This window comes from Desulfosporosinus burensis (genome assembly GCF_054657535.1).
In genome coordinates this window covers 1-56,448 of record NZ_BAAHYN010000016.1, presented here as the reverse complement: position 1 = coordinate 56,448, position 56,448 = coordinate 1, and the positions used below count along the sequence as shown (strand labels likewise).

Below are 56,448 nucleotides of genomic sequence, written 5' to 3'. Positions count from 1 at the left end.
GGATACCGCCTTCAATACAGAGAATAAATTCCCCTTTATAATCAGTGGATGTGTCAATGATTGAAGTAACCGCCAGATCACCTGCTGCCGTGGCCAAATTAGGATGATACTTAACGCTGATTTGGTTCAACAGCACATCGTCGATTGTGGTCGGCTGGGTGGCGTTAAGTAGAGAAATAGAACAACCCGTACACATGGAACCTTGCAGCCAAATAACCGGCGGACTAGTACTTGCAGCCAAAACCTCCTCAACTTTGATTAGATCTAAAGAAGTAAGTCCTAAAGCCATAGCAGATCCGGCAGCCCACTTCATAAAATCTCGTCGACTAATTTGCATACTATAACCTCCATTTTATAAGCAGTTTATTAGACTAAGTTGTTTTTTTATCTATCTGTAAAGCTTAGGGTCACCTCCCATCCATATTTAAATAATAGACTAATAGTTTGAATATCCTTTGGACAAAAGTTAACGTTTTTGTAATACTTAGGTGATAAGAGCAATACAAAGTAAAAAATAACTGGGCTACCTCAAATGGTTTCATCCCAGTTAAACTTATTCAGTAGATTTTATGGCGATCAGATTGGCTTCCAGTAATATGATCCCCCCGCATATTAGTATTATGATTCTCGTTATTCGACAACCTATAAGCTATGAATACTTACTCCCATGCTTGTAGTATCATTGCAACCAATTAGACTATGCTGTGAATGAGTTATGAATTTTTTGTGAATTTAAGAGAATGTCGTGTCCTTGAATTGCTTCGCTTTGTTCGTAAAGCTACGGGAGGACATCGAATTTATTATGATTTAGGTAGGCAGTCATCCACTTAATGATCGTACTAAAAAGTGGCCGAGGATTAAATCCCCAGCCACTTTATTAATTTGCTTATTTGTACTCATGGTCCTTCAAGCGCCCAATCTCTTCAGCATCTGTACAAAATTACAGATAGTTAAATGACCCTGTAACCAGCCTCATCGACGGCCTTAACAAGCATCGAACGATCTACTGTTCCTATAACAACCGCTTATTTATGAGCTAAATCGACTTCTGCTTGAGTAACACCAGGTACTTTCACTAACGCCTTATTAGCGAAAGTTCACTAAGTTTAGTCCATATTAGCAGTCGTTGAAGCGTCATAATCTCGCGGCTTCCAGTTTTTAAGATCGCCTTCATTAAGAAGGATTTTACCGTTTTCCTTGTCAACAGTATAATTCAACTCTTGAGGAGGATACTTAGTGCATCCGCCACCCAACCCCGTTAAGTCGGCGAGACTCCAACGGGTCCAGCAAACATTACAAACCAAAACATCCCCTTCGATGTGGAATTTGCGGGAATAGCATGGTTCACAAAAACTACTGGCCACCATCACCCGGCCCGCAGGGCTTAAATAAGCCATTACCGGTAACCCTTTCTGGCTATTACCTATATCAAAATTGGGATCATACATGGCGTAAATAATTTTGTTTTTCTCCAAGTCGTCGAGAGATAATTTAACTTGACCGTTATTAATCTCTGCGTTTACCTCAGTCATTTCAATGGTTTTATTGGTATAGTTAATACTTTTTCCTATTGAATATTTGTTATCGAACCCGGGAATTACCTCCTTGGTCGAGAGAACAACAGCTACTACCCCCACCACCAACAATGTACAGAGACTAATTAAGACCAACTTCCGCCGTTTTTTACTTTGTAATTCTAGAGCCTCTAGACGCGCCCGCTTCTCTTCCAGATCCGCCATGCTGATCTCCTCCTTCCTCTCAATATATCGGAGAGGTCTGCTTTAAGACCGTCGAACTATCAGGGGTACCTTAGGTAGATTTGCTATTGATGACTGCTTTCAAAAGTTCAAGCTCTTTCTGGAGCTTGGCTTGTCTTTTACCAAGACGCAAACTGTAACCGAAGATCAAAACCCAAATAATAGAATAGGCGAGAGACAAGTAAAACAACTTATCCATATTGCACCTCCGTTCCCGACTCTTGATTTCTTCACTATCTACCCCTTGATTCGTTAGTTGAACATTCCCTCTTTTAACCAACGAATCTCCGCTTTCATCCTTTCAATACGGACACTACGCATCATAAAATAACAGTACAATAAGCTAAAAGCGAACAGGCTGGCAATGAAAGCCAGCATCATGTCAGGGGCTAACGCAATTCCATTCGAAGTGACCAGAGCACCGGGGTGCATAGTCCTCCACCAACGAATTGCCAAGAAATCGATCGGCACGACCACAAAGGCCAAGATGCCAAACACTGCAGCTAGACGTGCTTTCTTTTCCTCCTCGCCGATGGCCGAACGAATCTTGGCATAGGCCAGATACAAAAACCACAGGATCAGAGTGGAGGTCAGACGTGGATCCCACGTCCACCAAGTATTCCAGATGGGTTTTGCCCAGATCGGGCCGGTAATTAAAACGATGGTTGTAAAAACTACACCGATTTCCGCAGACGTATAGGCATACATATCCCAGTTTGTCCGCCTGGTAAGTAGGTAAGCGATACTGGCAACAAAAACAACGAAGAAGGCCATCATTCCGACCCAAGCCGAAGCGACGTGAAAATAAAAGATTCGTTGGACATCACCCATTGTTTTTTCTGTGGGCGCATAAACTAGTGCTAAATAAAGCGCCACAAACACAGCAAGAAAAGTTAACCACGCCAAAACCTTTTCTATTAGACAAGGGCGCGTATTTTCAGGCACAGACTACACCTCCAGTAAATAATCGAAGAGAAGCATAGGTAAAACGGTAAAGACAACCCCGTAGACAACCAGAATCTTAAGAAACAGATCTGCTCCGCTTCCCACTAGACCAAAACTAGCTTTGGTAACGATCACAGCGCTAAGCAAAACCGGAATAATCAGCGGAATCAACAAAATCGGCATAAGAATCTCTCCGCTTTTTGTCGCCGAAGACAAAGCTGCCAAACAGGTGCCCACAGCCATAAAACAATAAGTGCCAAGCAGAAGGACAATTACAAACATGCCTAGCTGCTGTGGTCCGGGGTAATTGAAGATAATGAAGAAGAGAGGGATTGTTACACCTTCTACAATAACCATGAGCAAGAGGTTCATGATCGTTTTAGCCACGTAAATAGCACTACGGTCTAGGGGACAGAGCATCAACCCATACAAACAGTCATTCTGTTTTTCCGCAGCGAACGATCGGTTAAGGCAGAATATTCCGGCGAAAATTATGGTAATCCAAATGATACCTGGCAAGACCTCGCCCATTAAATCTTTGTTTAGATTGATAGCAAATCCGAAAACCACCACTACCAATAGAGAGAATACTATCATCGTGCTCAGCATTTCCTTACCCTGAAGCTCACTTCTAATTTCTTTCCAAAGTAAACTTCTCACTTTTCTGAGGAAACTCATTTGACTCCTCCTACAAGCTCCAAATACCGACGTCTAAACTCTTCTCGCTGTAAACTCCGGGGATTGCAGGTGTAGGCAATACGACCACCCACTAGAATCAAAGCTTGGTCACTTTGTTCCAAGCCCTGGTCAAAGTCATGGGTAATCAGAAAAACTGTATGTTTACTCTGGGCTAACTGACTTAAAATTACATTTAAAACCCCTTTAGCCATTTCATCCAGCCCAGTATAGGGTTCGTCCATCAAAAGAATGGGGGGTTTGTGGACAAGCGCGCGCGCAATAGAGAGTCTCTGCTGCATACCTCGAGAGAAACTATGGACTGGATCACCAGTTGCAAACGACAATCCCACTTCATCTAACAGTCGTGTAATCCGTCGCTTTAGGTCTGGCACTTCATACATTCTACCGTAAAACTCCAAGTTTTCTCGCGCCGTTAAGTTATCATAGAGAAACGAATTATGAGATATCATTCCTATCTTACGTCGGAGAGTTGACCCGTTCTCCCTTACGTCCTGACCGTCAATCAGTACCTGCCCACCAGAAGGTTTACTGAGCATAGCCAGAATTTTTAGGGTCGTACTTTTACCGGCCCCATTAGGCCCAAAACAAGTAACGAATTCCCCAGGGGCGATTTCCAGATCAATACCCTTTAAAATATTTTTACTATCGATTGTTTTTATTAGGCCCCGGGTTATAATCATTTGTCTCATCTCCCCTTGATGCGCACGATTTGTCTTATTTGGTATTACTGTCCCCCTCAAGATCGGTATCCTCTGTATCTAAGATAGCCAGGGCCACTTTTGCATACTTGTTTTTTAAGGATCGGTAATCTTCCTCCGAAAGTTTTTTCATGTGATAATCAAATTCGATTTCACTTAGGGTACCCATAATCACGTCTTTTTCCGTTGCCATAGCTGGACTCAACCAGTCTGCTTGCTCCCCTTCATCTCCACGACCTTTCCAGATGGGATAGCCTATTAAAGTTAGGGATACCAACACCAATAATACGAGTAATAAAACTGCATACAAAGGTTTCAACCTCCAAACGCCCTTTTAATAGTAAGGCTTATCACCTATCCGATGCCTAACCGCAACTTAGACTCCCGCTTTTTATAAATACTTCTTTAACTCTTCGTCCAAACGACGGGCATCCTCCGGATCAAGCGGGGCAACTTCTTCTTCCCGCAGGGATGAACCTACCCATTTTTCTAAGCCCAGGTAAATAAATGCACCTCCACCAATAGTCGCCACAAATGGTCCAAGCCAAGCAACCCAATTGAAACCCCTTTTTGGCGGTGCAGCCAACACTTTATCTCCATATACCTCTGCTAGATAAGCATACGTTTGTTCCTTATCCAAACCCTCTTTGAACATCTTTTCTCGGATAATGCCCCTTAATTTTTCGGCAGCTAACGTTTCGCAGGCTGCCAGATTCATCATACAGCCATCAAGGACACATATTACCCCACTTTCCACATCCAAAGGTATAGGGCGTGTTTCCCAAGTCTCGCTACCTTGGGCCGTTATAGGGAAAAACAACAAGGTGAATAAGACAATGATAACTGGCACTAACCCCAATCTCTTCATACTACGCCCTCCACCTTATCCTTAATGATATCCTGCCTTCGAAGGTAGTGAGCCCCAGATTGACTACCGCGTCCGGGCCAAAGGGCAAAGATCGTGCCGAATATCAAAACATAGCCACCAATCCAAAGCCAGGCAACCAAAGGATTAACAAAAATCTTGAATGTCGCGCTCCTATCCTTTTGCCAATCCGCCAGAACAATGTACAGATCTTCTTTTAAAGTCGTGCGTAGTCCAACCTCAGTGGAGGGTTGATCCGAGGTGGGATAAAATACTTTCTGTGGTTCCACTACGCCGAGCATGCGACCGCTATGCCGATCATAGACGCTTAACGAAGCATAAACAGCCTGACGTGAATTACCCAGATCTTTTTGAAATAAATTGTTGTAAGTTAATTTGTAGGAACCTATCTCGAGAGTTTCCCCGATCTTAACAGTTTTGGTCAAATCAAGATTGTAGGTGTGAGAACCAGTAATTGCGATCAACATTAGCACCATACCCAAGTGAATGATATAACCCCCGTGACGCCGACGATTGCGCATCAATAAAGTAAAGATGGCCATCAGGAAAGACTCCCCGGTTAATCTCTGCCGCACCCGCGTTCCCTGGACAATCTCCAGTAGAATTGTAGAAATACAAAATACCGCTATCCCATAACCGGCTAAAGCATAGGGTTTCCTAATCCCTAGAAGGAATATGTCCAGTATAGCTACTGTCGTAAGAACTGTAGGCACCAGGAAATTGTCGAGCAAACTTTTAGAAGTAGCCTTGCGCCAGGCAATTAACGGGCAGATTCCCATCAGGATAAACAAAGCTAATCCTAACGGGGCACTGACTGTATTAAAGAAAGGCGCTCCCACTGAGACTTTTACTCCCTGGACGGCTTCAGAAATTATCGGGAAAATCGTACCTAAGAATACTGCGAAAGCTAAGCCAACTAGAACTAAGTTATTCAATAAAAAACTGCTTTCCTTAGAGAGGAAGGCCTCGAACGAGCGACCCTGGGTAAGGAAGGCACTCCGTGTAACAATCAAGATTATGCCAACAGCCAACATGAAGACGGTAAACACTAGGAAATACCGCCCTAGTTCGTTACTGCCAAAAGCATGAACAGAAGTTAGTATGCCGCTGCGCACCAAGAAGGTACCAAATAGTGTGAGCACATAAGTAATGGTAACCAGCGCTACGTTCCATACCTTCAGCATGTCTTTGCGCTCCTGGATCATAACGGAATGGAGAAATGCAGTACCGGTTAACCATGGTAGTAAGGAAGCGTTTTCTACCGGATCCCAACCCCAGTAGCCACCCCAACCTAACTCCATATAAGCCCACTGAGCTCCAGAGAGATTACCTAAACTTAGAAATAGCCATGCTATGATCGTCCAACGACGCGTAATCCTAATCCACTCATCTCCGGCATTTTTGGTAATCATTGCAGTCATCCCGTAAGCGAAGGGTATAGCAAACCCGACGTAGCCTAGGTAAGTAGCAAGCGGATGAATCACCATGCCTGGGTTTTGTAACATCGGATTCATACCTGCTCCGGCACTTACTATAGCTCCTGGGTACCAGCCACTTACCCGCTCAAATGGATTCGTTAAAAACGCTAGAACGAAGAGAAAAAAAGCTGAGTTAATGAGTAAAATTCCGCTGGCATAGGGCGCCAAAAGCTTACCTTTACGAGAATAGGCAACGACTACCGAACACCAGGATAGTAGGAACAGCCAAAGCAACAAGGAACCGGAATTGCCCGCCCACCAAGCAGAAAATCGATAAAAGCCAGGTAAATCACTACTTGTGTATTCATAAACATATTTGATGCTGTAATCGCCATTCATTAGAAAGTAGATTAGGATTATGCTAGCCGCAGTGTTGAGAAAAGCTACTGCTAAAGTTGCTCCTTTAGCGCTCCCCAATAAAGATTGATTTTTTGTACGAATGGCCATTAGGAACGCGACAATTCCATATAAACTCAAAACCAGAGCCAAAACTATTGAAAAATAGCCTACTTCAGCCATTAGCGTACATCACTCCGATCTTGATTTTTACTACCTTTTAAGACCTAGAGATCTTAAAAACTTAGTAACTGCACCCTCCTGATGGGATTGGTCTGCCTGCTCATACTTGGAAGGGCACTTGAGGTTAAGATTATCGGCATGGAAAGTGCCATCCGTGTCGAACTTACCTTCCACTACGGCCCCGGTTGCCTCTTGAAAATTATCGGGTTTGACATCGTTATAAATTACTGTCAATCTCTTGTCGGGAGAGTTTTCATCATAGATCTGAAACTTAAGCACGACCGGGTTACTGTTCCCGTCAAAGGTTGCCGTAGTGACATCGATTTTTCCTTCAATACGGTAATACTTACCAGGATCAATACTACCGTTGATAGCTTCACCTACCTTTAGGTAATAAGCGGCATTAGCAGTGCTAAACCCGGCAACTATCAGGTAGAAAACAGCGGCCACTATTATGAGAATGCCAGCAGTTACTTTAAGGTTCTTTTGTCTCATTTAATCACGCCTCCAGTGTAAATCGAGGTTCGAGGTTCGATATTCGTGGTTCGAGTGCATGTCCCTTTACGGGTTCTGCATATCTCTGTGAGCATTTTCATCCTCTGATGATCCCCCATTTATGTGGCATGGTGATCTACTTGCATGTTCAACTATCTTCTTTAATTTCGGCCAAGAGCTGTTTATAAGTGTCCACATCAATCTTGCCATCTAGCAACATTTGACGAAGTTTCCTTTTTTCCTGATTTCCAGCTTCCACCTTACTAAGCTTTTTAGATACTATCCCTTTTTTCTTGGCTACGGTCCCTTTATAAGCACCCTGTGCAGGTTGCTTATTCCTATTGAGGCCTAAGATTAGGATACCGGCCAAGATAGCAACAAACAACAAGATAGGGATTAGGACCTCCGGCTTACTAAGCTGACTATTCCATCCCGGTGATGAACTTTGAGGGTTACTCTCACCGATTTGTGGCTGGTCGAAGCTTGGTTTATTATCCGGCTTGGTATAGTCGACTTTAACGGCTACATTATCTTTAGGCGTCTGATTTTTATAGTTAAAGGAAAATCTATCTAACCCTTTAGAATCTTTCCCAGTCATACTTGCAGCTGGAGTAGTGACAAAATTACTAGCGTTTTTCGGGGCTACAATGTTTAAATCCAAGTTATCTATATCATCTGTCGGAAAAAATATGTAGTTAAACGTCTTGTTTGGAGCAGTAGAACCATTATCGTAATAAAATTCTAAATAGGCCGGATACTTCTGGTTGGGAGCGATGTCTTTGGTGATTTTCCAACTGAGCTTCACTTTGTTATCGTCTAGATCCTGAGTGGTATACGGCTGGCAGTCATGGCCCCCCTGGGCAGTAATTTCGCAGGCCATACCTATTTCCGCCCCCTTAGGGATGATAAAGGAAATAAGGGTGTCTTTCTTAATAGTTTCTGTCCCGGGATTAATAAAGTCCCCTTGATAAATTACTAACGTTCTTGGGTCATCATATTCTGGTTTGACATCCACTTGAAAGTTTGTGGCTTTTAGACTGCCACTCTCTGCCCACGCAACATTAGGGCTTAGGTAGCTTATGCTTAGGCTTAGAAGAAACAAAACCATCGTTAAAACTAACTTTGTCTTTGTTTTCACTTGTTAATCTCTCCCTTATGTTATGAAGTTGTCCATCCGCATAATCCCCTAGATTAGAACCTCAATCCAATAGATGGGCTTAAACTCGGGGAAAGAGGGATAGGAGGCTACCCTATCCCATGGTCCAAAATTTTTATAACATAGCATCACGAAAAATGGACTTAAGCCTATTTGCTCTTATGACCACCGCAGCAACCCGCGTCACCTGTACTTCTATCTTGTAGATCTTTCTCAGGACTATCGTGCCGTTGCCCATGTTTCTTCCCACCGCCACAACAACCCGCTCCTGACCGATGCATAAAGAACATTATCGCGATGAACAAGAAAATCCACCAGTTTTGACTAATAAATTGCAACATTTTTTAATTCCCTTCCAAAGTAATTTATGTTCCACTAGACCCGATAAAAGATAAAAGCGTTTACATGCCCAGAGGCAAACGAGGCAGGAACTTAGCCAAGTAACCCGTCAGTTGAGTCAACTTGTCAGCGTAAATCACATAAGAGATATAAAGCATTAGGAGACCGGCTAGCCGTTCGACAACAATTTGCCAGCGACGTACCCTCTGCAAACTCTTAATAACCCAATTAAATGACATCCCTGCGATCATATAAGGAATAGCCAGCCCTGCGGAAAAAATAAACATAACAAGCATTCCGCTGAACGGATTTTGGGTGGTGCCTGCTAAAGCTAGAATAGAGTAAAGAGTTGGGCCAATGCAATGGGAACAAGCAACGGCGAACAATAAGCCGACGACAAAGGATGACCAAGTACTGTGTTTGGCCTTATTCCTCAACTTTTCGTAGAAGGCTGGTTCCCAGTGTAATTTAGCAAGAAACGACAGATCAAAAACGCCCAAAAGCTTAAGCGATAAGATAAGGACAACTGTACCACCCAAAATATTAAGCACGAACTGCCATTTACTGAGAATTGACCCAAGTTCTCCTGCAGCGGCTCCGGCAGCAGTAAACACCAGAGCAAATCCGCCGATAAAGGCTAGGGTATTCTTCAGTACTCGGCGGCGTAGGAGAGCATCCATAGCCGTCTCTTTAAGTTGATCGGAAGTCAGCCCTGTAATCAGAGAAAAATAGACTCCTAACATAGGAATGATGCAGGGCGAGAGAAAAGATAGAATTCCAGCAGCAAAAGCAATTGCTAATAGCGACGTAGTCAATAAATCACCCTACTCTCGGTTTTAGTAAGCCCACGTGAAGTTACGCATCGGAACGCTGACTAAATTCTTAATTACAAGTGTAACCTGGCTGCCGGGTTTCAGTTTGCTTAAATCTGTACTTTGTACTCCTATTTCAGCCGAAACGTGATGACCTTCTCCGCTTTTGTTTAAAACTTTAACGACAGCTGGCACAGTGGTACCACTAATCTTTAGTTCAGTATTCTCAGTAAAATCGAAATCGTCCAGATTGGTCATATGATTGTTCATCGATACCGCAAATTTCTGCATAGAGGAATTGGAACCTTCTTTTTCCCAGGTAACGGTAACATAAACCCCTCCTTGTTTATCAAGTTGCGGTGCCATCCCCGAGCCAGCGACCAATGGGCTGGAAGAGCCGGAGTTGTTAATACTGGTCGTATTAGTAGCTTGCTGCGCTTGATTTTGCGTAGCTTCAACCGTTTGGAGGCCCCACCAAACGCCAGCCCCTAAAATAATAATTAATGCAGCTGCAAGTACTCTTACCTTCAATCGTCTCTCCCCTTTGCAAATAGCAAATTTCCTACACCCAAGACATTTCTCACTAGCAACCTTGTCTGACTAGCTCTAATAATACTTACACAATTCGACTATGCTGTGAATTAGTTGTGAATTTCTTATGAATAAAATAACTATTTTTTTCGTTTAAATTGTTAGACATTAAGGGCACGAATAAATTTATGCTTACCAAATGCCAAAAGGGCAGTATCTTGGAGACACTGCCCTTTTTCTAAAAAGGATGACTTTTACGCTACTGAAAAAGGCGAATTTGATGGCCGAGATTCCTGTGGAGGAATTTGAGCACAGGAACCGTGAGTAATGAAGATAGTAGAAAATGACTCCAGCGAGTCAAATGAGTAAAAAGCGAAAGAAGAGGGATCCCGAATATAAATCGGGGACCCTTTTTCATGAGAAATTCACAACTTTTTCATGAGATGATCGTATCCGAGAGTTACACTAAGGACATGGAAAAACAGCAAGTGAACTCGTTCAGCTAAAGCTGAACATCGAGACTTCGGTGGGGGAGTCTACCCCCACCGAAGCAGAGCATGGAACTCCCGCTTATAGAAGTGGGAGTCTCGGAAGTGGATCAAACGAAGCAAAGCTGTAAAATAATGATTAATTGGAGGGATATAACTCATATTTCCAGATACACTTTAGCATCGACAATGGTTCCATTCGCCGTTCCCATACCCATTTTAAGTTGCTTTTTATCGGGCCGCCTGGCTTTACTATGGCCAAAATCGATGGTTATAACGCCTATCTTACCTCTTCTACCAGCTTGGTGAAAGTGGATACTTTCATTATCTACCGTTTCATAGTTCCCCCACATTATAAAGGAAGTGGTGTCATAGTTAATGTTCTTGATTCTTACCCCATAGGTCAGCAAAGCGTTGGCACAGATCTCCGAAAAGATCGTGCGGCATCCTGCCTCATTGAAGACATCCAGAAAATAGCCAAAGCGGTCATTTTTTATTTGTTCTAATTCAACTGGAGCGTTGAAAAATACCTTCCAAATCTTTGGGACAATAGTAATCTTTCAACTGATACAGGGGTTTATACCCTTCTTCCGTCATCGGTGCCATTAAAATCATGGCTTCAATACCAGGAGGAATGTCCATGGGTCATCCCGTTGCTTTTTCCATATGCTTATTTATGATTTGTGGTAAGCATATCTTGTCGTATAATGGCGCATCAAAAAGAGACGGCCGAGAGTGTGATTGTGCTGCAATTTATTGTCATGAACTTGGAGCATCGGATTAGGGTTCTTTTTACGCTTTTTACATTTTATTTAAAAAAGAGTGCAGGATATCCTTAGATGACCTGATTATGTTCTGGTTTGAAAATTTGGGGTCTGTTTAGCAAACCCTAATTCGAAGGGAGAATACGTAGTGAGCACAGACAAAAAATGGGTGATGGTAATTGATTTGCAGAAATGTATTGGCTGTGACGCTTGTACAGTGGCCTGTAAAGCAGAGAACCGCACTCCGCCGGGAGTGACTTACAATATCGTAATTACGGAGGAAAGGGGAACTTTCCCCAATGTTACCAAGGTTCATTTGCCTAGACCCTGTATGCAGTGTGACCAGCCCCCCTGTGTTCAGGTTTGCCCGGTAAAAGCGACCTATAAACTGGAAAACGGGATAACCGCTATTGACTATGATCGTTGTATCGGCTGCCGCTACTGTATGATAAGCTGCCCATATGGAGCTAGGTATTTTGACTTCGGTCTGGATTACAGCCAGGAGATGGTTGGATATAACGAGGTACAGGCACCGGAATACGGCATTGACAGAGGTAAGCGGGAAAACGGCAAGTCTCCAATAGGGAATGTACGCAAGTGCACGTTCTGCTATCATCGGTTGCAACGCGGAGAAGAACCGGCTTGTGTTGAGGTTTGTCCGGGAGATGCCCGTTATTTTGGCGATCTTAATGATCCTGAAAGTGTGGTTTCTAAATTGGCAGCAAGCCCAAGGGCATTTCTTCTCAAGGAAGAAGTGGGGACTAAACCCAGGGTCATCTACCTGAAATGATGTTAAACAATAATAGGAGGATGTGAGTACGGTGAAAAGCAGCGAACGATTGACTAAAGCCTGGTATGGCGTACTTGTTTTGTTAATGGCGTTTGGCGGCTGGGCGATTATCGAAAGAGTTCAAGCCGGATTGGTCGTTACTAATTTGACCAGTGATATAACCTGGGGGGCTTGGGTAGCATTTTATATCTTTTTTGTGGGTTTGAGCGTCGGTTCTTTTCTCCTGTCTACCATGTTCTTCGTCTTTAAGATGGAAAAATATCAGAAGATTGGTCGGGATGCCCTGCTGGTGGCCATTCTTAGTATGGGTTTGGCCATGTGCTTTATCTTATTGGATTTGGGGAGGATGGAACGGTTCTGGCATACCTTACGTTACTGGAATTTTACCAGTATGCTGGCTTGGGAAGTTCGTTTTTATGCAATCTATATTGGCTTATTAACTGCTGAATTCTATTTTTCCATGCGACAGGATCTGATTCGGGTTGCTCAAGGCACAGGGTGGCAAGCATCCTTGGCCAGCTTCCTTGCCTTTGGCAGTACTGACCTGACCGATAAATCCAAACAACGTGACCACAAATTGTTAAAAATTTTAGGCTCAATTGGAATTCCCATTGCTATTTTCGGAGTTCTAGGGGGGGAAGGTATGCTTTTTGCAGGGGTTAAAGCCCGGCCATTCTGGAATAGCGGACTTCTCCCGGTAATCTTAATCGTATCTGCTCTGGTCGCGAGTACCGCTCTGCTGCTGGTGTTTTATGTGATCCGGACCAAGGCGATGGGACGTGAGGTCGATAAGGAAATGGTTAAATCACTGGCCGGACTCTTAACCCTTTTTCTCCTTATAGAGGTGGGCATGGAATTCTTTGAATTTTTTGTTGGAGCCTATGGACTCGAAGATACGGAACTGGCTACTATCGAAACTATTTTCCTAGGCCCTTTTTCCTGGTCATTCTGGTGGATACAAATGTTTTTAGGAGTAGTTATTCCGCTGTTTGTTTTCTTTAACCGCAAGCTAAAGGAATCAATGACTGCTATAACCTTAGCTGCTTTTTTGGTAATAATAGGTATTTTAGGAGTTCGGTTTAACATTGTGGTACCTCCTCTAATTGTACCCGTGTTACAGGGATTGCCCTGGGGTTATTATTATCCTACTCTGGTTGAATGGATTAGCAGTGTAGGAATAGTAGCTTTCGGGTTGTTTCTATACACGGTAGCAATCAAAGCTTTGCCGATTGATACTATAAAAGACATTAGGGAGGGAAAATAATATGGATCAACAGAAGAAGCCGATTAAAATCAGCAGAAGAAGTTTTCTTAAAACCAGCGCTGTCTTGGCGGGGATAGGTTTAATAGCTCCTGTAGCCTTAGGGTCTGAGCAGTCAGCGATTGAATCCTGGTTCTTAGATGATCCGCATGGAACGGGAAAAGAGGCACTGGATTATGGCGCTGAGGATGTCATCTATACAACCTGTGAACAGTGTAATACCTATTGTACTTTAAAAGCTGTTATATCCCCTGCTCAAGGAAACGGTCCAACTTCTTATATTGGAAAGTTAGCAGGCAACCCGTATAGTCCGCTTAATATGCAACCTTTTGGTCAGATTCCTTACGAGACTCCTGTGGACAAGGCGGCCAAAGGTCGTGGCGATGTGGCCAAGGAAGGACGAGGCTTCCGGGGCGGACGGACCTGTCTCAAAGGCCAGGCTGGTATCCAAACTGCTTATGATGCTTTGAGAGTGCAGAAGCCACTGAAAAGGGTTGGTCCCAGGGGAAGTGGGCAATGGCAAAGTATTAGCTGGGAACAAGCGCTAAAGGAAATTGTTTATGGTAGCCCGGATCTGGGAACTCCAGGATTGAAAAGCATCTGGGCCTTTGTCCCCGAAGAGGAGGTGATGACTGATTGGAAAAAGATGAAAAAAGGAGAGATGTCCCAGGAAGAATTTGATGTGAAGTATAAAGATGTGCTTATCGATACTAAACATCCGGATTTGGGACCCAAGGCTAATCAAATTGTAGGCTTTTTTGGGGACCGGCGGGATTTTTTCAAAGACCGGTTCTGGAGTCAGACCATTGGCAGCATTAACAGCCTTGACCATGGCGGTATTTGTGGTGCTAGCGGTGTAATCGGGAATGTACAGTCATTCAATTCAGAAAAACCGAAAAAACGCATGTACGCCGATGTGGATAATGCTGAGTTTGTCATTGTCTGGGGAACCGACCCGCTAGTGGCCAATAAAGGACCTACTTGGCTGGCGCCCCAATTTATGAATGCTCTCAAAAGAGGAATGAAGCTGGCGGTGGTGGACCCAAGATTGAGCCGGATTGCTGAAAAGGCACATATCTGGGTGCCGATTAAACCGGGAACCGACGCGGCTTTAGCGTTAGGAATGGCCCGCTGGATTATAGAAAACGAGCGTTATGACTTCAGGTACTTGACCAATCCCAACCAAGCGGCAGCAAAAGCTGACGGGGAACTGACCTGGTCCGATGTAACTCATTTGGTTAATCTGACCGCGAAAGGAAAGCCCAAGCTTAGAGCCAGTGATCTCGGTATTGGAACAGAAAAACAATTTGTGGTAATCCAAAACGGCAAACCTGTACCTTATGACCAGGCTACAGAAGGACAATTGGAAGTGGATACGGTTATTAACGGCATCCATGTTAAGTCGGTGTTTACCTTATTTAAAGAACGGGTTATGAAATACACCATTGACGAATATGCCAAGATTTGTGAGATCGATCCGCAGCAGATTATCGACTTGGCTAGGGAGTTCACTTCCCATGGAAAAAAAGCGGCTATTACCTCCTACCGAGGCCCGGCAATGCATACTAATGGTTTCTATAATGTGCGGGCTATTAACTGCCTTAACCACTTGATTGGTAACTATGACTGGAAAGGGGGCAGTATGAGCACCGGAGCCAAGTTTAATCCTTTCGAGGGCAGGTATGATCTGTTGAAAGTGCCGAAAGGATATACGGCCTGGGGCATACCGCAGATACGCAATAAGGTTGTCTATGAAAAGACTACTCTCTTTGAGCGGGATGGCTACCCGGCCAAGCGTCCCTGGTTTCAATATTCCGGTAATAACATTCAGGAGGCCTTACCAAGCGCTGCTGAAGGTTATCCTTATCCCATCAAGGCCCTGTTCATTCACCGGATTTCTCCCTTATTGTCAGTGCCTGTTGGGATGGCCCATAAGGAAATTTTAAAAGACCAGAAAGCTATTCCCCTTTTGGTAGTATCTGATCTGGTAATCAGTGAAACAGCTACTTATGCCGATTATATTTTGCCTGATTTAACTTACCTGGAACGCTGGGGATTTGAAGTTATCTATCCTAATTTCCCCCTCAAAGAAACCCATATTCAACAGCCGGTAACCCGGGTTTATCCTGAAGCCAGGCAGCTGGAAGACTTCGTTATTGACATGGCCAAGGAGTTAAAACTACCTGGGGTTGGGGCCGGAGCCTTTCCGGACGGGAGCGCGCTGGATCGAGCTGAGGACTTTTATCTGAAGCTGGCGGCCAACATTGCTTATGATGGGAAAGAGCCCGTACCGGAAGCGGATGACAAAGAACTGTTAATCTTTGAAAGGGCAAGGAAAAAAGCTTTAGGTAAGTTCTTCGATCTTGAGTCCTGGAAAAGAGCGGTTAAACCGGAAGAGTGGCACAGAGTTGTCTATGTCCTTAATAGAGGAGGCAGATTTGAAAAACAAGGTAATGAATATGACGGTCTGTACCTCAAGTATAAATTAGGCGCTGAAGTTAATTTTTACGCCGAAAAAGTGGCCAAAGGGAAACATTCATTTACTGGCCAACCGTTTGACGGCCTGCCTAGGATTGAAGAAATCACTTATTATAACGGGCAAAAGGTGGAGAAGGGAGATTATCCCCTTATCTTTATTAACTGGAAAGCAAGACATATCGGACAACACCGCAATATCAGCGATGCTTGGCTGCGGGAAATTGAGGCGGAAAATTACGTTTGGATTAATCCGCTTGATGCCAGTAAACGTGGTATTAGTTCCGGAGATCCCATCAAAATTATAACTCAAGACTTTAAAGCGGAGGGGAAGGCGCTGGTAACCAACGGCATTAAACCTGGCGTAGTAGGATGCAGCTATAATTACGGCCACTTCGCCTATGGCGCGTCCTCGGTACAGATTGACGGTAATAAGACCGAAGTTGTTCAGCCCTACGGCCATACCAAATGGGTGGCAGGATATAATGATACCGGTTTTGCTTCAGGAAGAGGTACCGGTTTTGCTGCAAATGCCGTTCAATTGGTAGATGTTACGTTAAAAAACGCTTGTTTGTCCGATCTTATTGGCGGCGGAGCCAGTGAATTGGATACCAGAGTGGAAATAGTCAAGGCTTAAAACAAGAGACCAGTATAATCTTCTTGGTTAAATCGGTTGAGATAAGCTTTGGGGGATTTTTATGACCGATTGGTTAGCTAATTAATTTAAAATATGGTAACTACTCACTACCTGCTGTATTTGAGCAACACAAATAGGGGTACGGAGTACCCCTGAGAATGGACACGTGTTAGTTTTTAAGGGGTGGCGCAGGAATAAAAGGGTTGCTAGCGAACGCATCCCGAATTTTCTCCAGGATCGGGAACCCTTGCTTGCAAACCGTTGAAACGTATCCCCGAATGCGGCAGAAGATTTGTTCATCAACTTGTTTCCATTTCTTTTCTTTCGGCTGTAATGGATTTTGCTTCTTTAAAGAATCTTCCATCTCCCGAAAAGCTGCATTTACCATTTCTGCATAGATTTCTGTAGTTACCAGTGATTCATGGTCAAGCAGTTTTGCAATCACTGGTAATGAAAACCCCATTCTGTACAAGTGGGCACCATAACTGTGTCTGAAAAGATGTGGATGTACAGCTTCTGGAACTTAAGTGCAGAAGAAGACAATGGGGTTTTTACCAATTTCAAGACTTCTCGCACCCTTACTGGAATAGACTCTTGGTCCATGATCGAACTCAATACAATTCAACCGGATAAAACTGCCTGCTGAATTTGCTCAATGACTGTGTTAACCTCTTGCTACAATGGTTCGGAACGAATTCCCGGCTAAATTAACGGCTTCGACTCCTGCAACCACTTCCCCCTTCCCTTTCTCCATCACTTCGACGGCACGTTCCGTCTCTCGTTGAATATTACCAATTAGGGTTGCGATCTGAGTTGAAGACGTCGATGATTGTTCCGCCAACTTCCGTACCTCTTCAGCGACAACAGCAAAGCCTCTCCCCTGTTCACCCGCCCGTGCGGCCTCAATCGCTGCATTTAAAACCAATAAGTTGGTTTGATCGGCATTTTGTTTAATTTGTTCTTAGACAAATAGGGGCCAAAGCAAATTAATGCCCGTGGATATCTTTCTGTTGTTGCTGTTGCTGCTGCGATGGTGGGATGACGGCTGAGATCGCTTGCGGCAAGGATGTAATAACCAAAATAATCGAGATAATGGAAGATATAAGATACACCCACGCTGAAGGACGATCATAACTCCACTTACGTTTAGCAACAAGAATAAACCACGCTGAAACAACAAGGGAAACAAGTAAAAAGATGATCTTTGTTGACGGAGACAGTGATAATAGACTTGAACTTAGAGTGGTTAGACCCAATGCGATCAAAAGAGTATGAACCCAGTGGTGGGAAGAAGCGATAATTGCAAACAGAACTGAACCAATTGCTTTGATTATGCCTCTATCCTTTTTTGCTTTTACGTCCAGAACTACTTCGCTTTTGCTCATATGTGACCCTCCTAAGTAACTTCTATGACGTCAGTATAACTATTTGATTCGATAAACTCATGAAAAAGTTATGAATTTCTCATGAAAATTACTGTACCACCCTTTTTTTTGGCAAGATAATCGCAAATATTGTTCCTTCACCAAGTTTACTCCAGACACTGATGTGGCCCCCATGGGTTTCGATAATTTTCTTGACAATGGCTAATCCCAGTCCTGTCCCACCCTGCGATCTACATCTGGATTTGTCTTCTTCATATCCCTCTTCCATTTTCTTTAAATCTAAGATATCTGTGATCAAACGTTTGAGACGTGCAGTTTCTTCATAAATATTATTTAAGTAAGAATTTTTTTCATTGACATCAACAGCAAGGTCATCCTGTAAAGCTTCTGTGAAGGCTTGGATAATGCTTAACGGAGTTTTCATCTCATGGGATAGATTGGAAACAAACTCCCTTCGCGTCTGATCTAATCTTTCCAGTTGAGCCAGCTTTTCTTGGAGTTGACTGGAAAGATTATTTAAAGAATCGGCCAGAAGACCGACTTCATCATTGGTGTTGATAGTTATCCGACGGGAAAAGTCTCCATTGGCCATCGCCAGAGCAACCCGGCTCATGTTGCGTAATGGCTCGGATACCTTTTTCGAAAAGAGGAAACTGAGAGTAATGGCGAGGAAGAGCCCACCCAATGTCGAATAAACTGTGATCGTCTTAAAGACAGCCAGTTGCCCGGCCAATGGTTCGATTGGAACATGAATTACGACCGCCCCTATCGAACTTTGGGGATCCGTCACCGGAACACCTACCGTAAGAACCTGGGTATTGAAGAAGGGGTTATTACCCTTGTGAAAAACCGTTTCTCCGCTTAACAGCTCTTTTATATCATCTTTAGTTAAAGGACTATAAGTAGGATCAGTAAGTACTAAAGATATGTCTTTGGTACTTTTAGCAAAACCCTCAAATGATTGGACAATACCCTTCTTGTCATAGACCATGATATTTCCTTCAATTAAATCAGAGGCCATTTTTACTTTTAGATCCATCGCCTGACTGTCTTTTTCAGTGCTAGCAAAGTTAGCCACCTTTCTAGCTAAAGACGTTAATTGTCTGAATTGTACATCATAGTAAATTTTATCCATAATGCTCATATGAAGAATCCCAGAGTTCGTCCCCCGTCCGCATTCCACCGTGAATCCTGGGCGTCGCCAGTCTTAAATAAACCAGTCCTTGTACCCCGCATCACTCTCGACGTACTGTATAGGTTGGTAGCCGCTAACCTCAACGAATCGCTGTACAATTCGAAGTGATTCAGCCGGTTCTAACCCTCTGTAGCCCCAATAGATTTCTTCTCCTTGTGTATGAAAAGCGATCACTAAGCGAAAATTATGAGAACGGGTAAAGTTGGCCATCGCTCTTGATTCTGGTTCTGAGAGGGGCGACGGCCCTGGATAGTCGCGAGGAGCCGGGTCCGTGCCTGCGCGCCTAGCTACTTCCACTTCCCATCTTGCTGGGAACTGGTCATTCAAGTCAACACCCCGGAGATTAGCTTTCCATCCCCTGAAATCGCTGGAACCTCTGTTTATCCTCATGACTGTATCATAAAATGGATCAGTTGGCTGAATACCATTTTGCACAAGTTCTACCCCGTCTGGATTTACCATTGGGACAATCCATAAAGATGTTCTCTCAAAGAGATTCTTTATATTAAAATGTCCAATGTATCGTCCTCCTTGATAGGCTTTAGCATAAACCTCTAAAAACTTCATTAACAGCATCATAAACATCCTCCTCGAGAAGCATCTTATTCATGCTTTTGAAGAAATGAGTTTATCTACCAGATGTTTCAAATTGTTAAATATCACGATAGCGCAAGCGAAAAAAAGGCCAGCGATAATTTGTAAGGCTGACCCTTTTCGTTACTTTTGCATTTTTTATTGTTTACTGTGCTTCTAGAATTTCAGGTGTTACCTCTGCTTCTACTACCGTGACACTCACTGTTTCACTCATGGCCTTGTCTGGTGCCTTGGCAATGACCGATAGCACTTCGTCTTTAGCCAGGATTACTCCTTCGTTTAAGGTCACCGTATAAGCACCTGTTTCATCCGCTGTCGCTGTGCCAATGACGTTTTCGCCTCTCATGACGCAAACCTTTGCCTCAGCATAAGTAGCTCCTGAAATCATGGTGTCTCCAGCCCTGACCATTCCCGTTACTGTCGGTGGCGTTGTCGGATCCAGCGCAGCGGCTACCGTGACACTCGTAGCGTTGCTCTCGCTCTTGTCTGGTGCTGTGGCCGTTATCGAAAGTACGTCGGCTTCGGCTAAGGTTACTCCTTCGTTTAAAGTCACCATGTAAGTGCCTTTGGTTTCATCAGCTGTCGCTGTGCCAATTTCGATTTCGCTTCTCTTGATGCTTACCGTTGCCCCAGCTTCAGCAGTTCCTAAAATCATGGTTTCTCCAGCACCGACTGTTCCCATGACTGTCGGTTGTGTTGTTTGCGCTGCGGCTACCGTGATACTCGAGCCGTTACTCTCGGTCTTGCCAGGTGCTACGGCAGTTATCGAAAGCACTTCGTCTTTGGCCAGGATTACTCCGTCGATTAAGGTCACCGTGTAGTCCCCTGTGTTTCCATCAGTCGTCGCTGCTCCAATTTCGGTTCCGCTTCTCTTGACACTTACCGTTGCCCCAGCTTCAGCAGTTCCTGAAATCATGGTGTCTCCAGCTCTGACCGTTCCCGTGATTAAGGGTTGCTCTGTTTTTTGAATGACCTCTCTATCTCTATCACGAGACGTTCCACTTCCATCAGATACAACTGGGATATCGCCTGGTTCTGTAGGAATATCCGTCGTTGTTTTACCGTTTACGGTTCCACCGCCACTTACTTTAGTACTCCCAGTCGCAGAACTCAAAACTGTAACTTCTGCACCGCTTTTTACGACGATTTCGGATGTTCCCTTTGTCTCTAATTTGTCAATTTTGCCTGATAGCACGGTAATAGACGAGTTATCATCTATAGTTACACTTGGGAAGTTACCTGCTAACTGAATTGAATCTGGAGTCGTCGCCCCAGTCACCTTAACAGTAGGAACAACCGCGCCATCTGCTGCCGTTAGTTTTACGCTCCCGCTCAGGGAAACATCGTTAGAGAATGTTCCTTGGAGTTGAACATTAATTGATGCTTCTCGTTGAGGCTGCGCGACCAATGACCCTACGTTCGCTCCACTTTGTGATTCTACAGTAGCAGTAGATTGAATTAATGTAGACCCTAATGTTGTTCCTGTTTCTGCCACTACATGGACATCAGAGGAACTTGACACGACTAGACTATCTGCTTTGGTTTCTTTTAAGTAAATACTACGGTCTGCACCCGAGAGAACAACAATTCTAGTGGCTTGCACGCCGTCTAGAGTAGCAGAGCCGTCCTTACCTGGATCGAGAAATAACGTACCCTTTATACGGATATTCTGTAACGTAACGCCTTCTGCATTGACTAGAAGGTTCCCGTTGACTGTTTTATCCCTAAATGTTGCATTGGGAGTGTTTAATTCCACAGCCCCGTCTAAAATGTCAGACTGGCTGGGTTGGGCATATCCTAAGCTTCGTATAGCTGAATCCGACATTACTGCTGTTCCACCTAGAACTACTGGATTCTTAAGGGCTATGTTTGTCTGGATATACCCTTTAGTACCGTCTTGAACTGCTTCTTTATTAGACAAGACAATTGCACCGCCCAATTTGGCTGCCATCGGAGCACCTGTCAACGAGTCAATAAGGCTTGTATCGCTCCCATTTGCGAAGAACATGCTGCTACCGATAATAAGGTTTTCGAATTTCTTTAGCACTTCTGTGTTTGTATCAAAACGATCATATCCACCGAGCCTCGTCGCGTTTGGCAGTGTATCCTTTACAGAGTCGGATACAACCGCTATTCCGCCAATAACATAAGTATTTTTTATTCCTGATGATTTGATGAAATCCGATACAACTGTCGGAACGGAATCCTTATCAACGAGCAGAACTGGAATTCCTTTGGCTGCCGCAATTGGGGCAATTGAAATTGCATCGACATTTGCAAATGCATTTGTTACTACTACTTCTTGAAAGGGTTTAATCGTTTGGATTTCCTTTGCGATATTTACAGCCGTTTCATACCGATCATAACCACCTATCCGCACAGCTTGAATACCAACTGCGCTAAGGTCACTCTCTACTTTAGCCGAAATGACCGCTGTTCCACTTACCAAATAAACTTTTTTTACTCCTAGTTTTTTTAATTCTGTCATTGTGTCAGCAGGTACTGAGTCTTGGTCTGCAAGAAGTACTGGTCCATCGACTGCTTTGGCAAGACTTGACGAGGCAAGCGCGTCTACCATGTTTAGATCACCCGATGGTGCCAGGACTGCTGTGCTGGCCGACTGCCACCCATAGTCTGCGATCTGAACTGCTGTGCCATACCTGTCATACCCACCAAGACGAGTAAGAGTATTGATTAAGCTCTGAGTGGACTGAACATTGTACGTTGATTTTACTTGCGCCTCGCTTGCCATAACGACTACAGGAGTTAATCCCGCAGTTACTGTGAGTGCTGTGATAGCTAGTGATGCGACAAACTTATTAGAATAAAATCTTGACACCTAGTTTCCTCCTCTTTTCTTTTCTTTTCTTTTCTTTTCTTTTCTATATCTAGATTTATTCCCTAGATATGGCAATTTCGTCTTGCCACTGTTAATAATACCTAATCAATTCGAATAGGCTACGAATTTCTTGTGAATTTAGAAATAAAATATTGTCATTTTCTTGATCAACAAATTGGAGTAAGATTTACCTGCATTACGAATATACTTTACTATCTCCAAAACGCAAATAAGCGCACGCGCGAAAAGTGGCTGAGATTTTATCCTCAGCCACTTTTATATAACAATGTCAAAGGACAGTTTTTCCCTGTGAAGCCACTGCCCTTTTTTATGAGATTCCCTTCTACTTAAGTGTTCTCCAAATCTCTTTTCCGGCTTTGATACTCCACTGAATCTATCTCGCCACGCGCATACCGTTCAAGCAGGATATCCATTCCACTATGCTTACCTAGCATTCCTGTATGAACCTGTGAGGCACTGCGACGAAATATATAGATACCCAGTAGAATTATCCCAATCCCTAAGATTAGGAACATTCCCATACCCATCCACCCATATCCACTGCTTCCATAACCACCGTATTCCCATCCACCCATCATGTTACCCCAGCTACCCATCAATGAATTCCTCCTTCAAACTGATTTTCTAAATACAACCTTAGATGTCGACTTTCATCCATACATCTTCTAAGATCTCCCCTCTCACTCCCGTTCCTAAGCAATAAACTGATTCGATTACTCTTAATAAAAGAAACGATGCGGTTAAGTTAGGTCGGAGAAAATGTGGCTTGGTTATTAAATATCCTCAGCATACAAGTCATCACAACATGATCACCCTCTATCAAGACTAGCTCCTGATCTACATGATTCTGAGCAAGATATCTTTGAGCGTCGGAAAAGATCTTTCGAGCATCGATTATACTTTTGTATTTTCCTACGATGCCGTTTGACTTCTTTCCCTTCAAGATAAGCATAGATAATCGTCCTTTCGTAGGCTACCTTTCGAATTGCTTCCTGAGCACCACTACACCGTAAGATCTTAGTGAAAATTCCCCGATGCTAGTGAATAAAATTTGTGCTTAATTCACGTTCCCCTCTGAGAATGATATCAAACTATCAAATTACCATATATAAATCCTACTATATCAATTGGATTATTTGATGAATAAACTGTGAATATCTTATGAAGAAGGAACCCTAATTGATGTGCTTGCAGATCATTCCCTCACCCTGAGGACCATTTGCTGCCCAGAATGAAACATCTTTTTCTAATAGCTGCTTCCCGAACAACAAATTTACTTGAACAAATGCAGGCTATTTATTTTGGGTGCAGAATAATACAAAATTAAAGAGATTTGTAGAACATAAAGGAGTGAATTGTTTGAAATTGGAGAATAGAGGGCTGGGTTTTCATGTCACAGTCTTAATGTTATTTATTGCTTTGGCTGCAGGGGTTGTCGGAACCATCGGAATTTACGGTATGTATCAAATGATACGATACTTCGAATATGGTTTATGAACAAGATGTGGTTCCATTAAACCAACTCTCGGAAATGCGTTTCGATGCCCCGGTCTATCGGTCGGATGTCGCATTAGCAGTCAGCGCGCGCACCCCCGAAGAACGAAAAATTTTCTTAGCTGATATTAACGAGAAAAGTAAGGATATAGAAGAACATATGGGCCAGTATGAATCTATTTCAAAATCTGCCCAAGAGTCAGATTCTTGGAAACAGTTTAAAGCCGCCTGGAATGATTATGTGGAGGCATCTAAAGTTACCATTCAAGCCGCAGAAGAAGGTCGGATGGACGATGCTAAAACCAATATGTATGAGGTCGCGGGAACCAAACATCAGTTAGCTGGGGATATCCTTCAAAAGATAGTGGACTCCAAAATGGATGAGGTAAACATGCACAGTACGGTAACCTCAAACGAGATCTTCACGAAGGCGACACGCATTTCAATCATTCTTGTCGTGATTGATGTCTTAGTAAGCTTCGTCATTGGCTGGTTTTTGAGCCGAGCCCTCGGCAAAATGATGTGTAATTTTGTACTCAAAGCCAACGAAATCGCCTCAGGGGATATTGGTCGGAAGAAGAAGGCCCCTTGGAAAGCCTGGAACCGTGAAGGGCTGCAGAGGAACAAAACGCCTCTGTCGAGGAATTGTTCGCCTCGGCAGAAAGCTTAGACAATTTAGCTAAGGATTTAAAGCAGTTAATGGATTATTTTAAACTATAAACCTATCAGATTTTAAAGACTTGATGAGCATTTTGCATTGTCTGAGAAGCCAGATATCTATTACAGAAATGTAACGCGACGCTTTATAGGACACAAAGATTTTCAAAAACGAATATAAAGTAGACTGAAGTGTGTAAACTTGGTCTACTTTTATTCGTTTTTACGCTTATTTTATTTTCACCGCGTTCTTTATCCCATAATCTTTTTCTTTACTGCCAGATCTCCGAGTCCTATGTTTCTTTCTGTTCCCTAACCGAAATGGCAACCTTATAGAGGATTGTAAGGAGCAGCATCCCAATCGCATAGACCCCCAGTGTCACAGATATCTCGGTGTAGGTTATCACATACTCAGTTACTCTATCAAAAGGATTTGGAATAAATCCGCTAATCACCAGACCCATTCCTTTGTCAATCCAATTAGCTGCAATGATCGCTACAAGGGCTAAGGACAAGATTTTATCATTCTTTCGTGAACTCGGAAAAAGCAGTAATCCAATTCCTACAAAGGCGAAAATAGTAGCTGTCCACATAAAAGGAACAAGTCTTGTATGGCCCTCAAGCCCGACGAAGAGATATTTAAGAGGAGCCTTGGCTTCGGGTATATTACTATAAAAGGCTGTAAAAAACTCAAGCCCATAAAAGAAAACATTTGCAATCATAGCATATGTAACAATTTTTACTAGAGATTGAATTGCTCCAACGCCCGGGTCTGGATCAAATTTACTGACTCTTCTTACCAATAAACATAAAAGAATCAAAATTGCTGGACCAGCTGCAAAGGCGGATGCCAGAAATCGTGCTGCCATAATCGCGGATAACCAGAGATGCCTGCCCGGTAGACCAGCGTATAAGAACGCTGTCACCGTATGAATACTGACTGCCCAAGGGATGGAAAGGTAAATGATCGGTTTTACCCACGCAGGCGTTGGGCTTCCTTTGCTCTCAGCGCCGAGTGTCGTCCACCCAATCACAATGTTGAGTACGAGATATCCGAATAAGACTAACATATCCCAAAACATCATGGAATGTGGGCTCGGATATAAAATGACATTCAAGACTCGCATGGGTTGACCCAAATCGACAATAATAAATAGCATACTCATAATCACAGAGGAGATCGCTAAAAATTCACCGAGGATGACCATCTTACCAAATTTCTTAAAGTCATGAAGATAATACGGCAAGACAAGCATAACGGCAGAAGCAGCGACACCCACGAGAAACGTAAACTGGGCGATGTACAAACCCCACGAAACATCCCTACTCATGCCCGTTACTCCCAAGCCATAGCTATATTGCTTAAGGTATGAGTAGAAGCCTACCGCGATGACAGCAAGTAAGCCCAAAACCCATGTCCAGTACCGTCGACTACCTGTCAAAGCTCTTTCAAACAAGATCTCCGCCCCCTACTAGGTAGTAGACGCTCGGTTGGGTACCCAGCTCAGGTTTACGCAGAATCGTGTATTGCGAACTAACAATTTTTCGCACCCCGGATTTGGGGTCATCTAAGTCTCCAAAAATTAACCCTCCGTTGGACTTCACTACACACGCTGGCATTAGACCTTTTTCCAAGCGCTCCACGCAGAAATTACATTTTTCCACGACCCCAAGTGTTCGGGTTGGAAAATCTGGATTTATTTCCTTGATAAAAGGCCTTGGATCCCTATAATTAAAACTTCTCGCTCCGTAAGGACAGGCTGCCATGCAAAATCGACAGCCAATACAACGGTGAAAATCCATGTCGACAATCCCATCGGGTCTTTGAAAAGTAGCCTCAGTGGGGCATGCCTTAACGCAAGGAGGATTCTCACAATGATTACACAAAATTATAAAGGGATAGTTTTTTACACTTTCTATCATATATCTGTTATTCTGGCTAGGAAATGCATGTTCATAATCCTCATTCCATATCCATTTGATCTCCTCCTTAGGATTACCTAGGGATGGAACGTTATGGACACTATGACACGCCTCAATAACTCGATTATAGTCTTCTTTGGTTTTAAATTTCTTCATATCTACAACCATAGCCCATCGTTTCGCTACTAGACCTTGTTGAGGTGTTTCATATTCGGAGGCCTCTACCTTCCCGAGGAGCCCGGTAATACCAAAGGTTCCTCCTAGTCCTAATGCGGTGACCATACCAGCTTTTTTTAAAAACAGTCTTCTGTTAAGACTCATTTCGTGGCCTCCTTTGGCCAAGTATGGCAACTCCAACATTTCGGCTTTACGGCTGTATAATTATGGCATGAAACACAGAATTGATCAGATGTATTTAATGCCGGGTCGGAATGACAATTTAAGCACGTTTGAAGACTAATTTTGAATGACTTCCCTTGACTATTAATATATTCTGTTTTGCCCATGCGTACGGCTTCATCTCTCCATCGTAGCAGCAATTGCATGTGATTAGCCCTCATCCATTCCGTTGGCTCGACACACTGCTTATCCGCTAGTTGTAGGATTGTCGGAGTATTCAGATTTATTTCCGGTCCCTTGTTGGCTTTCCCCCTATTATAGAAGAAAGGTAAGCTCAGTAAAGCAACAAAGATAACAAGCGACGCTATTATTTTTCCTCCTTTGTACATTATCCATTACCCTCCTTTTGCGGTGTGTAGGATTACCCCTTTAGTCAATGCCTCTCTCTTTCTACCACTTATCAGTAACCTGCAACCGCAACTCTTATATGCCATTAATCCTTACATATTATCTCTAATTATGTAGTCGATTATGTGGAATGAGTTCAGGTACGTTCACTATACAAAGCAAAGTCGGAAAAGAAAGACTGAATTCACCATCTAGATTTCTATAGAGATAATGTGGCTAAGGAATAGATCCTCAGCCACTTTTATTTTATCAATAGTTAACTCGCTTCGCTCGATGATCAAAGCCAAGTAACTGGTTTGATTAATCCAACTTAACAATTTGATTAATCCATTATTATTCACAAGAAATTCATAAGTTTTTCATAGTAAGTTCATAAAGATATGCTATCTTGATCAAACAGGTGACAACTTGTAAAAAATAAAGGAGATGTCACACGAAAAAACTAATCAGCTTAGTAATCCTTGGTGCTTTTCTAATGCTAGCACCAGCCCAAGCAGTTCAGGCTGCAGTGGGGGATACCTTGTTAAAGGTAGGAACAACCAGTTCAGATGTTGTTCAGCTACAAACTGAACTTAACTATCTAGGTTATAACGTCGGCATAGTCGATGGAATCTTTGGATCAAATACTCAGGCAGCAGTAAAAGCTTTCCAATCTGCTCAATCCTTGAGATCAGATGGAATCGTGGGTCCCATTACTGGTAACCAACTTAACTCTCTTTATGCAACCAAAGTAAGTCAAAAGAATAATACCCAATCCCGACAAGAGAAAGCAAATGCTATTATCGCAACTGCTAAAAAGTATATCGGTGTTTCATATTTATGGGGTGGGACATCTCCTGAGACGGGTTTTGACTGTTCCGGCTATGTGAAGTATGTCTTTGCCCAAAACGGGATTTCTTTACCAAGAGTTTCCCGCGATCAATACTCGATCGGAGCTTCCGTGGACTTTAATAATCTCCAGCCAGGAGACTTAGTCTTCTTTTCCATAGCCGGAAATGGGAAGGTCGACCATGATGGTATGTGATGGATCAAATTCTTATATCAATTTTATTTCCTTCAATTACTTTAAGTTATTCGCTGGGTTAATTGTTTTGTTGAGCAACATCAAACGCTAAGTCGTCCGGAGTCAGAGTAATTCAATGTCACTGCCATTGTTCTTGCCCATGTATCTGCCCTTTCCGACTACTCACTGCTGGGTGAGTAAAACGAACCTCACTCGCGTGTTTCTCTAGTTCATTATAATTCTTTCTTAAAATATCCGATAACAACTCGTGATCATGAAGTAGGTTGATTAAGACGTTCTCATCTTTGGTCTGGGTGGTTTGGGTATTGGTGAGAATACTGAAAGGCCGATAAACGAGTGCATCTTGAATTATTAATGTCTTGAATTTTTGGCCCCAGCCACGTCACTCTGCTTATAAGTGGAATAAGCATCTTGCAGGTGTTTATCGATTTCCACGACCACACTGCTAAAGGACTGACCTGCTGCCATAGCCGCTGGCGCTAAACTAAAGATAAGTATCAAACCTAATAACACTACGGCTAACTTTTTTCTCAAAGTCAATCTCCTCCCCAGAATTTGATTTTGATATTCATTATCAATAGAGTGTGAAAGTAATGGGTCCTTTCGGACCCGATCTTCATGATTAATGTATGGATATTGATTCTCATTTGTCAATGCACAATTTTTGGAAATGAGTTCTACTCTTTTATTTTAGCGATAAGCAGGATTTCCTTTGGTCCAAAAGATTTTAACCATAAATACGGCTAAGGAGTTATTCCTCAGCCGCTTTTATCGTTTTCTAACTCATTTACCCTCTAAATCCTGTTTCCGGCTCTGATACTCAGCGGAATCTATTTCGCCACGCGCATATCTTTCACGCAGGATATCTATTCCACTATGCTTACCTAGCCCTCCTGCTTGAACGTTCGAGGTGTTGCGACGAAATAAATAGATACCCAGTAGAATAATCCCAATCCAAAAGATAAGCATTCCTATCCCCATTATCCCATATCCGCCGCTTCCATAACCACCATATCCGCCGCTTCCATAACCACCATATCCCCAGCCACCCATCATATTACCCCAGCCACCCATCATGAAAATTCCTCCTTTAAATTGATTTTCCATAAAACAGCCTTAGATATTGACTTCCATTCATTAAGTAACCGCTATGTTATCCCTTTTTAATGGATATTTGCTGTTTTTGCCCTGACAGTTCTTGTTTCCGTTCAAGGTAATCCTCTCTGGTAATCTCCCCCCGTGCGTAACGTTCAGCCAAAATCTCTTGTGCAGTATGCGTATTAGATTGATGGTTAATACAGCATGATGCATTAGAATTTGATGAATTACTCAAGTAAAACGCTACGACGACTACTAGTATTAAACCAAGCATCATTTGAAATCTCCCCTTTTAATTAGTATTGAGATGACATTGCGCTTCCGCTACTATTCATCATGGTTCCTATCGAACCAGCCATACCCTGTCCGCTGGTCATCATACTCCCTCCCGAATCACTCATGAATTCGTTCATTTTATCAAGGTTATCTTGCCCCATTTGAGCCTTAATCGCTGGATCTGAATTCATGAGTTCTTGCATTTTTTTAATGTCTCCGGTTTGCATTGCATCTTGCATTCCCTGCGAGTTATGAAGGTTTTGCATTTCGCTTGAATTCATCAAGGTTTGATGCTGTTCCAGGGAAAAGTTCTTTTGCATAAATCCAGGCATTTGATCGTACCATCCCGTACCTTGTAAATCTGTCCCGGCCAATGTCGGTATAGCCATGATTCCTACTGCTAACGTTGCGGTTCCTAAGATGACTGTTATTTTCTTACTAAGTTTTTTCATTTTATATTCCTCCTCATAATTTTACTTTTTACTCGTTTTTGTTTGCCGTTCTTCCATGTCCTTAGTGTAACTCTTGGATACGATTTACTTATGAAAAAGTTATGAATTTCTCATGAAGATAGGGACGGTATTCCCACATTTTTAGGAAAAAGGCTGTTATGTAATTGCAGGTATTCGTGTGTAATTCTATGACCCAGTCTTCTTCTACAAAGCAAACGCTCGACATTCCATGGCACAGTGCAAACAGTGCCTGGTCCTTAGCACTCAAAAACGATGGTACCGTCTGGACTTGGGGCGCGCAAAAAGTGATCCTTGGAACAGATGGTAAAGAAGGCATGTTAAATTTCACGAACCTAACACAGGTAAACGGAATTTCTGATATTGTCAGTGTGTCAGCTGGGTTTAGCCACAGCCTAGCTTTAAAAGAGGACGGAACTGTCTGGGGATGGGGGAGCAACGAACTCCTGCAACTAGGAAACACGGAACAGCAGTGGTTCGACGCACCTGTTCAAATCCCCTCCTTGAAAGATGTTACTTCCGTAAGTGCTGGTGCTTACCTGACGATGGCACTTAAAAAGGATGGCACTATTTGGACTCTAGGAGCCAACGGCAGCGGTCAGCTAGGCAATGGCTATCAAGTAAGTGATTTGCCTATTTCTGCCGCTCCTGTAAAGGTAGTTAATGTCACAAAGGCCAATAGTAATGATGAAAGTAGAACTGTTGTACGGTACTGGGGAATGGACCAATACGAAACAAGCATTGCTATCGCAAAGGGACTCCGCGCCGATATTAATACTGTCATGATCGCGGCTGGAGAAAACTTCCCCGATGCACTAGCTGGATCTGCACTTGCCGCACATACTGATAGCCCCATCATCCTCGTGGACAAGCATTTAAACAAAGCCAGTGTCCTGAACTTCTTGGCAGACAACAGCGGTCAAATTCGCGAGACTTACTTGCTCGGCGGAAGTGCGGTCATTTCAGATACTTCGTTTAACTATTTAAGTAACTATTTGGCTCGCTAATAAATCTTACTCTGAATCCTAAGCAAGAAGTGGCTAAGGTCAACGACCTTAGCCACTTCTTGCTTTTACTATTGACCTTCTGTTGACTAATTTTTTTAGAATCTTAATGTATAATCCCTATCCCTAAATGCTCAAATTCCTCTACAAGATCTCAAACAAGTAGAACTCAATATCTTAGCGAAGAATCCTTGAATATGCCTAATCTGATTGGCTTCCAAGGATTCTTGAAGTTAGGCATAATTTGTGAATTCAAGGTTAACTCTGTTGTGATTCTTATTTATTGTGGGTCCTTACCAAGAACTTATCCACCTTCCCATTAATATCGATGCAGGTCCATTCAATTTCTTTTTCTCTCACCTTGGGAATAAGTCTAGCTGGATAGTACCCCAATTGATAGGGAATACGAGTTTCAATGGCCTCGAATCGGCAGGCTTTTACACACGCCATACAGTCCCAACAATCTCTCTTAGCCCGGCAAAAGGCTTTCTTTTCCTCATTTAATTCCATCAAATCTCCGGGACAGATCTCTTCACATTTCCCGCACCCTTGGCATTTATCTTGATATACTACTGGTGGCATCTCGTCACCCTCCTTTCTTAAGCTTTTAAACGATCACCTGAGATAATTTGTTCATAGGGGCGAGTAAACATTTCTACGTCTCCAGTTTCAGGATTATAACGAGAGTTTACAAAGCAATCGAATTTTTGATCATTCTTTTCTGGGAAATCTGCACGGGTCTGCCAGCCTGCCCATCTTGTTTCTTCACGATACATCAGGTGGTGCACCAGCACTTGAGCCACATCTAATCGATCGATGACTTCGTGAGCATCCATCAACTCATGAAGATCTGTGGCGATTAGGTATTTGACTTGATCCTTCAAAGTCTTGAGGTTATGCAGGGCATATTCCAGGCCTTCTTTGTTCATTCTGAAAAATTGGTGTACCCCCCCTGCATATTCATCCATCAGCCGCTGAAGCCTTTCTTCCATTTCTCGCGGTTTAACACCGTCACCCACGGAAATACTGCGGAAACCAGGTGCAAAAATCCTGTCCTTCTCCTTCGCAATTTGCTCCTCGTTAAGGTTACCCTGCTCGACACTAGCCACATAGTCTACGGCCGCCCTAGCGGACAAGAGTCCCTCAGCAGCACAACCACCCACAAATTTATTGGGTGTGCCACCCGCCACATCACCACAGGCATATAATCCCGGTAAGGTAGTCGCTCTTTTTACATCAACCCAGTAACCGCTCGCCGTATGCCCACCCACAATATAGGGATCAGAGCCATAAATTTCAATGGGTTCCTTTTTTAAATCCTGGGCTCGGCTGGCCAGGAATAAGACATAACTGGGGCGCTCATTCAGATAATCGTATTTCATGTCATGGATTTGATCTGAAGTCATGTGGGTGGTATCCACATAGCAAGGACCACGACCCTCACGCCACTCATCCATCGGCGCGTTAGCCCGGATATAGCGGGGAGCGGCATCCCCACCTAGGTGAGCGTAACGGGTTTTTAGAATTTGCTCACCCTTGCAGTTAATCATGGGTGTTTTATAACCCACTGAAATAGTATCGATGGGTCCATTAAAATCTTTGGTTCGGGTGGCACACCAGCGCATTTCAAACGTGGTCATTTCAGCACCTTGACGAATACCGATCGCAAAACCGGTTCCTACGTTAAAGGGGGCATACCAGAGCTGGTGGTGGCTATCATTACCATCGTTTTGATAGGGCTTATACAAACCAGCTGCGCCACCAGTGGCTATAATGGTAGCCTTAGCTCGTATGATGTATACCTTGCCATCTCTCACACCAAAACCAATAGCGCCAATGACTTTATTGCCCTCCATCAGGTAGTTGGTAGCGACTACACGATTTATGATTTCACAGCCAGTTTGACGGGTCTTTTCTGCCAAAATGACCTTCATCTCAGAACCACTGATCGTGATATCCCATTTACCCCTAGTTTTGTATTCATCGCCGTCTTCTTCATACTTAATGGGCATACCCCACTCTTCCCATTCTTCGATAGGCTTGTTTAAAACTTCTGCCATCGAAATGGTCAAATCTTCGCGGATCAACCCACCAGCCTGAGAACGACTCCAACGCACGAAGTCTTCGATGGTACGATCTTTTTTAATATAGGTGTTAATCGCATCCATTCCACCTGCTAGGCATCCACTGCGATCGATGTGGGCTTTCTCCATTAGAGTCACTTTCAAATCAGGGTTGAGACGCTTAGCTTCGATGGCTGCGAAACAACCGGCATTTCCTGCTCCGATAATTAGAATATCGGTATCAATGCGGACCTCTTCAATTTTTTCAACGGATTGGGGTAAACTTGCTCTTGCCATTTAAATTTCCTCCTTTAAATAAGTTATGGAGTGGGCACCCAGATGGGATAACCTGTGAATGCATACCAGGGCACCATGATAAAGACCATATAGAGTATCACCATAAAGGTGAAGGGAGCACCGACTTTAACAAATTCGCCAAAGGTGAATTCTTCAGTTCCATAGGCTATCAGGCAGGCAGTTACCGAGATAGGCAAGACGAACGCGTAACTATCCACATTTAAGACCATCATTGTAAAGGCTACCGTGTTCAGCTCAAGCATGGGAGCCATTGCTGCTACTATAGGAGCCAGCAGGGTTACAGCCGCAACGTTGCTCACAATCCCTAGACGGCTAATTTGGACTACCACACAGATGAAGATACTAACACCTATCCAACCCCAAGCTGGTGCTAAACCAACTAGGTGAGAGGCAATCCACTTGTCCACGCCCGTCTTTTCAAAGGCGGATACTAGGGACAGGGAACCACAGAGCAACAACCAGGTCCCAAAGATCGTATTATATTGTACCTTTTTCCAGGAAAGGTTGGTAAGCCCCGGAATAAAGAGTACCATCACGGCTACCAGGGCAACTAAAGCCATTTTATAACCATGAATTTGCTCGGTCGCCCACAAGGAAATTGCAATCCCAAAGGTTACTAAGACAATCCATTCAGCAGCATTCATTTTACCCATGGCTTCTTTTTGGCGTCTGATTTCAGAGATTCCGCCAGGGACTTCAATTTTTTTGGATTTCATGATCCAATTGACCCAGTAATACATGATTACCAAAATACCAAGCAATGGCCAATTCATCCAGCCCCAAGTACCCCAAGTAATCACGTCTTTTTTCACGGCCTGATTAATGGTTTGGGCTATGATGACATTTGACATATGGCTGTGCATTAGAATAGTCCCGCTAGCCAGTGAGGCGAAACCGATCCCGACCATTGTAAATACTTTTCTTGCCCTAGCACCTTCGCCCGCTTTCTCAAACAAACTGTTTAGACCTTGAATAATCGGTAGGAAAAGTGCTCCTCTAGCATTGGTGGCAGGAACGAGTACGGCAGTAACCAGGTGAGCCCCGATTATACCTTTTAGAACACTGCCAACGTTAGGTTTAACTCTTGAAACAATACTGAGTGCAATCCGCTTGTCTAGGCCGGTGGTCTGCATAACAGCAGCGAGAATAAAACAGCCAAGAATCAGGAAAGTAACGTTACTGGTAAAGCCACTAAAGGCTTCGGGAAGCTTAGTAGCCGCTCCGGTTAGAGATAATAAGACCGGTATCATTAGCCCGGAAACCGCTAAAGGCAATCCATCACTCAACCAAATAATTGTAGCCCAACCCATCACAGCCAAGGCTGCTCGACCACCCTCATTAAGGCTCTCGGAAGTAGGAACCAGTGTTAAGATTGCTGCAAATACTAACCAAGAGAAAATAAATCCTAGTAAGGCCTTCTTATTTTTGTCCGTTTCAATAGATTTCGCCTTAAGATCCGCACTCTGTATCTTTGCATGTAAAGCAGGCGACGACATGTACAACCCCTCCATTTCTTCGTATGTATAACTCACGATAACCTTTATCCATCTATAGACCTGATAATTCATCCCTCCGCCCTTCGTTTTGTTTTATGTGAAGATTTTAACAATAACTATGATTGGTTAAAACCAAACTGAGGACACTTTTCTGTCATGTTAACGACAAAAGAAATCCAGCCGACAAAATTAAAGTCTCTCAAGGGACTCTAATTTTGTCGGCTGGATTACAATGTGAGTTATGTGTTATTTCATTCAATCGTATCACTCCCAATAACTATTATTGGGAGTGTACCCCATGTCCTGCTTCGGTGTTCAACTTTAGTTGAACACGTTCACTATTCCTGAACCCATGTTTTTAGCTTGCTTGGGTTCACACCAATAATCTCTCTGCCTTCATATCGGATGCTCCCGTCTTCCTTAAGCAAGCTGAGTAGAGACGAAATTGTTTGACGTGCTGAACCTATTACACAGGCAAGTTCCTCCTGAGTAACCCGTAATCGCACATGAATAATACCATCTTCACCTTTACTTCCTGCACGTTCTGCCATACTTAACAGAAGAATAGCTAGCCTCCCTTGAATGGGGTTCATGATAAAATCATAGATTGTATTCTGCGCTTCTCTCAACCGATCACTCATCAGTCTGATTAATTTCTCGGAAAACTCAGGCATTTCGACAAGCATCTTTTTAAAACTATCCTTCCAGATAATCAAAATCGAGACATTGTCCATTGCCTCGGCACTATACTCTCTTAAATTGATATTACTGAGTACTTCAGCTAGACCAATAAAGTCACCCGGATAACGGATTGCAACAGACACCTGACGACCGTCCGATGTAGTACGGTAAATTTTAACCAAACCACTTTTAATATAATAAACCTCGTTGGTCCTTTGACTGGTTGAAAAAATAATCTGCCCTTTCGGGTACTTAATTTCTGAAGCTATTTCATTTAAATACTTAAGTTCTCCATCTGTTATCTGAAACATTATCTTTGCTACCTCCTTATGTCATAATGTTAGGACTTATTCTAGCTCATTTCTTGACTAGTTCATAGCGGTAGAAACTTTTTTTAAAGAGAATCCTTCCTTAATGTGAGTCTATGTACGATCAATTATGAAACATTAGTGAAGTCATCATAAAAAAAGGACCCCGATTATTTTCAGGGTCCCTCAACTTCTCTCTATTTACTCTTTGGACGGGTTGGCGTCTGTTTCTACGATCTTTATTAAGTCACGATCCTTATGTTCAAATTCTTCCGCAGGGAGTTCGGACATCAAATTTGCCTTTTTCAAAAGCGAAAACGTCATCCTTTTGAGTTCATCCGTCTTAAGTTCATAAAGCTGTTCTCGGCATTTAACATAGATATTAACAGCATAAAGGGCTAACTCATCTACTTCTGATTCAAACTTCAGCAACTCATCGTATAGTTGGTACTGTCTAATTTCCTTTTCCAGTTCTTCACGAACCACCTTTTTGAGGGAAAATACAAAGGTTAGCGCTTGTGCTGGAGTGAAATCCTGAATCGCCCTCACACTGATAATATCATCGAGAAAAGGCAACTCCTCTGCAAATCCTTCCCCAGCGATTAGGGCTTCCATGATACCATTTATTCCCTGAGAGAACGTATGTCCCACTGGATTAAGGAACCTATCCTTTTGCTTTTTTAAAAAACCTGAGCTATCCACGGGATACGTCGCCATGATTGCATCGAACCAACTTTGGAGAATAACGGGTCTCTTTTCTTCCAGAAGCTTTTTTAGCTTCATGTCCATTTATTACCACTCCTTGTTATTAAGCAAGACATCCGAATAGGGTGCCTACTAAAAAATGATCAATGACCCCTTTTTAGGTCAAATTAATTAAGTGTATTCTCTCTATTATGAAGCATATTATGTGAAACAACAACTTCCCTTTTGCAAACTGCTAAGTGATTTTCAACAACATTATCAAGAACCAGAATTGTTTCTTGATAAAATACAAAAAGACGACCCTATCGGGGTCGTCAGCTAACAAACTCAAAAATTGCTTTAAAGACCATTCTCTGATAAGTTTAATAGCTTTGATGCACCATTTTCAGCTGCTGTCGACGGGCTAAAATCGAAAGCGCATAATTAAGGACAAAGTAAGTTGAAGCAATCATGCCAAAAACTGCAAAGACCTGACTAGTCGAGCCGTGTTGCCCCAAAATAATCATACCTTTACCGGTTAGATCTTCCACGCCTACAACCCAAACAAACGATGTATCCTTAATGACCGTTATAAACTGAGATACTAAAGGCGGAATCATTTTGTGCATGGCCTGTGGTAAAATAATGTGCGTTAAAGTCTGACGATAGGAAAACCCCTGTGACTTCGCCGCTTCCCACTGCCCATCGTCGATGGAGTTTAAACCACCTCGGACAATTTCGGCAATAATGGCCGAAGTGAAGACCGCGATAGCGACAATTCCAGAATTAACCGGTTTCAACGTGGTCATAAACCGAAAAACTAAAATAAAGAGCAGCATAGGAATATTTCGAACGCACTCAATGTATAAGGCAGCGATTCTCCCCAAAATAGGTTGTTTTGAGTATCGAGCAATACCAAGGATGGTTCCAAAGATGAAACTGAGTAAAATGGCACTGACAGCAATGTAGAGAGTCGTCAAAAGCCCTTGCCCAAGAAAACGAAATATTTCGGGTTTAAAAATTTCTGTAATCATGTTGATACCCCCGCCTTACGTTCTAAGCGACGTGTCAGTGTCGCTAAAGGTAAACAAAGCAGGAGATAAAGTAGACCAACGACAATATACGCAGGTCCGTAATAAATATTATCGCTTGACCAGGAGTCCGCACGATACATTAGGTCACCCCCAGCGACCATAGCCAGGACTGAGGTGTTTTTAATCAAGTTAACCGCCTGATTCGTGAGCGGTGGTAAAACTACGCGGGAAGCCTGCGGCAAGATAATATGCCGCATAGCCCCCCAAAAACTAAACCCTTGAGATAAGGCTGCTTCCATTTGTCCTCTATGGATCGAGTTAATTCCAGCCCTGACCACTTCGGCTATATAAGCGCCATGATAAACACCGACACCCAAAACACCCACTGCAAAAACAGGCAACATAACGCCCATGTGAGGAAGTCCATGATACAGGAAGAAAACCTGGATAACGAGTGGCGTGTTTTGAATGAATTCGACGTAGACACGACTAACTACCTTGGCTAGTGTCCACTGAGAGGTCCCCAATACCCCAAATATAACTCCGAGTATGAGAGCCAACGTAAGGGCAAGGACGGTTACAGAAATAGTTGTTTTAAATCCCTCAGCAAATACTTCCCAGTCACGGAAAAGTGCTTCCCATTTAAACCAGGCAAAAGGTCCGACCACTATTTAAGACCCCACTTTTGTTGCATTTTAACGAGTTCTCCAGACTTTTTCAAATCAGCAATTGTATCATTAACCAATTTGGATAATCCATCTTTACCCAGTTTAGAGGCAACTCCATAATCCTGAGGGCTAAAGCTATCATCCAAAATAACCGTTGTCTCATCCATATATCCAAATAGGATGGATCCATCTACAGAAAAACAATCCACTCGACCAGAATCTAGTGCTGTCTTAATTTCCGGATAGGTAGCGAACTCCAAGAAGGTTACTTTAGCTCCAACCTTATCCGCTTGTTCCTGAATGGCCTTCTTACTGGTAGCACTTTGCGCTACGCCAATCTTTTTCCCGTTCAAATCTTTTAAGCTCGTAAAACCAGCACTCTTTTTAACCATTAGTCTTACACCATCGACAAAATAAGGATCTGAGAAATTGTAACTCTTCTTACGTTCTTCAGTAACGGTAAAGGTCGCAATCACAAGGTCTACGTCTCCACTATCCAGCAAAGGTCCCCGAGTTTTTGCCGTAACGGCTGTGGTTTCGACCTTAGCAGCCCCAATTTTCTTGGCTATTACATTAGCCAAATCAATTTCAAAACCTTCGACTTTTTCTGTTTTTGGATCTTTATATCCGAACTTAGGTACATCAACTTTAACTCCTACTTTGAGAACACCACGGTCCTTAATGGCTTTGACATCAGCCGCCTGTTCTGTAGCGCTTGGGGCTGGTGCTGGGGTAGCCGAAGGTGCAGTCGACCCGCAACCCGTGACCAAACCTGCAACTAATAGCAAACTCGTTAAAATCATACCAATTTTCTTCATTCTTAAATCCCCCTCTTCATCGTTTAGTCGCAAAATACAGCGACTCTTCTTTATAGAACATCTAAGAACCACCCATGGATTTAAAACCGAATGATGACTAACGCAAAATTCGGCTTAAAAATGACTTAGTACGCTCATTGGTTGGATTTTCGAAAAACTGTTTCGGAGTATTGGATTCGACAATAAATCCCTCATCCATAAAAATGACACGATCCGCAACTGTTTTAGCAAAACCCATTTCATGTGTGACAACTACCATGGTAATACCCTCGTGGGCCAGATCAATCATAACATCGAGGACTTCCTGGATCATTTCTGGATCTAAAGCCGAGGTTGGTTCATCAAAGAGCATAATCTTAGGTCGCATGGCCAAAGCCCGTGCTATAGCCACACGTTGCTGCTGACCCCCGGAAAGTTGGGATGGATACACATTGGATTTTTCACTTAGCCCAACACGTTCAAGAAAAGCCATACCATCCTTTGAGGCTTCCTCCTTTGTGACTCCCTTAATCAGCATAGGAGCGAGAGTTAAATTCTCTAGGACCGTTTTATGGGGATAGAGATTGAATTGTTGAAAAACCATAGCCACTGACTGACGGACTTTAGCAACCTGCGCTTTATGTGCAGTAATTTCTACCCCATCCACCGTTACTTTACCCGAACTAGGCTTTTCCAGAAGGTTCATACATCGAATTAATGTACTTTTGCCTGATCCACTGGGGCCTATAACTACCAATTTCTCCCCCGATTTAACCGTTAGATTAATATCTTTCAAGACGTGTAGATGACCAAAATGTTTATTTACCCCTTCTAATTGAATCAAGCGGGTGCTCCTTCCATTTTGATATTTTGACCAATCTCTAATGTTACACTATACATTTATGAAATATATGTATAGTTATGTATGTATGCTTTATTCTTCCTCGACTTAAAAAATCCTCTATATAGATTAAAAAAATCTATGAAATAATTAATTGTGTGAACACTTTACTTATTCCGTCAAAAAACTGTCAATTACAAAAGCGATCATCTTAAATTGACAAAAGTTTATCCTTGTTCTAAACTATAAATGAGCTGACATTGAGATCGCGCATTTGGCGCGACACAAATGGGGAAAGCACCTGCTATGGAACTCACGTTGGTAAAGGATTCATTCTATTTGAATCTAGCCGACGGGTGTGCAGGTCTCCTCTACAAAAAAAGAGACGACTTTTAGTCGTCCTTTTTTATTCGTTTAACATCGTTTATCATCGTTTTATGATCGACATGCTTCAATAAAGCCTCTAAACAAAACCTTGCTGTGCGCTTCCGTTTCCAGCATACTTTCTGGGTGCCACTGAACTCCTAGACAAAACTTAGCGTCTGGCTTCTCAATTCCCTCTATGATTCCATCGGAAGAACGAGCATTTTGAATAAATCCTTGAGGATTTACGGATACAGCTTGATGATGAAGACTATTGACTCCAATTTTCCCCTCAGCAAGTAATCGATAAAGCAGCGATCCTTCTAGCACGTCAACATCGTGCCAAGCGTACTGTCGTGGGGCGGTTTGTCTATGTTGCATCCCTCGAGGGTACTGACTAGGAATATCTTGATAAATCTCTCCTCCAGCTGCCACAGCTAAAACCTGAATACCACGGCAAATCCCCAGAATCGGAAGGTCATGTTGAAGAGCCATCTGAGTCAGCAATAGTTCGCCCAAATCCCTTTCTGGAAAACATTCACCAACTCCGTGCCGAGGATCCTCTCTTAAGTACACAGGAGAAATATCCCCTCCACCCGTCAATAGCAAGCCATGGATTAAATGCAAAACCTCACTGGCTTCTTCTGATGTCCGAACAGGCGGAAGAATAAGTGGTATCCCACCGGCATTTCTAATACTCTGAACATAATAATGCCGTGGAAAGGTTTTTAGTTCTTCTGAACAATGAGCTGCTGTAATTCCTATCACAGGTTTGCTTAACATCTACCCACACTCCCTTTATGGTATCTTGACAAACAAAAACAGCGTCGGTTTGCTCCGCTACGCTGCCTTCCTCTTTCTTCGAGCTCTATCTTAAATATCTGCTAGCCCTAAACTAATCTCAATAGCTTGGTCCACTCTCAGCATAACTTCTTCATCCAAAACAGCTACTTTTTCCTTAAGACGACTTTTATCTATCGTTCTAATTTGCTCTGTCAAAATAACGGAATCTCGTTCTAAGCCACTTCGTTTAGCTCTAACTTCCACGTGAGTCGGTAATTTCGCTTTAGCAATCTGTGAAGTGATTGCGGCGATGATTGTCGTCGGGCTGAATTGATTCCCAATGTCGTTTTGAACCACAAGGACCGGACGAGTTCCGCCCTGCTCAGAGCCGACGACGGGGTTAAGTTCTGCGTAGTAAATTTCCCCGCGTTTTATGATCATCTCTGACACTCCACTATTGTTACGTCATAATATTCTAATACTTCTTGTTCCGTTGAAAACAACTCCCTAGCTATCGATAAATTCAGTTGCGCCATTTCCAAGTATCCTTTGCGCATCTGCTCGTGGATTCCTTTTTTTCGTCGTTCGTGAAGGATGCTATTTAGCGCTTCTCGAATAAATTCGCTGCGATTTCGCTTCTCGACGGTTACAATCCCATCCACTTCCGCAAGCAAACTCTCCGGCAAACTGATCATAATCCGCTTACTTTCTGCCACGTTAGCACCCCCATCATTTAGCCATAGCTATACTCTATTATAGACAGTAAAGTGAAAAAGTGTCAACGAACTAGAAGAGTAAATAAGCCAAAACCTCATGAAAACACGGTTATTTATGCATGTAAATAATGGTAATAGAGATTTTAAGCTAATATTTAGTAGTGTTTTATCCCTGATGATAGTATATCAGTATATCAGTGATGCTATACTGATTTTTAGAGAGAATTGAATTTAGGGTTGTTTTAAAAGCCTCTTCACCATAGTCTCATGGGCTAATTTTTCTAAGCGGTCGTCAAGTTCCATCAAGCAAGTGTTCGGATCACGTCTTTGCAGAGCAAGTTCCAACAATAAATCAGCAAAGTGCGGGTTCTTAGGGAGGAGCGGTCCGTGCAAATACGTTCCGAAGACATTGCGGTAACGAACCCCTTCCTCGCCATTCTGCCCATTATTCCCGTTCCCAAATGAGACTTTACCTAAAGGCCTTATTCCCTCACCCAAATGAGTTTGCCCAGAGTGATTCTCAAACCCCACTAACGTCCTAAGCTGTGGAGACGAATCGATACCTAGAACGTATTCATCAAGGTCCACCACGACGTTTCCAATTAATCGTTTAGCACCAGCGATAGTCCAAACATCTAAAATATCCAACCCCTGAATTTTTTCTCCACCCGTCATTTGATAGTATTTCCCCAGCATTTGATAGCCCCCACAGATGGCGAGTACCACTAAGCCATTCTCTATAGCACTTCGGAGTTCATTTTCCCGGCGCATCAAATCCTGAACCAGCAAACCTTGTTCACGGTCAGATCCCCCACCAATAAAAAGAATATCCATTCCTAAAAAGTCCAGGTCTTCACCCAACGAGGCTCTTTGAATAACGGGCTCTATTCCACGCCAACGACAACGGGCAGTCAAGGCCAAAATATTACCCCGATCTCCATAAAGATCGAGCAAATCCGGATACAGATGGCAAATAGTTAATTTCACGCGCTTGCCTCCTCTCCATGCTTCTTCACTTGATCATTTGACAATCCCGCCTTCTTTTGATGTTCTTGGAGAAGATCACGAAGCGGGAAAAGCAGAGTATAGGTGGGTAATATAAACACAACCTCAGACTCGTTCCGCTGGGTCAGTAAGTCATCGAGGGCTCCTGACAAGTTGTGCATAATGACAAGTTTTTCTTCTCTTAATCCTGCATATTTAAGCCTCAACGCCATGTCCTCTGCACGCAGACCAGTACAAACCACTTGGTGTATGCGTTCCTCATACTTTCCCAATCGTTCAAAACTAACATCCCACAGCCAGGAGATGTCCCGCCCATCCGCGGCTAAATCATTGATCCCGATCAGAATTCGAAGAGGTTTATCGACACTAATCATCGTCTGAATGACTTGGTCAAATCCTGTGGGATTCTTGACGAGTGTTAACGTAATTTCCCCTGTCTGCAAATAGAACCGTTCCATCCGTCCGGCTTGAGGAATAAACTTCCGCAACCCTTTTTCAATCATGCCATCACTTAAACCTAATTGGCGGGCTGCAGTCAGTGCCGCTAAGGCATTATACAGATTGTAGTACCCTTGCAAAGTGAGAGTAAAGGGAGTCACACCCACACGAAACTGGAGTAAGCCCTCTTCTGGACGTACGTTTTGAGCCAATATTTCAGGCTCTGGGCGCTGGAATCCGCAGCCTAGGCAGCTGAAAATCCCCAATTGTCCATAATGAAAAAGCGCGTAATCAAGGGCGGTGCCGCATACCGGGCAGAATCTAGCCTCACGAGTTTCTAAGCTCTCCGAGCAGCTATCAGGAGTTCGTTCTACTCCATAATAAAGAGGCTTATTATGTTGATTCACACCAAATTGTGCAACTAAAGGGTCATCCGCATTGAGCACGAGCACTGTCTCTTGAGGTAAAGACTCTCGAACCAAGCGAACGGTTGTGTCCAACTCTCCATAGCGATCAAGTTGATCTCGAAAGAAATTAGTAATAATGGCCAGACTTGGAGTCAGTTGTTCACAAAGTTTAGGCACTGTTGCCTCATCCACTTCTAACAGGGCTAAGCTTGCTTGAGATGAACCGTTCCAACGAGTATTTTGGATCAAAGCCCCTGTAATTCCAGTCACGAGGTTTGCCCCAGCCTGATTAAAGGCAAAGCTTTTTCCCGCCTCAAGCAAAATGTTCGCGAGGAGATTAGCAGTGGTCGTTTTCCCATTAGTCCCTGTGACCATAATAATCCCTTCCGAATAAGCCCCACTCAAGTGCCGTATGATCTGAGGATCAAGCCAGTTTGCTATCTTCCCAGGTAAGGTTGTCCCCTTTTTCCCGCTGGCTAAAAGACCCCTCGTTATTATCTTACCTGCCCATAAGGCAACCCAAAAACGCCATGTTCGTTTCATGCTTGCTCCTTTAATCAATGTCTTAACCATTATCGCACCCTCACTTGTATTATCAACCAAAAACAGTTTAAACCAAACCTAGATTTTCAGTGTTCCCGTCGTTGGAGGGCCTATTATTCTATTTTACCATGAGAAGGTTACTTGTTATAAGGCAACCTGAAATTAATTTACAAAAATACTGTCCATTTTGTCGAATCTATTCATAAAATAGTGCAGATTTTTTCTCATATACTGAAAAGGGCACCCATATAATGTTCAGATTCTTAATATGGTATTTAACTAACCTTCAACACCCGGCAGCGAATGCCTTTGTTTGTAAAAACAACATTAGATTGCCTTTTAAATGCCAAAAAAACGCCTGCCGTTTGGTTGACTGATTAATTAAAACTATGGGATAATGGATTTTATGAATGAATGAATGAATGAACAAATAAATACTTAGAAATGAGATGTTACGATGAACGACTTTCTCAGTGCCCTGATTTTAGGAATCGTCGAAGGGATTACGGAATTTCTCCCCATTTCCTCTACAGGTCACTTGATTATCTTCAACCAGTTTGTTGGGTTCACTGAACAATTTGCGAATATGTTTGATGTTGTGATCCAACTAGGGGCCATTCTTTCCGTCGTTGTTTACTTTCGCAAGCGACTTATTCCCTTCGGAAACTACAAATCCTCTACGAATCAAAAAATATTTGATTTATGGAAAAAGACCCTAGTAGGAGTTATCCCTGCACTAGGAATTGGATTTCTAGTCGCGGATTATATAGAAGAACGTTTATTTAATACGAAGGTTGTGGCTCTTGCACTGATCGTCGGCGGATTAATTATATTATACATTGAGAAGAAGCAACCATCCTTCAGAATAAAATCCATGGAACAACTGACTTATAGAACCGCTTTTTTCATTGGAATTATCCAGTGTTTAGCTATGATACCAGGGACCTCACGTTCAGCCTCAACCATAATCGGAGCCATGTTATTAGGTGCTTCTAGAGTTGTCGCGGCCGAATTCTCTTTCTTTTTAGCAATTCCTACTATGGTCGCTGCTTCTGGCTACACATTATTTAAAAACGGACTTATGCTCAGCCCACATGAGTTCCTGGTAGTAGCGTTTGGGTTCTTCGTATCATTTCTCGTGGCCTGGGTAGTTATCTCTGGGTTCATGAATTACGTTAGCAAAAAGGATTTTAAAGCGTTTGGCTATTACCGAATTGTACTTGGTATCGTTGTTCTATTGTATTTTAGTTTTCTTTAGCCCTAGCCATGAATAGGCTAACTTGATAGTTTTAATTAAACAACCCCCTCCAGAGCTCGACTCTGAAGGGGGTTGTTTCGCTACAGCCCTTTGCCTCTATCTTTTTTATTAAAAAGCCTTAAACCCATTAATGCTCTGATTAACAAACATATCCAGTATTGGACCTAGTGCAAAGCTTAAAAAAAGGCGAAATCCCTCAGCCAAGACAAGCGCTACTCCTAAGCGAAGTAGAAACTGTCCCCATCGAGACGTGGAACGCCGTAGAATACCGTTAAAATCAAGGGCTCCCGCAGCAACCCAACCGAGCACCAGGCAAAGGATAAAAAAAGCATAACTCATTCCAGTTGTTAGATCAAAAATGGCCATGGCACTCCCCCCTTGCCACAACTTATGATGCGCCAAGGGGTTTTATGTGTCAACAATGGTCTATTTCCTAAGATCGCAATAAATATTTTCGGTCCGCGCTTACGTGTTCATTTGAAAACAGTGGAAAAGTCAATTACTAATCCATTAAGCTGTTCAACCCTGATTTGCTCATCTTCGCCAAAAACACTAGGTTTGCTGTACTGATTCCGCTCATCTAGCAAGAAAACCATAACCGTTTTGTCCACCGGATGAACTACCCAGTATTGAGATACGCCGACTCGCTCATAAAGTCTCAATTTTACTGAAAGGTCTTTCTTCGCCGTCTCTGGTGATAATACCTCGATGATTAAATCTGGGCTTCCTTTACACCCTCTGTCATCTAGTTTTTTTGGATCACAAACCACCACTAGATCAGGTTGAACGACTGTACTAGAAGTCTCATCTTGTTCCTCTAAGCTTGGTAACCGCACATCGAAAGGGGCGATGTAAACTTCGCAAAGCTTATCCTTCAGAAAATTGTAGAACTGGTTATAGAGATCTCCTAAGACTTTTTGGTGCATACGCGAAGGAGCTGGAGTCATGTCAATAGGAATGCCCTCAATCAGCTCGCAACGTTTCCCATTTGCCCATGACAAATAGTCGGTATAGTTGTAATGCACCTTCTGATACAACGCAGGTTCAGCCATAGGCTTGCCCCCCATTCCAGTTTCTTCCTTATGAATTATATCATACGGTCTACCTTTTATAAAGTTGTAGAATTTGGTTTATTGAGCTCGGGGCTTTGCCCAAGGGCATCCTCTACAAGACCAAGATAGACTCGGGGCACCCGTTTAGAAATTCCACAAACGACTTCATAACTGATGGTGCCGAGCCACTTAGCCATTTCCGTAGCCGTAATTTTGTCATAGCCATCTTTCCCTAAAATCGTGACGACATCTCCCACTTGAACTCTTGGAATTCTGGTGACGTCAAGCATAGTCTGATCCATGCAGATTCGCCCAATTACCGTAGATCTCTTCCCATGGACTAGCATTTCGCCGTGATTGGAAAGCCCCCTTCGCAGCCCATCCGCATACCCTATGGGGATAGTTGCCACGCGCGTAGGATAAGCGGCTTGGAAGGTGCGGCCATAACTCACCGTTTCTCCTGTCTCTATGGTTTTAATATGAGTTACTTTCGCCTTCCAAGACATGACTGGTTCTAAACCCGCAATTTCTCCAAGTTGAGAGGACGGAGTAAAACCGTAAAGACTAATTCCTGCACGAACAAGATCTAAGTGAGATTCTGGAAATTGGATGAGAGCAGCACTGTTTGCAGTATGCTTAATTGGAATAGTTAGTCCGAGTTTTTTTAGTTTGTCACACAAGGATTGGAAGCTCTTTAGCTGTATCCGAGCAAATGATAGATCTTTTTGATCCGAAGTGGCAAAGTGAGTAAATATTCCTTCGATTGTAAGATTAGGAAGATCCGCAATCTTCAGGATATCCTTATAATCTTCTTCTCGAAACCCTATTCTACCCATTCCAGTATCAACTTTGATATGCACTCTCGCCGTCCGTTTAAGTTTCAGGGCAGCCTCGGAGAGCGCTTTAGCCTGAGCCAATTGGCTAATGGCCGGAATAATCTCTTCCTTAACTAAACTATCCGAATCTTCTAGCTCGGTAACCCCTAGGACCATTACCGTAAGCTCAGGAAATACCGCTTTAATTTCCAACGCCTCTTCCAAGAGGGCCACACCATAGCGTTTTGCTCCACATCCCTTGAGGGTTTTCACTACGGGAATCAATCCATGCCCGTAAGCATCCGCCTTGACGATCGGCATCATTTCACTTTGGGTATATGCTTTAAGCTTAAAGTAATTTTCTCTCAGAGTCTGTAAATTCACCTCAGCCCAAACCTGTCGCCCCATTATTTATCCCCTCTCCTTTTTAACGCTTCGGTTCTAAGGCATGACGAGCTTTAGGCAGTTGATCCGCCACTTCCAAAGCTGTGAACCCGGACCACCCATACTCATTAGCTAGATCATCTGCAGCTCTGCCGTGTAAATATACACCTAGGCAAGCTGCCTCTAACGGAGGAACCCTTTGAGCCAACCAAGCAAGAATGCTGCCTGTAAGAACATCTCCAGTCCCCCCCGTTCCAAGTCCGGGATTCCCGGTAGGGTTGAAAAACGCCCGACCATCCGGTGAGGCAATAATGGTCACAGAACCCTTTAAGACGACCACTGCTTCCCACTCAACCGCTTTTGCCACCGTAATGTCCAAGCGATTGCGTTCGACATCTTCAACACTACATTGACATAGTCGGGCCATCTCACCCGGATGGGGTGTAAGAATCAAAGGCCCTCGCCCACTTCTCAACCCTAGTAAGCTAGGCTCCGCAGCGACTAAATTAAGCGCATCCGCATCCAAGACAACCGGACAGCTTAGATTTCTGAGGATTTCTTCGAGCACTGGGATAAATTGCGGATTCTGACCTAAGCCAGGACCCATCGCAAGAGCCTGCGCGTTTCTAGACTGCCTATTAATCACTGACCAAGCTTCTTCATTTAGGTAATCCTCTCCAGGAGCGTGCCAAACGGTTGCCTCTGTAAGGCAGGCATCTACATCGTTGGCAATTCCCTCTGCAGTCACGATTTGCAACAGTCCAATCCCACTACGCAAAGCACCCCGTCCTGCCAGAACCGCGGCTCCGCTCATCCCCTTAGACCCTGCCACAAGAATCCCTTTGCCATGGGTTCCTTTGTGACCTTTTAGTTGACGTACAGGAAGACTAGTGCGTATATCCTCATCCATCAAGACAAACGTCGATATTCCTTCATCTTCTAAGTATGCTTCGGGAATAGAAATCGGATCCACTATAACCCGTCCACAATAATCTGGGCCTTCACCGAGAAAAAGACCCCATTTCGGGAGTCCAAAAGTAACAGTGGCTTGGGCGCGGACCGCTGTACGGTAAACATTACCCGTATTGGCCTCTACCCCACTGGGGATATCGATGGAAATCACCCATCCTGGAGAACGGTTTACTTCGTCCACATATTCTTCTATTAAGCCTGGCAAAGCACCACGCAAGCCAATTCCATAAAGTGCATCCACGGCAACATCTGCTTGAGCGAGTGCTAAACGTGTTAAGCGGCGTTGCTCTTGTCCTTTAATCACGAACAATTTTCCGCTAGTACCTTGATATAGACGTAAATTTAAAGCAGCATCTCCTTTAAGTTCCTCAAGTCCAGCAAATAACAAAACGGTAACATCCATGCCCTGGAACACAAGATGGCGTGCAACAGCTAAGCCATCTCCGCCGTTATTACCCTTTCCAGCTAGAATCACTGCTTTTCGTCCACTTAATTCTCTCTGCTCTTGATGATTAAGAAGATTACGTCGAATCTCTTCAACGACTGCCCAGGCTGCATTTTCCATCAGGAGCAAACTGGGGATACCATAATGATGAATCGCTTTTTCTTCGATCTGACGCATTTGTTCTGCGCTGACCACACGCACATTCCCCACCCCGGTTCTCTCTCAATTTAAGACTTCACTTGTACTTCTTATGCTGTAGGGATCCATGAATTGCCCCTAGCTTTTCGTTCAGCTTAATATCGCAAAGGCCATCGCTTGGGTTCGATTATGGGTCAAGCTTACCCTTACTTGGGACCCGCCCCTAGCTCTGACTTGATTCATAGCTCTAGAACTGAGATAGACCAGAGGCTCTCCGCTTAAATCATTCAATATTTCTATATCGTGCCAAGATAAGCCGCTAAGCCCCGTCCCTAACGTCTTTAGAATAGCCTCTTTGCCAGCAAAACGAGCAGCATAACTCTGGATGCCTTTTCCCAGTAAGTTGTCACGCTCTTGGATTGTGAAAAGACGCTCAAACAATTTAGGTTGCCTCTTATAGGCCTGAACGACTCGTTCTATTTCAATAATATCAATACCTGGATACATGGTGCCTACTCCAAATCATAGAATTAACTTTAATTTTTGCTGACCCTCAGCTGAGCCAGCTACCAGTAAGACATCTTCTCCCCGAAGGACAAACCCTGTCTCCGGTGAAAACTGCTCAAGGCCGTCTCGAACCACCGCTACAATGGTGGTTCCTGTACGCTCCCGGATTTTCAATTCTTTCAAGGTCTTGCCAATGGCCGGTGAGCTTTTTCCGATTTCTACTTCTCCGATATCCATCCAACGAGACATTAAACGATCTGAATAACCTAAAAACTTGTTCAGATGACTTTCAATCTTTAAGTCATTTTCACGCCTTTGATCCATCAGCTTTTTCAAATCTTCTACAAAGACCTGAATTTCTCCTTTTTGATCAAAGGATTTAACAAATTTTTCAGCCATAGCTTTCGATGTTACCGTAATCCCTACGCCTTGACTGACCATCACCACACCGACATTTTGCAAAACGGCGATGGCCCGACGAATAGTTTCTGGTGATACATTATACCGCCCTGCTAAAGTAGAACGGCCATGTATCCTTACTCCCTCATGGTACTCTCCCATCATAATGGCGTGGGCTATGTCAATGGCGATTTCTTGATAACGTGCATGGTCCAATACGTTCAACCCCTTATCGTACTTCCTGGTTCGAATTTCCAATCAATTTCATTCTATTATAACATAGCCAACATCAGCTGACATCATGCTATTGACGGGTAACAACTTATATGCTATTATTAGGTTGTTAGTAAAAAATGTTATATTAACTGCTGAATTTCCCAAAGGGAAAACGGGGGAAGCATTCTTGGGGTGAATCGCCGTAGAGTATGCGCTCGCACCCGACAGCAAACCTCGTAGGCGTTGAAACACGTTTAGCGTGATATTCTGCGTTCTTACCGTTTGGGAGCCGTTATATAGAATCGGTTCTTTTTTATTTGAAAAAGAACCTCTGTTATCCCCCCAGGCCAAACTAAGGAACCAATTTGGAAATCTAATTTCAAGGAGGGATATAAATGTCCGTTCAACTACAAAACCGTCCCGATACCTTTCGGCAATATGCACTGAAGCGAGCAGAAGAACTTAAACAAATGATTACCCCATATTTAACCCAATCGGAGACTATTCCGACTGGATCCGTTTGTTCAGAAATGTTCGAAACTCGTCGAGCAAAGATTCTAAGCTATTTCGGCGCAACGCCTGAAGACTGGGAAAACTGGCATTGGCAAATGACGCACAGAATATCAGATTCCCATGTCCTGAATTCGTTACTACCCTTAACAGCTGAGCAACGTATAGAACTTGAACGTGTTGGGAAAACCTTTCGCTGGGCTGTATCTCCTTATTATCTGAGTTTAATGGATGATACTGATCCCTTTGATCCTATTCGGCTACAAGGATTACCCACCCAAGCAGAACTTTTTGATAATTTTGGTGAAGAAGATCCCATGGGAGAGGCAATTACATCGCCTGCTGCCAGCATAACACGGCGTTACCCAGATCGTTTAATCATCAACGTCACTAACATGTGTGCTATGTACTGCCGACATTGTCAACGCAGACGGAATATTGGGGAAACAGATACCCATTCTCCGCGCCATCAGCTTAAAGAGGCACTGGACTACATTCGGGCAAACCCCGAAATCCGAGATGTCTTAGTGACCGGAGGAGATGCCTTACTACTCAGTGATCTAACCTTAGATTGGCTTCTCGGAGAACTCCACGCTATCCCCCATGTAGAAATCAAGCGCCTTGGGACGCGGGCTCCAGTCACCCTACCCATGCGCATTACGGATGAATTATGCACAGTCCTGGCAAAATACCCTCCTATCTACATTAATACTCAGTTTAACCACCCCAAAGAAGTCACAAAAGACGCTAAAGATGCGGCCGACAAACTTATTGCAGCCGGTGTGGTCCTAGGGAATCAGGCGGTTTTACTCAAAGGTATCAATCATCAGCCAGAGGTAATGAAAAAACTTAATCATGAATTGCTGAAAATCAGGGTTCGCCCCTACTATATCTTCCATGCTAAAAATGTCAAAGGAACCCGCCATTTCGTTCCCAGAATCCAAGACGGAATTGCAGTTATGGAACAGTTGCGTGGGCATACGTCTGGACTTGCCGTGCCAACTTATATTATTAATGCCCCTAAAGGTGGAGGCAAAACACCCATTTCTCCTCAATACCTTGTGTCCCTTGATGAAAACAAAGCAGTTTTGCGTACTTGGGAAGGAAAGCACATCCAGTATGAGACACCTTAATGAATAGGAAACCCACTCTTGAAAGGAGCTATGCAACATGACAGAACGTCTTAATAATGACCAAATAACCCAACGGATTATGGATACAAATTCAGATCTGAAACGATATTTGAACTTAGCTCCTAGCTTCAATATAACCCCATCCACCCCTAAACCTACGAGCAGCTCTAAAGCATTTGGTTCCTACCAACCTTTGCCCTTACGGCCTCCTCTGAGGCCATAATCTCATGTACTCTCCTCTTTCTGGCGATCTTTCGAGATCGCTATTTTTTTTGTTTATACCTGCTTTTTTCCTTGCCATGAATCTCGCCGCTCTAACTCAGCATCGATAGCATTGAGAACCTCCCATTTTTTACGGCTCCAAAGAGGTCCAATCAGATCATCAGGTGGGCCGTCACCCGTAAGGCGATGAATAACTATCTCTGGTGGTAGAATCTCTAAAATATCGGCAACCAGTGAAACATACTCCTCTTTCGTCATGAGATCAAAAGGCTCGTCCTGGAAAATTGTTGCCAATGGAGTTCCCCTTAGAACATGCAGTAAGTGAATTTTAATCCCTTCTAAGGGTAGGTTGGCAACCGCTTGCGCGGTTGCCATCATCTCCGCTTTCGTTTCTCCCGGTAGACCCAGAATTATGTGGGCGCAAACCCGTATTCCTCTGGCATGCAACTGCTCAAGACCCTTGAGAAATTGGGCATAGTTATGCCCCCTACCTATCCATTCCATAGTTCGGTCATGTCTACTTTGCAAACCCAACTCAACCCATAAATAGGTCCTTTGATTTAGTTCTTCGAGATAATTTAGAACATCCTCCGGCAGGCAGTCTGGTCTTGTGGAGATGGATAGCCCGACGACCTTCTCCTCCGCAAGGGCCTCTTCATAAATCACGCGCAACCGTTCTACCGAAGCGTAAGTATTGGTATACGCTTGGAAATAAGCGATATACTTGGCAGTCGGCCATTTTTTCATCATCCGTCCCTTAACTTCACTAAATTGTTCATGAAGGGATAACCGTTGCTCTCCGGCAAAATCTCCGGATCCCCGAGCACTGCAATAGACACACCCACCCGTGCCCAAGGTTCCATCTCGATTTGGGCATGTAAAACCAGCGTCCAGGGAGACCTTAAAGATTTTCTCCCCAAACTTATTGCGCAAGTGTTCATTAAACGTATGATAGCGTTTCTTTTGCATAGATTAGATTCCATTCTTGTCTTAATTTAACCTAGCCCACTTTCTAGAATACCAAACTTTGCTGAATTACGCGAACTTCGAAACCCAATAAACTAAAAAACAACGTTGTGGAGATAGGGTAATTTTCCAGAACGTTGTTTTCGGTATCAGGGCTTTGAGGCAAAACAGCAAAGGGTTTCGTTAAAGGAATTGGAAGGTTTTTGTGGAAAGGGCTAGTCTGATGCCGAGTGCCTTTGCTACATATTTTAGGGAGGTGTCCTATGTTCAATTCGTTACTGCAAAGTTTGCCGTTTCCCCCTCGCATTCCCTTAATGGGGGGGCCAACACCTATTCAAAGAAGTCGCCTTGCTTGGGGTGAAGACGCCTTATATTGGAAACGAGACGATCTGACCCCTTATGGCCTGGGGGGAAACAAACTGCGTAAACTAGAATTCCTCATGGCCGAAGCACTAAGCCAAAGGGCGGACCTCATAATCACATCTGGTGCATCCCAGTCAAACCATGCTCGCCTCACGGCCGTTGCATCAGCGATGATGAAACTCCCCGCCGTTATTATTATCCCTGGGGAGGCTCCTACAGAATGGGGGGGAGGCGGCCCAGCCATCTTTGATCACATTACTATTCAGACCTTCTAAACTACACCTGATAGAATTCTAATCGTTCCCCACTCGGACCACGGAAAAAGAAATTATACCGTCCGTCTCCTAATGACATGGGCTCGGAGGTGGTCAATTCTACATGATGGTCTTTTAAGTGCTCAATAGCTTTTATAATATTAGAGACTCGGATTGCCAAGTGATTGACAACTCCATCCTCATACTTGCGACCATCCACGACTTCAACCAGTTCCACGACGGTACCGCCTAATTCCAAAAAGACCAACTCCACCTCTCCGGGTTTAATTCTGTATAAATACTTAAAGCCCAATATTTCTACGTAAAACCGAATAGCCTTTTCCAATTCCGAGGCTTTAATCCCAATGTGCTCGACTCCAATAAAAAGGTTTTCCATAGTTGATTCCCCCTTATTTTCTATTAATCATCATAGTTATCAATAACTTGAGTTCACTAAATACTAAATCGTTCCCTGCCTTATCTAGATCTAACTATTCCTGATTGCTTTCGCCTGAGGATGCGGCGACGGCTTCTAACTCCAAAAGCCATTGCTTGATGTCCAAGCCCCCTGCGTACCCGGTCAGACTTCCGTTTTTACCGATTACTCGATGGCAGGGAACTACGATCCCGATTGGATTTCGATTGTTGGCCATGCCCACTGCTCTCGGCCCTTTTGGGTTACCTACTCTCGCGGCGATTTCACCATAAGTACATGTCTCACCGTAAGGAATCCGCAGAAGTTCTTCCCATACTTTTAGCTGAAAAGGTGTACCCATCGGATGTAGAGGGATCGAGAACTCCTTGCGTTTCCCAGTAACGTACTCTTGCAACTGACGAATAACTGTACTGTTCGGCTCTCGCTTACGTATTAAAAATTGTTTTGGGAACTGGCGAGACATCCATATCCGCAAGGACTGTTCTTCCTCAACCGACGGTCCAAGCCCTAGCCAGCATAACCCAACGGTCGTCGAAGCGACCGTTACCTCAACTTCTCGGTCTTTGATCATCAATACTTCTGTCCAAAAAGTAAGGCTTTGGGTTGTCCATAATTCCTGAACAGAATACTTGATTAGTTCTCCAGTCTGATAGATTTCCACTAGGTTTTGATCGTTTTTTAAACCTTGATCGAGCTCGATCGGGACGCTCCACTTAGGCCCATTTTCTCGATAGAGAGGGAACTTATTCTCGGGAATCCGCATAAGTGCATAGATTAATGCCGCTAAACCTCGAGCAAAAGGCTGCTCAGATTCTAAGAATGGCCTGATTCGCTCTTCAAGAGGATCTACTAAATGGGGAGCGTTCTGGGCTAGTTGAGCTAGTCCCCACAGTGCTCCATCTCTTAAGCTTTCATCGACTAACAACCCCGAAAGCATCCAATTAAAATGACCACACGTCGTTGGGCAATGAGCCAGCAGGCTCCCTATGGCCTCAGATGCATTCCAAGCGGTCCCCCCAGATTCCTCATTGAGATACCAAAAATAACGACGCACCAGTTCAACGGCATACTTCTCATCTTTCTGCTCGGCTTCCTGGGCGAAAACCCCTAAAGCCTCGACTGCTCGCCAGAAAATAAGCCCATCTTTGACATAGATTCGCGTCATAAATTGACGATAAACATTTTTAGTTTCTTTTTCTTTAGCCCAGACCCTCAGTTGTTTCCAATCCCGTTTCTCTAAAATCTTTTCCACAGCTCTTTTCATAGGCATTGGATCACTTCTCTCTTTCGTCCAATGAATCTTATTATTTTTCTCCCAGACTTTAGGATTTGTCTCAATTTTGATTTATCTCCGGTTCATTCTTTCTTACTAGAAATTATCTTATCACAATTCAGAATATAAGAAAACGCGAGATGCCCAAGCTGCAGGCGTCGTTTATTATAAGAAATAACCACGAACTGAATCAACTTTATCAGTCGTGGTTATTTTAATTGTTCTAAGTCATATGGAATCAAAAACGAATTTCCAATTCCTATAACAAGGCTTACTCGTTTTTACCCCTTACTTTCAATTTTTCGGACCGCCCCCCGGGCTCGCTCTCTGACATTAATCGACTCTCCGTAATCCTCGGCCACTCTTAATAATTCTTTGACAGCTGGGACAGCTCCCATTTCTCCAAGTGCCTGCGCAGCCATTCCCCTTACTCCAACCACCGGATCTCGCAGCAATTGGATTAACGAAAAGATAGCTCCTTTATTGCCAATTCGCCCTAAGGA

Annotated in this window: 64 protein-coding genes, 2 pseudogenes and 1 riboswitch (1 of these 67 only partly in view); of the genes and pseudogenes, 11 read left to right on the top strand and 55 right to left on the bottom strand. The window is 43.5% G+C overall.

The features are described 5' to 3' along the window. The 16 genes from ACYQ3Q_RS23715 to ACYQ3Q_RS23640 all read right to left on the bottom strand — a co-directional run. Positions 1-337, bottom strand: partial view of a hydrogenase small subunit gene (locus ACYQ3Q_RS23715; RefSeq protein WP_459930917.1) — the 5' end (the start) only. The gene continues 662 nt to the left of window position 1, outside the view; the window shows 337 of its 999 coding nt (coding positions 1-337); its start codon is at positions 335-337; its stop codon lies off the left edge, out of view. A 769-nt stretch (positions 338-1,106) separates the two neighbouring features. After that, positions 1,107-1,739 (bottom strand): Fe-S-containing protein, encoded by a 633-nt coding sequence (locus tag ACYQ3Q_RS23710; protein ID WP_459930916.1) that lies wholly within the window; start codon positions 1,737-1,739, stop codon positions 1,107-1,109. 70 nt (positions 1,740-1,809) lie between these two features. Then, positions 1,810-1,956 (bottom strand): CcmD family protein, encoded by a 147-nt coding sequence (locus ACYQ3Q_RS23705; protein ID WP_459930915.1) that lies wholly within the window; start codon positions 1,954-1,956, stop codon positions 1,810-1,812. A 53-nt stretch (positions 1,957-2,009) separates the two neighbouring features. Continuing rightward, positions 2,010-2,702 carry a cytochrome c biogenesis protein gene (locus ACYQ3Q_RS23700; RefSeq protein ID WP_459930914.1) on the bottom strand — a complete coding sequence of 231 codons (693 nt, stop codon included), beginning with the start codon at positions 2,700-2,702 and terminating at the stop codon, positions 2,010-2,012. 3 nt (positions 2,703-2,705) lie between these two features. Beyond that, entirely contained in the window at positions 2,706-3,380 is a 675-nt protein-coding gene (locus tag ACYQ3Q_RS23695; protein ID WP_459930913.1) for a heme exporter protein CcmB, read from the bottom strand. Further along, complete coding sequence (ccmA, locus tag ACYQ3Q_RS23690) at positions 3,377-4,081, bottom strand: heme ABC exporter ATP-binding protein CcmA (protein ID WP_459930912.1); 705 nt, start codon at positions 4,079-4,081, stop codon at positions 3,377-3,379. Before ccmA ends, ACYQ3Q_RS23695 begins: the two co-directional genes overlap by 4 nt. A 34-nt stretch (positions 4,082-4,115) precedes the next feature. Continuing rightward, positions 4,116-4,409 (bottom strand): hypothetical protein, encoded by a 294-nt coding sequence (locus tag ACYQ3Q_RS23685; protein WP_459930911.1) that lies wholly within the window; start codon positions 4,407-4,409, stop codon positions 4,116-4,118. Between the two features lie 81 nt (positions 4,410-4,490). Continuing rightward, positions 4,491-4,967 carry a cytochrome c-type biogenesis protein gene (locus tag ACYQ3Q_RS23680; RefSeq protein WP_459930910.1) on the bottom strand — a complete coding sequence of 159 codons (477 nt, stop codon included), beginning with the start codon at positions 4,965-4,967 and terminating at the stop codon, positions 4,491-4,493. After that, a complete protein-coding gene (locus ACYQ3Q_RS23675; RefSeq protein WP_459930909.1) occupies positions 4,964-6,982 on the bottom strand; it encodes a heme lyase CcmF/NrfE family subunit in 2,019 nt (672 codons plus the stop codon). Before ACYQ3Q_RS23675 ends, ACYQ3Q_RS23680 begins: the two co-directional genes overlap by 4 nt. Before the next feature lie 30 nt (positions 6,983-7,012). Beyond that, positions 7,013-7,477: a cytochrome c maturation protein CcmE gene (locus ACYQ3Q_RS23670; protein ID WP_459930908.1), complete on the bottom strand. Its 465-nt coding sequence runs from the start codon at positions 7,475-7,477 to the stop codon at positions 7,013-7,015. A 148-nt stretch (positions 7,478-7,625) separates the two neighbouring features. Beyond that, complete coding sequence (locus ACYQ3Q_RS23665) at positions 7,626-8,615, bottom strand: hypothetical protein (RefSeq protein WP_459930907.1); 990 nt, start codon at positions 8,613-8,615, stop codon at positions 7,626-7,628. 167 nt (positions 8,616-8,782) lie between these two features. Further along, positions 8,783-8,974, bottom strand: a complete 192-nt coding sequence (locus tag ACYQ3Q_RS23660) for a hypothetical protein (RefSeq protein ID WP_459930906.1) — start codon at positions 8,972-8,974, stop codon at positions 8,783-8,785. A 60-nt stretch (positions 8,975-9,034) separates the two neighbouring features. Continuing rightward, on the bottom strand, positions 9,035-9,787 hold the full coding sequence (locus ACYQ3Q_RS23655; protein WP_459930905.1) for a cytochrome c biogenesis CcdA family protein: 753 nt from the start codon (positions 9,785-9,787) through the stop codon (positions 9,035-9,037). Between the two features lie 21 nt (positions 9,788-9,808). Then, entirely contained in the window at positions 9,809-10,315 is a 507-nt protein-coding gene (locus ACYQ3Q_RS23650) for a hypothetical protein (RefSeq protein WP_459930904.1), read from the bottom strand. Between the two features lie 646 nt (positions 10,316-10,961). Next, entirely contained in the window at positions 10,962-11,156 is a 195-nt protein-coding gene (locus tag ACYQ3Q_RS23645) for a hypothetical protein (protein ID WP_459930903.1), read from the bottom strand. Positions 11,157-11,310: 154 nt separating this feature from the next. Then, positions 11,311-11,445, bottom strand: coding sequence for a hypothetical protein (locus ACYQ3Q_RS23640; RefSeq protein ID WP_459930902.1), 135 nt, complete (start codon positions 11,443-11,445; stop codon positions 11,311-11,313). Between ACYQ3Q_RS23640 and ACYQ3Q_RS23635 the strand changes: the two genes are divergently transcribed. The 4 genes from ACYQ3Q_RS23635 to ACYQ3Q_RS23620 all read left to right on the top strand — a co-directional run bounded on the left by ACYQ3Q_RS23635 (position 11,444) and on the right by ACYQ3Q_RS23620 (position 16,730). Further along, positions 11,444-11,587, top strand: a complete 144-nt coding sequence (locus tag ACYQ3Q_RS23635) for a hypothetical protein (protein ID WP_459930966.1) — start codon at positions 11,444-11,446, stop codon at positions 11,585-11,587. The two genes, ACYQ3Q_RS23640 and ACYQ3Q_RS23635, sit on opposite strands and share 2 nt — an antisense overlap. Positions 11,588-11,715: 128 nt before the next feature. After that, positions 11,716-12,357, top strand: coding sequence for a 4Fe-4S dicluster domain-containing protein (locus ACYQ3Q_RS23630; RefSeq protein ID WP_459930901.1), 642 nt, complete (start codon positions 11,716-11,718; stop codon positions 12,355-12,357). Between the two features lie 31 nt (positions 12,358-12,388). Next, positions 12,389-13,621: an NrfD/PsrC family molybdoenzyme membrane anchor subunit gene (gene nrfD, locus ACYQ3Q_RS23625; RefSeq protein WP_459930900.1), complete on the top strand. Its 1,233-nt coding sequence runs from the start codon at positions 12,389-12,391 to the stop codon at positions 13,619-13,621. Position 13,622: 1 nt separating this feature from the next. After that, positions 13,623-16,730 (top strand): molybdopterin-dependent oxidoreductase, encoded by a 3,108-nt coding sequence (locus ACYQ3Q_RS23620; RefSeq protein ID WP_459930899.1) that lies wholly within the window; start codon positions 13,623-13,625, stop codon positions 16,728-16,730. A gap of 169 nt (positions 16,731-16,899) precedes the next feature. On the opposite strand, the pseudogene ACYQ3Q_RS23615 reads toward ACYQ3Q_RS23620, so the two are convergent. The 8 genes and pseudogenes from ACYQ3Q_RS23615 to ACYQ3Q_RS23580 all read right to left on the bottom strand — a co-directional run. Further along, positions 16,900-17,232 (bottom strand): annotated as a pseudogene (locus ACYQ3Q_RS23615) (tyrosine-type recombinase/integrase); the annotation flags it as partial. A gap of 137 nt (positions 17,233-17,369) precedes the next feature. Continuing rightward, positions 17,370-17,685 (bottom strand): annotated as a pseudogene (locus ACYQ3Q_RS23610) (methyl-accepting chemotaxis protein); the annotation flags it as partial. 31 nt (positions 17,686-17,716) lie between these two features. Next, positions 17,717-18,115, bottom strand: coding sequence for a hypothetical protein (locus ACYQ3Q_RS23605; protein WP_459930898.1), 399 nt, complete (start codon positions 18,113-18,115; stop codon positions 17,717-17,719). 88 nt (positions 18,116-18,203) lie between these two features. Further along, positions 18,204-19,250 carry a histidine kinase dimerization/phospho-acceptor domain-containing protein gene (locus tag ACYQ3Q_RS23600; protein ID WP_459930897.1) on the bottom strand — a complete coding sequence of 349 codons (1,047 nt, stop codon included), beginning with the start codon at positions 19,248-19,250 and terminating at the stop codon, positions 18,204-18,206. A gap of 72 nt (positions 19,251-19,322) precedes the next feature. Beyond that, on the bottom strand, positions 19,323-19,889 hold the full coding sequence (locus ACYQ3Q_RS23595) for a M14 family metallopeptidase (protein ID WP_459930896.1): 567 nt from the start codon (positions 19,887-19,889) through the stop codon (positions 19,323-19,325). Positions 19,890-20,049: 160 nt separating this feature from the next. Beyond that, positions 20,050-22,743, bottom strand: a complete 2,694-nt coding sequence (locus ACYQ3Q_RS23590) for a cell wall-binding repeat-containing protein (RefSeq protein WP_459930895.1) — start codon at positions 22,741-22,743, stop codon at positions 20,050-20,052. A 347-nt stretch (positions 22,744-23,090) separates the two neighbouring features. Continuing rightward, positions 23,091-23,360 carry an SHOCT domain-containing protein gene (locus tag ACYQ3Q_RS23585; RefSeq protein WP_459930894.1) on the bottom strand — a complete coding sequence of 90 codons (270 nt, stop codon included), beginning with the start codon at positions 23,358-23,360 and terminating at the stop codon, positions 23,091-23,093. A gap of 149 nt (positions 23,361-23,509) precedes the next feature. Beyond that, positions 23,510-23,716, bottom strand: coding sequence for a hypothetical protein (locus ACYQ3Q_RS23580; RefSeq protein WP_459930893.1), 207 nt, complete (start codon positions 23,714-23,716; stop codon positions 23,510-23,512). Between the two features lie 407 nt (positions 23,717-24,123). On the opposite strand from ACYQ3Q_RS23580, the gene ACYQ3Q_RS23575 reads away from it, so the two are divergent. Then, positions 24,124-24,261 (top strand): hypothetical protein, encoded by a 138-nt coding sequence (locus ACYQ3Q_RS23575; RefSeq protein WP_459930892.1) that lies wholly within the window; start codon positions 24,124-24,126, stop codon positions 24,259-24,261. Then, complete coding sequence (locus ACYQ3Q_RS23570; RefSeq protein WP_459930891.1) at positions 24,251-24,928, top strand: MCP four helix bundle domain-containing protein; 678 nt, start codon at positions 24,251-24,253, stop codon at positions 24,926-24,928. Before ACYQ3Q_RS23575 ends, ACYQ3Q_RS23570 begins: the two co-directional genes overlap by 11 nt. Positions 24,929-25,208: 280 nt before the next feature. Here ACYQ3Q_RS23570 and dsrP read toward each other — a convergent pair whose 3' ends face one another. The 3 genes from dsrP to dsrJ are packed head-to-tail and all read right to left on the bottom strand — an operon-like array spanning position 25,209 to position 27,566. Next, a complete protein-coding gene (dsrP, locus tag ACYQ3Q_RS23565; protein ID WP_459930890.1) occupies positions 25,209-26,372 on the bottom strand; it encodes a sulfate reduction electron transfer complex DsrMKJOP subunit DsrP in 1,164 nt (387 codons plus the stop codon). Beyond that, on the bottom strand, positions 26,365-27,159 hold the full coding sequence (gene dsrO / locus ACYQ3Q_RS23560) for a sulfate reduction electron transfer complex DsrMKJOP subunit DsrO (RefSeq protein ID WP_459930889.1): 795 nt from the start codon (positions 27,157-27,159) through the stop codon (positions 26,365-26,367). Before dsrO ends, dsrP begins: the two co-directional genes overlap by 8 nt. Further along, complete coding sequence (dsrJ, locus tag ACYQ3Q_RS23555; RefSeq protein WP_459930888.1) at positions 27,156-27,566, bottom strand: sulfate reduction electron transfer complex DsrMKJOP subunit DsrJ; 411 nt, start codon at positions 27,564-27,566, stop codon at positions 27,156-27,158. Before dsrJ ends, dsrO begins: the two co-directional genes overlap by 4 nt. Before the next feature lie 494 nt (positions 27,567-28,060). Between dsrJ and ACYQ3Q_RS23550 the strand changes: the two genes are divergently transcribed. Next, positions 28,061-28,609 carry a C40 family peptidase gene (locus tag ACYQ3Q_RS23550; protein WP_459930887.1) on the top strand — a complete coding sequence of 183 codons (549 nt, stop codon included), beginning with the start codon at positions 28,061-28,063 and terminating at the stop codon, positions 28,607-28,609. Between the two features lie 351 nt (positions 28,610-28,960). Here ACYQ3Q_RS23550 and ACYQ3Q_RS23545 read toward each other — a convergent pair whose 3' ends face one another. From ACYQ3Q_RS23545 to ACYQ3Q_RS23530, 4 genes are all read right to left on the bottom strand, one after another. Continuing rightward, on the bottom strand, positions 28,961-29,143 hold the full coding sequence (locus ACYQ3Q_RS23545; protein ID WP_459930886.1) for a hypothetical protein: 183 nt from the start codon (positions 29,141-29,143) through the stop codon (positions 28,961-28,963). 249 nt (positions 29,144-29,392) lie between these two features. Continuing rightward, positions 29,393-29,686, bottom strand: a complete 294-nt coding sequence (locus tag ACYQ3Q_RS23540; RefSeq protein WP_459930885.1) for an SHOCT domain-containing protein — start codon at positions 29,684-29,686, stop codon at positions 29,393-29,395. A gap of 76 nt (positions 29,687-29,762) precedes the next feature. After that, positions 29,763-29,984 (bottom strand): SHOCT domain-containing protein, encoded by a 222-nt coding sequence (locus tag ACYQ3Q_RS23535; protein ID WP_459930884.1) that lies wholly within the window; start codon positions 29,982-29,984, stop codon positions 29,763-29,765. 19 nt (positions 29,985-30,003) lie between these two features. Beyond that, a complete protein-coding gene (locus ACYQ3Q_RS23530; RefSeq protein ID WP_459930883.1) occupies positions 30,004-30,435 on the bottom strand; it encodes a hypothetical protein in 432 nt (143 codons plus the stop codon). A gap of 305 nt (positions 30,436-30,740) precedes the next feature. Here ACYQ3Q_RS23530 and ACYQ3Q_RS23525 point away from each other — a divergent pair, with 305 nt between their 5' ends. Continuing rightward, positions 30,741-31,460 (top strand): cell wall-binding repeat-containing protein, encoded by a 720-nt coding sequence (locus ACYQ3Q_RS23525; RefSeq protein ID WP_459930882.1) that lies wholly within the window; start codon positions 30,741-30,743, stop codon positions 31,458-31,460. 273 nt (positions 31,461-31,733) lie between these two features. Here the strand turns inward: ACYQ3Q_RS23525 and ACYQ3Q_RS23520 are convergent, their stop codons facing one another. The 14 genes from ACYQ3Q_RS23520 to ACYQ3Q_RS23455 all read right to left on the bottom strand — a co-directional run bounded on the left by ACYQ3Q_RS23520 (position 31,734) and on the right by ACYQ3Q_RS23455 (position 44,602). Continuing rightward, positions 31,734-32,039 carry a 4Fe-4S binding protein gene (locus ACYQ3Q_RS23520; protein WP_459930881.1) on the bottom strand — a complete coding sequence of 102 codons (306 nt, stop codon included), beginning with the start codon at positions 32,037-32,039 and terminating at the stop codon, positions 31,734-31,736. 17 nt (positions 32,040-32,056) lie between these two features. After that, entirely contained in the window at positions 32,057-33,817 is a 1,761-nt protein-coding gene (locus ACYQ3Q_RS23515) for an adenylyl-sulfate reductase subunit alpha (protein WP_459930880.1), read from the bottom strand. A gap of 23 nt (positions 33,818-33,840) precedes the next feature. Beyond that, positions 33,841-35,334 carry an SLC13 family permease gene (locus tag ACYQ3Q_RS23510; RefSeq protein ID WP_459930879.1) on the bottom strand — a complete coding sequence of 498 codons (1,494 nt, stop codon included), beginning with the start codon at positions 35,332-35,334 and terminating at the stop codon, positions 33,841-33,843. Between the two features lie 338 nt (positions 35,335-35,672). Then, the gene (locus tag ACYQ3Q_RS23505; protein WP_459930878.1) at positions 35,673-36,326 is read right to left on the bottom strand and encodes a Crp/Fnr family transcriptional regulator; all 654 of its coding nucleotides are present in this window, start codon (positions 36,324-36,326) and stop codon (positions 35,673-35,675) included. Between the two features lie 198 nt (positions 36,327-36,524). Beyond that, positions 36,525-37,112 carry an RsbRD N-terminal domain-containing protein gene (locus tag ACYQ3Q_RS23500; RefSeq protein ID WP_459930877.1) on the bottom strand — a complete coding sequence of 196 codons (588 nt, stop codon included), beginning with the start codon at positions 37,110-37,112 and terminating at the stop codon, positions 36,525-36,527. A 278-nt stretch (positions 37,113-37,390) separates the two neighbouring features. Then, positions 37,391-38,041, bottom strand: a complete 651-nt coding sequence (locus ACYQ3Q_RS23495) for an amino acid ABC transporter permease (protein ID WP_459930876.1) — start codon at positions 38,039-38,041, stop codon at positions 37,391-37,393. Further along, entirely contained in the window at positions 38,038-38,709 is a 672-nt protein-coding gene (locus ACYQ3Q_RS23490; RefSeq protein ID WP_459930875.1) for an amino acid ABC transporter permease, read from the bottom strand. Before ACYQ3Q_RS23490 ends, ACYQ3Q_RS23495 begins: the two co-directional genes overlap by 4 nt. Further along, entirely contained in the window at positions 38,709-39,527 is an 819-nt protein-coding gene (locus tag ACYQ3Q_RS23485; RefSeq protein WP_459930874.1) for a transporter substrate-binding domain-containing protein, read from the bottom strand. Before ACYQ3Q_RS23485 ends, ACYQ3Q_RS23490 begins: the two co-directional genes overlap by 1 nt. A 97-nt stretch (positions 39,528-39,624) precedes the next feature. After that, positions 39,625-40,350: an amino acid ABC transporter ATP-binding protein gene (locus tag ACYQ3Q_RS23480; protein ID WP_459930873.1), complete on the bottom strand. Its 726-nt coding sequence runs from the start codon at positions 40,348-40,350 to the stop codon at positions 39,625-39,627. A 432-nt stretch (positions 40,351-40,782) separates the two neighbouring features. Further along, a complete protein-coding gene (locus ACYQ3Q_RS23475) occupies positions 40,783-41,493 on the bottom strand; it encodes a gamma-glutamyl-gamma-aminobutyrate hydrolase family protein (RefSeq protein ID WP_459930872.1) in 711 nt (236 codons plus the stop codon). A 90-nt stretch (positions 41,494-41,583) separates the two neighbouring features. Next, on the bottom strand, positions 41,584-41,934 hold the full coding sequence (locus ACYQ3Q_RS23470) for a type II toxin-antitoxin system PemK/MazF family toxin (protein WP_034144266.1): 351 nt from the start codon (positions 41,932-41,934) through the stop codon (positions 41,584-41,586). After that, positions 41,931-42,209 carry a CopG family ribbon-helix-helix protein gene (locus tag ACYQ3Q_RS23465; protein WP_034144267.1) on the bottom strand — a complete coding sequence of 93 codons (279 nt, stop codon included), beginning with the start codon at positions 42,207-42,209 and terminating at the stop codon, positions 41,931-41,933. The genes ACYQ3Q_RS23470 and ACYQ3Q_RS23465 overlap by 4 nt, the downstream gene beginning before the upstream one ends. 231 nt (positions 42,210-42,440) lie before the next feature. Further along, entirely contained in the window at positions 42,441-43,196 is a 756-nt protein-coding gene (locus tag ACYQ3Q_RS23460) for a type 1 glutamine amidotransferase (protein WP_459930871.1), read from the bottom strand. Then, positions 43,193-44,602 carry a MurT ligase domain-containing protein gene (locus ACYQ3Q_RS23455; protein WP_459930963.1) on the bottom strand — a complete coding sequence of 470 codons (1,410 nt, stop codon included), beginning with the start codon at positions 44,600-44,602 and terminating at the stop codon, positions 43,193-43,195. Before ACYQ3Q_RS23455 ends, ACYQ3Q_RS23460 begins: the two co-directional genes overlap by 4 nt. Before the next feature lie 457 nt (positions 44,603-45,059). On the opposite strand from ACYQ3Q_RS23455, the gene ACYQ3Q_RS23450 reads away from it, so the two are divergent. Then, on the top strand, positions 45,060-45,860 hold the full coding sequence (locus tag ACYQ3Q_RS23450) for an undecaprenyl-diphosphate phosphatase (RefSeq protein ID WP_459930870.1): 801 nt from the start codon (positions 45,060-45,062) through the stop codon (positions 45,858-45,860). 108 nt (positions 45,861-45,968) lie between these two features. Here the strand turns inward: ACYQ3Q_RS23450 and ACYQ3Q_RS23445 are convergent, their stop codons facing one another. The 6 genes from ACYQ3Q_RS23445 to ACYQ3Q_RS23420 form a co-directional block, all read right to left on the bottom strand. Next, positions 45,969-46,226 (bottom strand): hypothetical protein, encoded by a 258-nt coding sequence (locus tag ACYQ3Q_RS23445; protein WP_459930869.1) that lies wholly within the window; start codon positions 46,224-46,226, stop codon positions 45,969-45,971. Positions 46,227-46,333: 107 nt separating this feature from the next. Then, the gene (locus ACYQ3Q_RS23440; protein WP_459930868.1) at positions 46,334-46,912 is read right to left on the bottom strand and encodes a Uma2 family endonuclease; all 579 of its coding nucleotides are present in this window, start codon (positions 46,910-46,912) and stop codon (positions 46,334-46,336) included. Positions 46,913-46,968: 56 nt separating this feature from the next. Next, complete coding sequence (alr, locus tag ACYQ3Q_RS23435; protein ID WP_459930867.1) at positions 46,969-48,135, bottom strand: alanine racemase; 1,167 nt, start codon at positions 48,133-48,135, stop codon at positions 46,969-46,971. A gap of 19 nt (positions 48,136-48,154) precedes the next feature. Then, positions 48,155-49,729 (bottom strand): NAD(P)H-hydrate dehydratase, encoded by a 1,575-nt coding sequence (locus tag ACYQ3Q_RS23430; protein WP_459930866.1) that lies wholly within the window; start codon positions 49,727-49,729, stop codon positions 48,155-48,157. Positions 49,730-49,816: 87 nt separating this feature from the next. Then, on the bottom strand, positions 49,817-50,173 hold the full coding sequence (acpS, locus tag ACYQ3Q_RS23425; RefSeq protein ID WP_459930865.1) for a holo-ACP synthase: 357 nt from the start codon (positions 50,171-50,173) through the stop codon (positions 49,817-49,819). Between the two features lie 15 nt (positions 50,174-50,188). Continuing rightward, positions 50,189-50,788: a TrkA C-terminal domain-containing protein gene (locus ACYQ3Q_RS23420; protein ID WP_034144274.1), complete on the bottom strand. Its 600-nt coding sequence runs from the start codon at positions 50,786-50,788 to the stop codon at positions 50,189-50,191. A gap of 140 nt (positions 50,789-50,928) precedes the next feature. After that, positions 50,929-51,046, top strand: a riboswitch (cyclic di-AMP (ydaO/yuaA leader). Between the two features lie 137 nt (positions 51,047-51,183). Between ACYQ3Q_RS23420 and eam the strand changes: the two genes are divergently transcribed. Next, complete coding sequence (eam, locus tag ACYQ3Q_RS23415) at positions 51,184-52,431, top strand: glutamate 2,3-aminomutase (protein ID WP_459930864.1); 1,248 nt, start codon at positions 51,184-51,186, stop codon at positions 52,429-52,431. Positions 52,432-52,707: 276 nt separating this feature from the next. On the opposite strand, the gene mnmL is transcribed toward eam, so the two are convergent. Then, complete coding sequence (mnmL, locus tag ACYQ3Q_RS23410; RefSeq protein WP_459930863.1) at positions 52,708-53,622, bottom strand: tRNA modification radical SAM protein MnmL/YtqA; 915 nt, start codon at positions 53,620-53,622, stop codon at positions 52,708-52,710. Between the two features lie 260 nt (positions 53,623-53,882). Here mnmL and ACYQ3Q_RS23405 point away from each other — a divergent pair, with 260 nt between their 5' ends. Then, entirely contained in the window at positions 53,883-54,257 is a 375-nt protein-coding gene (locus ACYQ3Q_RS23405; protein WP_459930862.1) for a pyridoxal-phosphate dependent enzyme, read from the top strand. Position 54,258: 1 nt separating this feature from the next. On the opposite strand, the gene ACYQ3Q_RS23400 is transcribed toward ACYQ3Q_RS23405, so the two are convergent. The 3 genes from ACYQ3Q_RS23400 to ACYQ3Q_RS23390 all read right to left on the bottom strand — a co-directional run. Next, positions 54,259-54,633, bottom strand: coding sequence for a VOC family protein (locus ACYQ3Q_RS23400; RefSeq protein WP_459930861.1), 375 nt, complete (start codon positions 54,631-54,633; stop codon positions 54,259-54,261). Positions 54,634-54,727: 94 nt separating this feature from the next. Continuing rightward, positions 54,728-55,942 carry a DVU0298 family protein gene (locus ACYQ3Q_RS23395; RefSeq protein WP_459930860.1) on the bottom strand — a complete coding sequence of 405 codons (1,215 nt, stop codon included), beginning with the start codon at positions 55,940-55,942 and terminating at the stop codon, positions 54,728-54,730. 284 nt (positions 55,943-56,226) lie between these two features. After that, positions 56,227-56,448: HEAT repeat domain-containing protein (locus ACYQ3Q_RS23390; protein WP_459930859.1), on the bottom strand; the 222-nt coding region annotated here is incomplete at its 5' end.

Bases quoted from the DNA above. Each gene is read 5' to 3' on its own strand.
- ACYQ3Q_RS23475 (WP_459930872.1), bottom strand. From the start codon at position 41,493: ATGTTAAGCAAACCTGTGATAGGAATTACAGCAGCTCATTGTTCAGAA.
- acpS (WP_459930865.1), bottom strand. From the start codon at position 50,173: ATGTATCCAGGTATTGATATTATTGAAATAGAACGAGTCGTTCAGGCC.
- ACYQ3Q_RS23680 (WP_459930910.1), bottom strand. From the start codon at position 4,967: ATGAAGAGATTGGGGTTAGTGCCAGTTATCATTGTCTTATTCACCTTG.
- ACYQ3Q_RS23530 (WP_459930883.1), bottom strand. From the start codon at position 30,435: ATGAAAAAACTTAGTAAGAAAATAACAGTCATCTTAGGAACCGCAACG.
- ACYQ3Q_RS23570 (WP_459930891.1), top strand. From the start codon at position 24,251: ATGGTTTATGAACAAGATGTGGTTCCATTAAACCAACTCTCGGAAATG.
- ACYQ3Q_RS23470 (WP_034144266.1), bottom strand. From the start codon at position 41,934: ATGATCATAAAACGCGGGGAAATTTACTACGCAGAACTTAACCCCGTC.
- ACYQ3Q_RS23540 (WP_459930885.1), bottom strand. From the start codon at position 29,686: ATGATGGGTGGCTGGGGTAATATGATGGGTGGCTGGGGATATGGTGGT.
- ACYQ3Q_RS23505 (WP_459930878.1), bottom strand. From the start codon at position 36,326: ATGTTTCAGATAACAGATGGAGAACTTAAGTATTTAAATGAAATAGCT.
- ACYQ3Q_RS23395 (WP_459930860.1), bottom strand. From the start codon at position 55,942: ATGCCTATGAAAAGAGCTGTGGAAAAGATTTTAGAGAAACGGGATTGG.
- ACYQ3Q_RS23455 (WP_459930963.1), bottom strand. From the start codon at position 44,602: ATGAAACGAACATGGCGTTTTTGGGTTGCCTTATGGGCAGGTAAGATA.
- ACYQ3Q_RS23705 (WP_459930915.1), bottom strand. From the start codon at position 1,956: ATGGATAAGTTGTTTTACTTGTCTCTCGCCTATTCTATTATTTGGGTT.
- ACYQ3Q_RS23600 (WP_459930897.1), bottom strand. From the start codon at position 19,250: ATGGATAAAATTTACTATGATGTACAATTCAGACAATTAACGTCTTTA.
- ACYQ3Q_RS23550 (WP_459930887.1), top strand. From the start codon at position 28,061: ATGCTAGCACCAGCCCAAGCAGTTCAGGCTGCAGTGGGGGATACCTTG.
- ACYQ3Q_RS23695 (WP_459930913.1), bottom strand. From the start codon at position 3,380: ATGAGTTTCCTCAGAAAAGTGAGAAGTTTACTTTGGAAAGAAATTAGA.
- mnmL (WP_459930863.1), bottom strand. From the start codon at position 53,622: ATGCAAAAGAAACGCTATCATACGTTTAATGAACACTTGCGCAATAAG.
- ACYQ3Q_RS23605 (WP_459930898.1), bottom strand. From the start codon at position 18,115: ATGAGCAAAAGCGAAGTAGTTCTGGACGTAAAAGCAAAAAAGGATAGA.
- alr (WP_459930867.1), bottom strand. From the start codon at position 48,135: ATGGGGCGACAGGTTTGGGCTGAGGTGAATTTACAGACTCTGAGAGAA.
- ACYQ3Q_RS23660 (WP_459930906.1), bottom strand. From the start codon at position 8,974: ATGTTGCAATTTATTAGTCAAAACTGGTGGATTTTCTTGTTCATCGCG.
- ACYQ3Q_RS23675 (WP_459930909.1), bottom strand. From the start codon at position 6,982: ATGGCTGAAGTAGGCTATTTTTCAATAGTTTTGGCTCTGGTTTTGAGT.
- ACYQ3Q_RS23595 (WP_459930896.1), bottom strand. From the start codon at position 19,889: ATGATGCTGTTAATGAAGTTTTTAGAGGTTTATGCTAAAGCCTATCAA.
- ACYQ3Q_RS23535 (WP_459930884.1), bottom strand. From the start codon at position 29,984: ATGATGCTTGGTTTAATACTAGTAGTCGTCGTAGCGTTTTACTTGAGT.
- ACYQ3Q_RS23620 (WP_459930899.1), top strand. From the start codon at position 13,623: ATGGATCAACAGAAGAAGCCGATTAAAATCAGCAGAAGAAGTTTTCTT.
- ACYQ3Q_RS23400 (WP_459930861.1), bottom strand. From the start codon at position 54,633: ATGGAAAACCTTTTTATTGGAGTCGAGCACATTGGGATTAAAGCCTCG.
- ACYQ3Q_RS23405 (WP_459930862.1), top strand. From the start codon at position 53,883: ATGTTCAATTCGTTACTGCAAAGTTTGCCGTTTCCCCCTCGCATTCCC.
- dsrJ (WP_459930888.1), bottom strand. From the start codon at position 27,566: ATGTACAAAGGAGGAAAAATAATAGCGTCGCTTGTTATCTTTGTTGCT.
- ACYQ3Q_RS23440 (WP_459930868.1), bottom strand. From the start codon at position 46,912: ATGGCTGAACCTGCGTTGTATCAGAAGGTGCATTACAACTATACCGAC.
- ACYQ3Q_RS23450 (WP_459930870.1), top strand. From the start codon at position 45,060: ATGAACGACTTTCTCAGTGCCCTGATTTTAGGAATCGTCGAAGGGATT.
- ACYQ3Q_RS23635 (WP_459930966.1), top strand. From the start codon at position 11,444: ATGGGTCATCCCGTTGCTTTTTCCATATGCTTATTTATGATTTGTGGT.
- eam (WP_459930864.1), top strand. From the start codon at position 51,184: ATGTCCGTTCAACTACAAAACCGTCCCGATACCTTTCGGCAATATGCA.
- ACYQ3Q_RS23510 (WP_459930879.1), bottom strand. From the start codon at position 35,334: ATGTCGTCGCCTGCTTTACATGCAAAGATACAGAGTGCGGATCTTAAG.
- ccmA (WP_459930912.1), bottom strand. From the start codon at position 4,081: ATGATTATAACCCGGGGCCTAATAAAAACAATCGATAGTAAAAATATT.
- ACYQ3Q_RS23495 (WP_459930876.1), bottom strand. From the start codon at position 38,041: ATGATTACAGAAATTTTTAAACCCGAAATATTTCGTTTTCTTGGGCAA.
- ACYQ3Q_RS23515 (WP_459930880.1), bottom strand. From the start codon at position 33,817: ATGGCAAGAGCAAGTTTACCCCAATCCGTTGAAAAAATTGAAGAGGTC.
- ACYQ3Q_RS23585 (WP_459930894.1), bottom strand. From the start codon at position 23,360: ATGGGTAGCTGGGGTAACATGATGGGTGGATGGGAATACGGTGGTTAT.
- ACYQ3Q_RS23640 (WP_459930902.1), bottom strand. From the start codon at position 11,445: ATGGACATTCCTCCTGGTATTGAAGCCATGATTTTAATGGCACCGATG.
- ACYQ3Q_RS23485 (WP_459930874.1), bottom strand. From the start codon at position 39,527: ATGAAGAAAATTGGTATGATTTTAACGAGTTTGCTATTAGTTGCAGGT.
- dsrO (WP_459930889.1), bottom strand. From the start codon at position 27,159: ATGAGTCTTAACAGAAGACTGTTTTTAAAAAAAGCTGGTATGGTCACC.
- ACYQ3Q_RS23710 (WP_459930916.1), bottom strand. From the start codon at position 1,739: ATGGCGGATCTGGAAGAGAAGCGGGCGCGTCTAGAGGCTCTAGAATTA.
- ACYQ3Q_RS23645 (WP_459930903.1), bottom strand. From the start codon at position 11,156: ATGTGGGGGAACTATGAAACGGTAGATAATGAAAGTATCCACTTTCAC.
- ACYQ3Q_RS23445 (WP_459930869.1), bottom strand. From the start codon at position 46,226: ATGGCCATTTTTGATCTAACAACTGGAATGAGTTATGCTTTTTTTATC.
- ACYQ3Q_RS23670 (WP_459930908.1), bottom strand. From the start codon at position 7,477: ATGAGACAAAAGAACCTTAAAGTAACTGCTGGCATTCTCATAATAGTG.
- ACYQ3Q_RS23520 (WP_459930881.1), bottom strand. From the start codon at position 32,039: ATGCCACCAGTAGTATATCAAGATAAATGCCAAGGGTGCGGGAAATGT.
- ACYQ3Q_RS23580 (WP_459930893.1), bottom strand. From the start codon at position 23,716: ATGCTTATCTTGAAGGGAAAGAAGTCAAACGGCATCGTAGGAAAATAC.
- ACYQ3Q_RS23500 (WP_459930877.1), bottom strand. From the start codon at position 37,112: ATGGACATGAAGCTAAAAAAGCTTCTGGAAGAAAAGAGACCCGTTATT.